Here is a 53,166-nt window from a genome sequence, read left to right as displayed (position 1 = left end):
GCCGGGGCGGCGCTGGCGGGCGCGGGCGCGGCATTGCCGGGCGCGGTTGCCGGGGCCTGGGGCGCGCGCGGCGCGCCGGGACGCACGGGCGCGGTCGGCGCGCGCAACGTCGTGCCCGTGGCACCCGGGCCCGGGGTGCGCTTCTTCACGACCTCGACCTGGACGACCTTGCTGCGGCCATGGCTGAAGCTCTGGCGGACGCTCCCCGCATCCACCGTCTTGCCCATCTCGAGCCGGCCTGCCGGGCGGAGGCTCAGTCGGCTCTTCGCCGCATCCTGTTCGTTCTGGTCGCTCATTCGTCGTTCCGAACTCAATCCTTCAGCCTCGATCCGCCGCGAAGCCGGCCAAGCGTGCCGCCTCCGCCTGCAGCGAGGAAACCATCCGACCCGGGGAAACCGCGACATGCACCGCGCGGTCCCGCCCAAATACTCCACCCAACTCCGCGGCCGTCAGCGGCGTCAGGACCGGGAAGTCCAACCCATCGGTTCTGCCACCGACCAGCCGGCTCCTCTCGGCGGGGCTGCCATCCGAGGCCTGGATGAGCAACGCCACCTTGTCATGACGGAGCCAGTCCAGGACCGCTTCCCGCCCCGCCACCGCCTCGCCGCTGCGCCGCGCGAATCCCAGGAAGTCGAGGATCCGCTGGCGCAGGCCAGAAACGATCAGGGCGTGAAGATCGCCAGGAACCCCGACGGACCCCCGGGCGGCCTTGGCAAAGGCGCCCTGCTTGAGCGCTTTGCGCAACACATCATCCTGCGCGACCAACCATAGGCCCCTGCCCGGCAAACGTCCACCCGGATCGGGCACCACCTCACGCATGGGGCCGATGACGAAACGCAGCATCTGCTCCTTCGGCAGGGTCTGCCGGGTGACGATGCAGCGCCGCAGCGGACCCCGCTCGCGGGCGATGGAATCGTCCGGCAGGGTGTCGTCCGGGGCGAGGGCGGGGTCAGCCGGCAGCTTGGCCGTCCCCTTCCTCGTCGAACCAATGGGCACGCGCGGCCATGATGACGGCATTGGCCGTCTCCTCATCCATGGTCTCGGCGCCGAAGATCTCGACCAGCTCGTCGCCGGCCAGGTCCGCCAGGTCGTCCAGCGTCTTCACGCCGGCCTCGCCCAGCTGCACCAGCATGGCGGGGGTGAAGGTGCCGATCTCGGCGATCGCGTCCTCCACGCCCAGTTCGACACGGCGGGTCTCGAACTCGGCGTCCTTGGCCTCCAGGAAGGCCAGGCCGCGGCGCTTCAGCTCGGCCGCGATGGCTTCGTCGAAGCCCTCGATGCCGGCCAGCTCCTCGTCATCCACCTCGATGATCTCCTCGATGGTGGAGTAGCCCTCGGTCACCAGCAGGCCGGCGATCACGTCGTCCACGTCCAGCGCCTCGACGAAGAGGCCGCTGCGCTTGCGGAAGTCCTCCTGGCGGCGCTCGCTCTCGCCAGCCTCGGTCATGATGTCGATGTCGTAGCGCGTGAGCTGCGAGGCGAGGCGGACGTTCTGGCCACGACGGCCGATGGCGAGCGAGAGCTGCTCATCCGGCACCACGACCTCGACGCGCTTGCTTTCATCATCCAGCAGCACCTTGGCCACCTCGGCCGGGGCCATGGCGTTCACGATGAAGGTCGCGATGTCCGGGCTCCAGGGGATGATGTCGATCTTCTCGCCCTGGAGTTCCGCCACCACGGCCTGCACGCGGCTGCCGCGCATGCCGACGCAGGCGCCGACGGGGTCGATGCTGGAATCGCGGCTGATCACCGCCATCTTGGCGCGGCTGCCAGGGTCGCGCGCCACGGCCTTGATCTCGATGATGCCGTCGTAGATTTCCGGCACTTCCTGGGCGAAGAGCTTGGCCAGGAAGCCCGGATGGGTGCGGCTGAGGAAGATCTGCGGGCCGCGCGGCTCCTCGCGCACATCGTAGATATAGGCGCGCACGCGGTCGCCATTCTTGAAGGCCTCGCGCGGGATGGTCTCGTCGCGGCGCAGCAGCGCCTCGGCCTTGCCCAGCTCGACCATGAGGTTGCCGTATTCGGTGCGCTTGACCGTGCCGTTGATGATCTCGCCCACGCGATCCTTGTATTCGTCGTACTGCTTCTTGCGCTCCACCTCGCGGACGCGCTGCACGATCACCTGCTTGGCGGTCTGCGCGGCGATGCGGCCGAAATCGATGGGCGGCAGCGGGTCCACGATGAATTCGCCGACCGTGATGCCGGGCTTCACCTTGACGGCGATGCGCAGCGGGATCTGCGTGTCCTCGTTCTCGACCGGCTCCTGCTCCACCACCTCGGTCCAGCGGGAGAGGCGGACCTCACCGGTCTTGCGGTCGATGGTGGCGCGGATGTCCTTCTCCAGGCCGTATTTCTGCTTGCCCGCCTTGCCCATGGCGAGCTCCATGGCCTCGAGAACCTCTTCCTTCTCGATCATCTTCTCGCGGGCGACGGCTTCGGCCACCTGCAGGAATTCCGGGCGGGGGATCGCAACATCCATGGCCATGGTTCAGTTCCCTTGGTCCGCCGCCGGAGCGGCATTGGTTTTGGCCGCGGATGCGGCCTTGGTCTGCGCTGCCGTGGCAGCGATGAGTTCGTCGGTCAGCACCAGCTTGGCGCGGCGCATCTGGTCGCGCGGCAGGGCCACTTCCGGCCCTTCGTCGAGGCGCAGGCGACCGATTTCGGCATCGGCACCCAGGACGACGCCCCGGAAGCGCTTGCGGCCCTCGATGGGGATCAGCATCTCCACCGTCGCCACATGGCCGGCATAGAGGTTCCAGTCCTTCGCGCGCGTCAGCGGGCGGTCGATGCCGGGGGAGGAGATTTCCAGCATCCATTCGGCCTTGATCGGGTCCGCCACGTCCAGCACGGCGCCCACGGCGTGGCTGATCTCGGTGCAGTCCTCGACCGTGAAGGGCGCGCCATCGGCACGGTCCGCCATGATCTGCACGGTCGGCTTTTCCTTGCCGCTCACCTGCACGCGGACGAGCTCATAGCCCATGTGCTCGATGGTCGGCGCCACCAGATCGGCGATGCGGGCGTCGAGCCCTTCGTGGCGTGGTCTCTCGATGGTCAAATGCGGGCCTATGAAACGCCAAGAGGGCGGCCCCGGAAGGCCACCCACCTCTTGATGAAGTTGGTTTGGAAGACCCCTGTTATGGCGCGGCGGGGCCCTCGATGCAAGTCTTCAGAATTCGATGCGGATGCCGCTCTCCCGCAGGAAGTCCCGCCAGAAGACGCCGCTCTCCCGCACGAACTGCGCGAAGCCGGCCGGGCCCAGCGCCAGCAGGTCCACCCCCAGCGCCTCGAAGCGCGGCTTCGCCTCCTCGCTGGTGATGGCGGCCAGGATGACCTCGCTGAGCTGCGAGACCAGCGGCGCCGGGGTCACGATGGGTGCGCCGATGCCGAACCAGGCATCAATCACCGTCCCCGGCATGCCGCTCTCGATCAGGGTGGGCAAATCGGGAAGGCCGGCAAAGCGCGTGGGCGAGGTCACGGCCAGGGCACGCAGCTGACCGCCACGGATCAGCGGCAAGGTCGCCGCCAGGGAGTCCGAGCCGAAGAGCACCTGGCCGCCGATGATGTCCGCCATCGCGGCCCCGCTGCCGCGATAGGGCACGTGGGTGCCCGTCACGCGCGCCTTGTGCAGCACGATCTCCGAGGCGAGATGGGTGATGGTGCCGGCGCCGGAGGAGGCGAAGGTGCCATGCGCGCCGGGCTGGCGCAGCCGCTCGATCAATTCGCCCAGCGTCTTGGGCGCGGCCGCCGTATTGGCCGTGACGACCACATAGAAGCTGCGGCCGATGCCCACCACGGGCGCGAAGTCGCGCTCGAAGCTGTAGCCCGCGCGCGGGTTCAGCGCCGGGTTCACCAGGAAGGTGCTGGTCGTACCCAAGGTCAGCGTATAGCCGTCCGGCGCCGCGCGGGCGCCCTGCTCCGTGCCGGTGATGCCGCCGCCGCCGGGCCGGTTCTCGACCACGATGGGATGCGGCAGGCGGTTGCGGGTCTCATGCGCCACGATGCGGGCGATGGCGTCGCTGCCCGTCCCCGGCGCGAAGGGCAGGATCAGGCGGATCTGCTGGCGCGGGAAATCCTGGGCCCGCGCAATGGCCGGCAGCGCAAGCAGGGCGGCGGCGACGCGCAGGCGGTTGCGGATGGCGGCTCTCATGCGGACTTCCCCTGTTTCGCGGCCAGCTTGGCCTGGCCCTTGGCCAGCGCCTCCGCCCGGTTGCCATGCTGCCCCGCGCGGCTCGGCAGGGCCAGGGCGAGGCGGGCCGCGATCTCCCGCGCGGCGGTAATCACCGCGCCCGATTCCAGCCCCGTCTCCACGCCGCAGAGTTCCAGCATCTGCGTCAGATCCTCGGTCGGCATGTTGCCGATCGCCTCGGGCGTCGCGACGCCCCCGCCCAGCCCGCAGATCGAGACCTCGAAGCGCGTCACCCCCGCATCCAGCGCGGCCAGCACATTTGCGGCGGCGATGCCGGCCTGGTCATGCACATGGTAGCAGAGCGTCATGCCCTTGTGCCGGTCGAGAATACGCGCGAAGCGGGCGCGCACCGTGGGCGGGTCCTCGAAGCCCAGGCTGCCGGCGAGCATGAGGTCCCGCAGGCCGGCGTCATACAGGCGGGCCACGATGGCCATCACCCGCTCCTCCGGGATCAGCCCGTCCAGCGGGCACCAGAAGGCCATGCCGAGACCGAGCGAGAAGCGCTTGCCCGCGCGCTCGGCGATGCGCAGGGCCAGGATGGCCTGTTCCAGCGCGCCCTCGATCGTCGTGTTCTGGTTCAGCGCCGAATAGGCGACGGAGGCGGTGATGAGGCCCACCATCTCATCCACCCGCGTCGTCGCCGCCCGCTCCGCCCCGCGGGCGTTGGGCACCAGGCCGCGCAGGTTCACGCCGGGCAGGGGCGGCAGGCGCTCCAGCACCTCCTCTGCGTCGCGCAGGTCCGGGATGAAGCGCGGATGGGCGAAGGAGACGGCCTCGATCTCGGTGATTCCGGCCGCGGCGAGGCGCTGGATCAGCCAGAGTTTTTCCTCCGTCGGAACCCAGCGGCCCAAGGATTGCAGACCGTCCCGCGGGCCGACCTCGGTGATGATGGCGCGGGCGGGAAGCTGGATCATGGCGTGATCCCCGCCGCGTGCAGCTCTTCCTCGGTGAAGCCCAGCCGGCCCAGCAGGATCTCCCGATTGTGGGCGCCAGCCGGCGGCCCGGCATGCTGGATTTCGGGCGGCGTGCGGGAGAAGCGGCCGGAGGGCGCCTGCATGCGCATGGGGCCGCCCAATTCCGCATCCTCGACGGAAATGATGGAGCCGCGCGCGGCGATGTGCGGATCCTGCATGATATCCGCCACGCTGTTCACCGGCGCCACCACGGCATCCGATGCCTCCAGCAGCGCGATGAGGTCGGCGCGGTCGAAGCGGCCGATCAGGCGGGACAGCTCCGCATCCAGCGCCTCCACATTCGCGACGCGCCCCGCATTTTCCGCGAAGCGCGGATCGGTGGCCAAGGCGGGCTCGCCCAGCGCGGTGCAGAGCCGCACGAAAGTGCCGTTGGAGGAGGCGCTGAGGCTCACCCAGGCGCCATCCTTGCACTGATAGGTGTTGCGCGGCGCCACCCAGGGCAGGCGCGAGCCCATGCGCTCCTGCACCACGCCCAGCTGGTCATGCTCCACGACGAAAGGCCCCAGCATGGCGAACATCGCCTCATAAAGCGCGAGATCCACCACCTGCCCCTGCCCCGAGGCATCGCGCTCGCGCAGGGCTGCCAGCGCCAGGAAGGCGCCGCAAAGGCCGGAGCTGGCATCCGAAAGCCCGAAGGGCGGCAGCAACGGCGGCCGCCCCGGCTCACCATTGATATAGACGAAGCCGCCATAACCCTCGAGCGCGGTGCCGAAACCCGGCTTGTGCGCGTTCGGCCCCTCCTGCCCGTAGCCCGTGACGCGCAGCATCACGAGGCGCGGGTTGATGGCGCTGAGCACGTCATAGCCCAGCCCCCATTTCTCCATGGTGCCCGGGCGGTAATTCTCGACGATCAGATCGGCGTCGCGCACCAGGCGCTTCACCGTCTCCACGCCCATCGGCGTGCGGAAATCCGCCGTGACCGAGAGCTTGTTGCGGTTCACCACCTTGTAATAGAGCGCGATATCATCCCGCCGCCGGCCCCAGTTGCGGAACTCATCGCCCCCGTTCGGCCGCTCCAGCTTGATCACCTCGGCGCCCATGTCGGCCAGGTGCATGGAGACGGTGGGCGCAGCCAGGAAATTCGAGGCATCGATCACGCGCAGGCCGGCGAGAGGCCCTTTTTTCTGGCTCATGCGCCCTCCTTGTCCGGACAATTCTCCCGCGAAGGAGGAACGAGGTCAATGCGCCACCCGACATGAAAAGGGGCGCGTCGCCATGGCGACGCGCCCCCGATGGTTCGGCTCCCGGGTCTGGGCTCAGGTGAAGACCCAGTCCTGCGCGGCCACCGCCCCGCTGATCTGGATGACCTCCACCGTCGCGCCATCGGCCGAGGTGATCTGCCACTCGTTTCCACCGAGGGAAACGAAGCTGGCGCCAGCCGCGAAGCTGCCATAGCCGGAGAAGATCAGGCGATCGCCGATGCCGGCGCCATTGCCGGTGAAGTCCGAGATCTGGTCGCCATTCGCCTCGCCACGCCGGAAGAGGAAGCTGTCATTGCCGCCGCCGCCCGTCAGAAGATCCGCACCCAGGCCGCCATCCAGGGCATCGTTGCCCTCGCCGCCAAGCAGCGTGTCCTGCCCTGCACCGCCATAGAGCGAGTCATTGCCCACGCCGCCATCCAGCCTATTGGCGCCCGCATTGCCGTCCAGACGGTTGGCCAGGATGTTGCCGGTGCCCGACAGGTCGGCCGAGCCCGCAAGGCTCAGCCGCTGGATTTCGGCCGCCATGCTGTAGCTGACCGAAGCGATCACGCGGTCGTACCCGCCACCCGCCAGCTCCACCACCACATCGCCCGCGTGGTCCACCATGTAGAGGTCGTCACCCGTGCCGCCGACCATGCTGTCAGCGCCCAGGCCGCCATCCAGGACGTCGTTGCCCTCGCCGCCGAGCAGCGTGTCCTGGCCGGCACCGCCATAGAGCGAGTCATTGCCCGCGCCGCCATCCAGCCCATTGGCGCCCGCATTGCCGTCCAGGCGGTTGGCCAGGATATTGCCGGTGCCCGACAGGTCGGCCGAACCCGCAAGGCTGAGCCGCTCGACCTCGGCCGCCATGCTGTGGCTGACGGACGTGATCACGCGGTCATAGCCGCCGCCCGCCAGCTCCACCACCACATCGGCCACGTGATCCACGGTGTAGAGGTCGTCACCCGTGCCGCCGACCATGCTGTCAGCGCCCAGGCCGCCATCCAGGATGTCGTTGCCCTCGCCGCCCAGCAGCGTGTCCTGGCCGGCACCGCCCCGCATGCTGTCATTGCCGCCGCGCGTCGAGATGCTGTCGTCACCGTCCCCGGAATGGACCCGATCACCGGCGCCATGGGTCAGGATGGTCTCACCGGCGGCAGTGCCGACGAAGCTGAAGGCATAGCCCTGGGCGGGGCCGCCCATCTGCACCAGGTCCACCCGCTCGCCCACGGTCACCTGGGCATAGGGCGTCAGCACGGTGTCGCTCCGCGCTGCCACGTCCTGGATGCGCAGGTCACCGGCCTTGCTCGTGTCGAGATTGTCGAAGGCCTTGGCCTCCGTGCCGTGCTGCGCCGCAATGAACTCGGCGAGCGCATCCTGCTCGCTCCCCTTTGTGGCGAAGCCGGCCGCGCCATCGGACAGGCCCGCATGGTTGAGCAGGTTCACCCGGCTGCCCGGCTCGACATAGGCCGGGAAGGGATAGCCGTCGCCACCATCGGCCAGGAAGCTCAGCGTCACCACCTTGATCAGACGGCCGGGGTCACCCTGGAGCACGCCGTTGATCATGATGGTATCGGCGATGCTGCCATCCTCGTTCAGGATGACAAGGTTGCGCACCCGCTCGCCCGTGGTGGTCACCACGCCGCTCGTCGCGTTCACCACCTGCGCCGTGCGGCTCAGGTCATAGGAGAAGGAAACGCCGCCGATCTGCGCGAACTGACCCGGCGTGGCCCCAGGCGCGGTGGCCGCCACGGCGTGCTCGAAGAGGCGCTCCAGGTTCTGCGCCGTGACGGTGACGATGCTCAGCGCGTTATTGAAGCGCAGCGAGTTCTCGATATCGAGCTGGCTGATGCCGCCCTCGGGCTTGCCGGCCGAAGGGTTGGCCAGCGGCGGCAGCTCGCTCGGCACCGGCTGGCCAAGAACGGCGCCGATCTCGGCGCGGATGCCGCCGCCATTCTTCAGGCTGACCATGACGCCCGCATCCACCTGCTTCGCGACGAAGAGGTTGGCATCGGCGGAGAGGTTGCCGAGGTTGGTCTCCTCGGAGCGGACCTCGCTGCGGCGGCCGTCGAGGAAGACCTCGGTGCGGCCAAAGACATTGCCATCCTTGGCGCTGATGACCGCCTGCACCTGGTCCGTGATCTGCCGCACCTCGCCGCCGCGCGTGCCGTCGGCATAGGCATTGTCGGTGCCCCAGAGCGAGGTGACCGTCGCATCGCTGGTGACATAGGCGCCCGAGACCGCCGGATCCACGCCACCCACCCCCAGCGCGCCCGCGCCATCCGGATCGGCGATCAGATCGCCATTGCCGTCAAAGGTGACGACGAGGCGACCGACATAGGAGTACTCGCCCGAGGTGCTGACGATGGCGACGGCCTTGCCGTCCGCCCCCGTGCGGTAGACCGGATAGCCGGCCGAGGCGGTGTCGCCCGCGCGCAGCGCATCCGTGCCATCGGCGAAGATGGCATGGCTGCCGGCGGAGATGATCACGTCCACGCCGCGCAGCAGCGGGGCCAGGGCCAGCTCATTGCTGAACTGCTGCAGGTGGGACAGCAGGATGATCTTGTTGATCCCCTGCGCCGCCATCTGGTCCAGATAGGGCTGCAGGATCGCGGCCAGCTCCGCCATGTTGTCGCGGCCGCCATCGCCATTGGGATCCAGCACGGTGACGCCGTTGACCGTCGAGATCGAGGCCAGGACCTGCGTGGTCAGGCCGAGGATGCCGATGGTCTCGCCGCCCTCGACGATGGTGGTCCAGGGCGCGATCTGCGCATCGGCCGCCTCATTGGCGACGCTCTGATTATCGGCGAGGTCGGCGAGGCCGGTCGCGTAGGATGAGGCCTCGCGCAGCGTGGGCGTGAAGAGCCCGCGCAGCGCGGCGTCGCCCGCGAAGTTCAGGTTGGCCGAGAGATAGGGGAACTGCGCGCCGATATTGGTGATGCGGCCGGCGGGCGTGCCTGCCGTGGTGTTCGCCGTCACATCGATCGCGGCGGCCAGCGCATTGGTGCCAAGGTCGAAATCATGGTTGCCCAGGACCGAGGCCTGGATGCCGATGGCATTGAGGATGGCCATGTCGGTGGCGAAGAAGGCGGAGCTGGTGCCCGAGAGATTTGTCAGCGAGCCGGAGGGCAGGCCCAGCGCCTGCTCCCAATAGGCGCGCAGCACCGGCACCATCGTCGCATCCGTGCCGGCCGCGCCAAAGGGACCGGGGATGAAGTTGTCGCCGCCCGAAAGAGTGATGCTGTTGGCGACCGCATCCTCGAGCTTGTCCACGATCGCGGCGAAGCGGTCGGCGCGGCCGGTGGCGAGCAGGCCCGCCTCGAAGTCGGAGCCGTGCAGGATCTGCAGCGTGTAGTTCGCCTTGGGCGCGGTCGAGAGGTTGAAAACCGTTGTCGTGGTGCTGACCTCGTTCGCGACCGCGAGCCTCGCCGGCTGGCCGCCCGCCGCTGGGATGAAGGCCGAGGTCTCGGGCGCCACGTCGCCGGGCTGGCGCAGCAGGCCCATGAACTCGACATCGGTCGGTCCGTCGATGCGGAAGGCCATGTTGGCATTGGCGCGCTCGAGTCCCACGAAGGCGTAGAGCTGGCCGTCCATCGTGCCGAGGGTGATGTGCTCGGGCTCGGCGCCCTTGTTGTCGGAGCGCGCATCGTCGTAGAGCGCGGGCGCCTGGCTCGCGATGATCTGATCAATCAGCTGGCCGCTGTTCCACACCTGGGTGATGGTGGGCGCGGTCTCGGTGCCGCCCACCTGCCAGATCGAGAAGCTGCGGGCGCCGAAGGCCTGCAGGCGATCGAGATCGCCGTCATTGTCGGTGTCGCCGGCCCAGCGGCTCACATCCAGGCGGCCAAGATCGGCGTCGCCGCGGCGCGACTGGATCTGCGCCAGCAGCGCCACGTCCAGCGCCGGCATTCCGGAGGGCGGCGTATTGCCGGAGGACGGCACGAGGGCCGAGATGCGGACCGCCTCGTTGAAGGCGCCGCCATATTCGCGCGCATCGCCCTCATTGGCCGTGACCAGATAGGTCACGCCATCCTTCACGAAGCTCGCGATCGCGTCCGGCTGGTACATGCCGAAGACCGGCACCTGGCGGATATTGGCGCCACCGTCCCGGTCCGAGGTGTCGATGCCGTTGCCCGCCAGGCTGTGATTGGACAGGCCGAGCGGCAGCACGGACACCCAACCCTCGGCCCCCGGCGTCAGGTTGAAGACGCCGATCGCATTGGCTTCCTGGATCGTCACATAGGCGCGGTTGCCGGCGATCGTGATGTATTCGGGCTCCAGATCCGTCAGCGCCGTGGCCGTGTTGGCCAGGCCGAAGCCATTGGCGATCTTCACGCCCGCGGCCTGAAGCGCAGCGGTGTCGAAGCCACCAAAGCCGTGGAAGGTCGAAGTCCAGCTCGCCACGTCGATCACCGCGAGGCCGCCGGGGGCGTCAGCGGCATAGCCCTGGGTGGGTTCGGCCTCGATGGCCGCCAGCAGGCGCGTGCCATCCGGGGTGAAGGTGATCATGTCGGGCACGACGCCGACCTCGGCGGTGGCGCGCCAGTTCGCCGAATAGGCCCCGGCGGAGCCACTCACCGTGAAGACAGCGACGACGCCGGGCTGCCCCGCCGGGGCGCCATCAAAGGCGATGGCGAGGTTGTTGCCGCTGATGGCGACGGAGTTGCCCGAGCCGAGTGAAGCGGCAGCGCCGCCGCCCGGCACCTGCACGGCGCTCTTCGGGATCGAGAAGGCAAGGGTCCCGGTCACGGCGTCCAGGGCATCAACGCCATTCGCGCCGAGCACATAGAGCAGGCCGCGGGCCGCATCCTGCACGACGACCTCGGCCCCCGAGGCCGCGCCACCGATGAGGCTGGTGTTGTTGAGCGTGAAAGCCGTGTTGGTGGTGATCTGACCGGACATGCGCATCCCCAGGTGAATCCTGGTCCGGTGCCTAGGGGGTTCGCCGGGGCCGATCTTTGCGATCCCGGAGAAGAATTGGTTACCGAATGGTTAATACCTAATGGGTAATACCGAATGGTTCATGCAGCCTGGTCGGTGCATCGGGCGCCGACCACCGCCGCCATGTCCCAGGCGGACCCCTCCCCCCCGAGATCCGCGCTTTCCCTCGCCACGTCCAGGGCCTATGCGAGGGTTCCGGCGCCAGGATCCACCCGCTGCGCCCAAGCCCGTGCAGCGGGCCCACCCTCGTTTTCATCGCGCCTTCGCGTCGCCGGCCCCGCCCGCACGCCTTCGACTGACCAGGATTTCCGAATGCCCTTCCCCGACCTCGCCGGCCCTTTGGCCGCCACCCTGGCCGAACGCGGCTATGCCGAGCCGACCGCCGTGCAGGCCGCCGTGCTGGAGCCCGAGACCGCCGGCCGTGACCTGCTGGTCTCGGCACAGACCGGCTCCGGCAAGACCGTCGCCTATGGCCTCGCCATCGCCCATGATGTGCTGGCCGGCGCCGAGCGGCTCGGCCATTCCGCCACCCCCCTCGCCCTGATCGTGGCACCCACGCGCGAGCTGGCGCTTCAGGTGCAGGTCGAGCTCACCTGGCTCTATGCCAAGGCCGGCGGGCGCATCGTCGCCTGCGTCGGCGGCATGGACCCGATGGCCGAGCGCCGGCAGCTCGCCCATGGCGCGCATATCGTCGTCGGCACGCCCGGCCGCCTGCGCGACCATCTGGAACGCGGCAATCTCCGCCCCCAGACAATTCGCGCCGTGGTGCTGGACGAGGCGGATGAGATGCTCGACCTCGGCTTCCGCGAGGATCTGGAAGCCATCCTCGAAACCATGCCGGCCGAGCGCCGCACGCTGCTCTTCTCCGCCACGGTGCCACGCGGCATCGCGCAGCTCGCCCGCGGCTTCCAGAAGGACGCGCTGCGCATCGCCGCCACCAGCGAGGGCAAGCAGCACAGTGACATCGAATACCGGGCGCTCTCCGTCGCCCCGGGCGAGATGGAGCGCGCGGTGGTGAACACGCTCCGCTTTCTCGACCCACGGACCGCCATCGTCTTCTGCACCACCCGCGCCGCCGTGGCCCGGCTGCACGGCAACCTGGTGGAGCGCGGCTTCTCCGCCGTCGCCCTCTCGGGCGAGCTCTCCCAGGCCGAGCGCACGCGGGCCATGCAGGGCCTGCGCGATGGCCGCGCCCGCGTCTGCGTGGCGACCGACGTGGCCGCGCGCGGGCTCGACCTGCCGGACCTGGCCCTCGTCATCCATGCCGACCTGCCAAATGACCCGGAGACGCTGCTGCACCGCTCCGGCCGCACCGGCCGTGCGGGCAAGAAGGGCATCTCGGCGCTGATCGTCCCGCACAACCGCCGGCGCCTCGCCGAGCGGCTGCTGATGGCCGCCAAGGTTCAGGCCGCCTGGTCCGGCGCGCCGACGGCGGATGAAATCCACGCCAAGGATGGCGAGCGCATCCTCGCCGCTGGCATCGAGATGCTGGAAGCCGAAGCCGACGAGATGGACATGGAGCTGGGCCGCCGCCTGCTCGAAGGCCGCTCGGCCGAGGCCATCGCGGCGGCCCTGGTCAAGCAGCTGCGCGCGCCGCTGCCCGCGCCCGAGGAGCTTGCCGCCGCCCAGGCCCGCCCCGCGCCGCAACCGCGCGGCATGCCGGCGCCGACCGAGGTGGGCGAGGGTGTGTGGTTCCGCATGAATGTGGGCCGCAGCCACGACGCCGATCCGCGCTGGATCCTGCCCTTCCTCTGCCATCGCGGCCATGTGACGCGCGAGGAGATCGGCCGCATCCGCATCCTGGACCGCGAGACGCGCTTCGAGGTGGCGCCCTACGCCGCCAGCCGCTTCGCCCATGCGGCCGCCAAGCCCGGCCGGGATGACGCGCATATCCGCGTCGAGCCCGCCGATGCGCCGGCGGAAGGCCCCGCCCGGCGCGGCCCGCCCTATCCGGGCCCGAAGCGCCCCTACCAGGGCAACAAGCGGCCCGCACCCCGCCGCGGCTGAAGCGGCTCGACATCGCCTCGCGCCTGGCGAGAGAATGGGCTCACGCCGCCGAATACGGCGCTGGGAGGCAAAATCCGTGCATCGCTGGGTCTTCCTGCTGCTCACCTGGCTGATGGCCGCCCTGCCGGCCTCGGCCACGTTGCTGGCGGAGCTCGACACCTCCACGCCGCAGGCCACCGTCGCTTCCTTCCGGGCCGAGGCGCGACGGGTGGAGGCGCTGTTCCTCGCCTATCGCGCCGCCCCCAGCAGGGCGACCGAAGTCGCGCTGACCACGGCCCTGACCCGCGCGGGCCGCGAGCTGTTCGACCTGCGCGATACGCCGCCCGTCACCCGCATCAAGCATGGCGCCATGGCCTTCGGCCTGATGGCGGACATCCTGCATCGCCTGCCGGAGCTGGACGCGAACACCCCGCCGGTGGACCCGCAAGCGACCCGCTGGGCCATCCCCGGCACCGAAATCCGGCTCGTCCGCCTCCCCGATGGACCGGCCGGGCGGCACTGGGTCTTCTCGGCCGAGACGCTGACGCATCTGCCGGAATTCCGCGCCGCCCTCGGCAATGCGCCGGTGCTGGCGCCGGTCACCATCACCGATTGGACGGAGTTCCGCCGGAACTTCACCGGCCCGCTGCTGACCAGGCTGCACCTCGCGAGCCTGCCCGGCCCGCTGCAATGGGACCTGCTGGGATCGCCCGCCTGGAAGGTGCTGCTGACGGCGCTCGTGCTGGCGGTGGTGGCGTCCATCGGGTTCGTCGTGCTGCGTGCCGCGCGGCGCCACGCCAAGGGCATGCCGCCCTGGCGACGGCACCTGGTGATGCTGCTGGTGGCCGGCCTTTTCGTCCTGCTGCTGGACTGGGCCTATGTCTTCATCACCTGGCAGATCGTGCTGGTCGGCGGCATTTCCGATGTCGGCCTGCTCTTTACCAACTTCGCCATCTACCTCGCCGCCGCCTGGGCCGCCTGGTCGGCCTGCTGGCTGGTGGCGGAGGCGATCATCGCGGCCCCCAATTTCCCCGAGCGCGTCTATGACGCGAATCTGCTGCGCCTGCTGGCCCGCGTCTGCTCGCTGCTCGCGGCCGCCACACTGATCGTGCTGGGCGCCAATGAGGCCGGCGTGCCGATGCTCGGCCTTCTGGCCGGCGTCAGCATCGGCGGCCTGGCGCTCGCGCTCGCCGCGCAGGCCACGGTCGAGAACCTTCTCGGCGGCATCTCCATCTTCGCCGACCGCCCCTTCCGCGTGGGCGACACCATCGCCTTCGGCACGGCGCGCGGCGTGGTGGTCTCGGTCGGGCCGCGCTCCAGCCAGATCCGCGCGCCGGACGGCTCCGTCACCAGCGTCCCCAATGCCGATCTCGCGAAGGTCCATGTGACCAACCTCTCGGCGCGGGACCGCTGGATCTTCCAGCACAGGCTGCGGGTGCCGCGTGAGATGCCCGCCGCGCGCGTGGAGGCGCTGGTGGAGGCGCTGCGTGCCCGCCTCGCGGCCGAGCCACTGGTTGAGACCGCGCCCGGATGGCCGCGCGTGCATGTGGCCGGCATCGGCCGGGCCAATCTCTCGATCCAGATCACGGCGCAGATCCTGACGCAGGACGAGGCGGTCTTCCTCGCCGTGCAGCAGGCGCTGATCCTGGATGCGCTGCAGGCGGTGGAAGCGGCGCAGCGGGAGTGAGGGGCCAGGAAGCCACGCCCCGAACAGGAAGAATCCGCGCGCAAGGCGCGCGGCGCCGCCAAACCGGCCTCATGGTCCAGGGCACCAGTGGCGCGGCGAAGCCAAGGGCCGCGGACGCGGCCCGCCCGGCGTCTGAGGGCGCCAAAAACTAATCCGCGAAATCCGGCTGTTCCTTCATCAGCTGCCGCTTGATGCTCTCCAGATGCAGCCAGGCGCTCTCGCGATCGCCCTCGCGCATCTGCGCATAGGTCGCCTCCGCCACGTCCTTCGGCACCGGCTTCAGCACGCGCCCCGTGGTCATGGCCAGGCGCTGCACCTCGGCCGCGCGTTCCAGGTAGTAGAGGTCGTCCCAGGCCTCGGCGATGCTCGGGCCCACCACCATCACGCCATGGTTCTTCATGAAGACGATGTCGGCATCGCCGAGTGCCGCGGCGATCCGGTCGCCCTCGCGCTCATCCAGGGCGAGGCCGTTGTAATCCTCGTCCACCAGGGTGCGGCCGTAGAACTTGAGCGCCGTCTGCCCGGCCCAGACCAGCGGCGGGCCCTCCAGCATGGCGAGCGCGGTCGCATTGGGCATGTGGGTGTGGAAGGCGGCCTTGGCGCGCGGATGCTTCAGGTGCAGCCGCGCATGGATGTAGAAGGCCGTCGCTTCCGGCACGCCCTTGCCGGCCACCACCCGCCCCTCGAAATCGCAGATGACGAGGTTGGAGGCGGTGACTTCCGCGAAGGCATGGCCATAGGGGTTCACCAGCATCAGGTCGTCCCGCCCGGGCACGACGAAGGAGAAGTGGTTGCAGATCCCCTCCTGCAGGCCGAGCTTCGCCGCCATGCGGAAGCAGGCGGCGAGGTCCACGCGCGCCTGGCGCACCTCGGGCCGGTCAAGGTCGGAATTGCGCAGCAGCGCGGGCGAGGCGGGGGCGGTGTCGAGAGCGTGTGCCATGTCCCATCAGTTGCAGGAGAGGGCGCGACGGGCAAGGCTCCCCCCATGATGCTCCGCCGCGCCATCCGCACCGAGACCGGAAATGGTGGCCAGGTGGCCGCACGGCTGCGCGCTAGCGAGGCGGTGGATGTGGTGCTGAACGCCGGCCCCGCGCTGGATGCGCTGATCCGTGACGGCTTCGCGGTCGCAGCCACACGGCGTGAGATGGGGCGAATGCGCCTCGCTCTCGCCATCCGCCGCGGCGCGCCGGTGCCTCCGCTGCAAAGCGAGGCGGAGTTGGCCGCCATCCTCCGCGCCGCCACCAGCATCGGGCTCAGCGACGGCGCGGCGGGGGCCACCAGCGGGCGGCATGTCACGGCGCTGCTGGATCGCCTCGGCGCCACCGCGCCGCGCATCCCCTTCGCGCGCGGGCTGGCCGCCGTGCAGGCGGTGGCGCGGGGCAAGGTCGGCCTCGTCATCACCCAGGCCAGCGAAATCCTGGCCGAACCGGGCGCGACCCTGGTGGCGCCGCTCCCCGAGAGTGCGCAGCTCATCACCCCCTACGTCGCCGCCGTCGCGACCCGCGCCGCCGACCCCGAGGGCGCGGCCGCCTTCATGGCCTTCGCGGCCGGCGACGGGGCGGCGTTCTTCCGCGCCGCCGGTTTCGCCGTGGGCTGACTTCCAAGCGCGCAGCGCAACGTTTAGCCTCCGCACCAAATCACGGTTCAGGGAGGCAACCATGTCCGCATTTCAACGCCGCGCGCTGCTGGCCGGCGCCGGCTTCGCCATCATCGGCACGGCAACCGCGCAGGCGCGCACCGTTCTCCGCCTCGGCTGGACGACGAGCGACGGCGCGCAGGACCCCTATGCCATGGGCGCGCGCGCCTTCAAGGAGGAGGCCGAGCGCCGCTCCAACGGCCGGCTCGACGTGCAGCTCTTCCCCAACCGCGCGCTGGGCGATGAGCGCCCGATGCTGGACGGCATGCGCCTCGGCACGGTGGATATGGGCATCATCACCAATGCCGTGATCGCGCAGATCGAACCCGCCTTCCAGATCAACGACATGCCTTTCCTGTTTGCCAATGAGGCGCAGGCGCAGCGCGGGCTGGACGGCGCCATGGGCCGCAGCCTGGCGCAGCGGCTGGAGACGCGCGGCGTGGTGGCGCTGGGCTATATGGAGGGCGGCTTCCGCCAGATGATCAACAATGTCCGCCCCATCGTGAATCCGGCGGATGTGCGCGGCGTGAAGTTCCGCGTGCTGCAAAGCCCGATCTATATCGGCCTGTTCAACGCGCTGGGCGGCACCGCCGTGCCGATGGCCTGGGGCGAAACCTTCACCGCCGTGCAGCAGGGCGCGGTGGACGGGCTTGAGATCCCGCTCGCGGTGATCGAGGCCAGCCGGTACAACGAGGTGACGAAGTATCTCTCGCTGACCAACCACATCTACTCGATGATCGGCCTGCTCAGTGCCAAGCGCAGCTTCGACCGCCTGCCCGAGGATCTCCGCACCGTGGTGCGCGAGGCCGCGGCGGCCGCCACCGCCACGCAGCGCGCCGCCTCGCTCGCCAATGCGCGCACCATTACGGAGAGCCTGCGCGGCAAGGGGATGACGGTGAACGCCGTGGCCGACCCGGCCGCCTTCCGCCAGGCCGTGCTGCCCATGTATGAGAGCTTCCGCGGCGCCATCGGCGCGGACATCGTGCAGGAAGCCCTGGCGGCCTCGCGCTGATGCGGGCCATCGCGGCCGGATTGGCGGGGCTGGCGGCGCTGCTGCGCTGGAGCCTCATCCTCGCCACCGCCGCGATGCTCGGCCTCATCTTCCTCCAGGTCATCATGCGCTACGGCTTCGCGCGCGTGCCGCCCTGGACGGAGGAATTGGCCGTGCTGGCCTTCTCCTGGGCCACCATGGGCGGCGTGGCGCTCGGCGTGCGGGAGGGCTTCCATGTCCGCCTGACGCTGCTGAGCGACCGGCTCCCGCCCCGCCTCGGCGCCGCCTGGGAGGTGGTGGTGAACCTGCTCACGGCCGGCTTCGGCGCCTATCTCGCCTGGTCTGGCATGCGCTTCCTCGACATCACGTCGGGCAGCACCTCGGCCGCCATGGAATATCCCATCGAATTGCTGAACGGCATGGCGCCGCTGGCGGGCGGGCTGGTCTGCCTCTTCGCGCTGGGCCGCATCGTCACCCCGCCGCCACCCCCCGCCGCGATGGCCGAGGCATGAGCGTCTCCCTGCTGCTGACGGCGGGCTTCGCCGGCCTCGTCATCCTTGCCGTGCCCTTCGCGATCGCCATCGGGCTGGTGACGATGGGCTCGCTCATCACCGCCGATATCGAGCCCGCCTTCCTGGCGCAGCAGCTCATCGCCGGCTCGCAATCCTTCAGCCTGCTGGCCATCCCGCTCTTCATGCTGGCGGGCGAGATCATGTCGGCCGGCGGGCTTTCGCAGCGCCTGGTGGAGGTCGCTTCCACGCTGGTGCGGCATCGCACGGGCGGGCTTGCCATCGTGACAGTGCTGGCGGCGCTGGTGTTTTCCGCCATCTCCGGCTCGGCGCCCGCCACCACGGCGGCGATCGGCGCCATCATGATCCCGGCCATGGTGAAAGCGGGCTATGACAAGGCCTTCGCCGCCTCCATCGCTGTCAGTGCCGGCGTGCTGGGGCCGCTCATTCCGCCCTCCATCGCCTTCGTCATCTGGGGCATCGTGGCCGAGCAATCCATCGGGCGCCTGTTCCTCTCGGGCGTGATCCCGGGCTTCGCCATCGCGGCGGGGCTGATCGTGCTCTGCTGGGTGCATGCGCGCCGCAACGCGGTCCCCACCCTGCCGCCGGCGAGCTGGGCCGAGGTGCGTCAGGCGGTCTCGGCCGGGAAATGGGCGCTGCTCTCGCCCGTCTTCGTCCTGGGCGGCATCTATGGCGGCGTCTTCACGCCGACCGAGGCGGCGGCCATGTCCTGCGTCTATGCGCTGGTGGTGGGCTTCCTCTTCGAGCGCAAGCTGACGCTGAAGGCGCTGCCCGAGCTCCTCCTCCGCTCGGCGCGGACGAGCGCGATGGTGACGGCCATCATCGCCGTCTCGGCCGGCTTCGGCGTGCTGGTGGCGCAGGAGCGGATCGCGGTGGATTTCGCGGCCTGGATGGCCGAGAGCCTGGGCAGCAAATGGCTGGCACTCGCCGCCCTCAACCTCGCCTTCTTCCTGCTGGCGGCGGTGATGGACGAGATCGCGATCATGGTCGTCCTCGGCCCCATGCTCATCGCCATCGCCACGCGCTTCGGCGTGGACCCGGTGCATTTCGGCGCCATCATCGTGACCAATGTGGCGATCGGCATGGCGGCGCCGCCCATCGGCTATTGCCTCTTCGTCGGCATGGCGATCAGCGGGCTTTCGCTGGCGCGCATCTCGCGCGCCATCTGGCCGCAGATCCTCATCATGCTCGTGGTGCTGATGCTGACCACTTATATTCCCAGCTTCGCCCTGCTGTTGCAGCCGCGCTGACGGGTCTATCCTCCGGGCCATGAGCACCAATCAAAAAATCAATGGTCCCCGCCTGTGGGACACCCTCATGGCCATGGCCGAAATCGGCGCGACACCCAAGGGCGGCGTGAAGCGCCTGACCCTCACCGAGGTGGACAAGGCCGGCCGCCAGCGCTTCACGCAATGGTGCGAGCAACTCGGCCTCACCATGCGCGTGGACGCAATGGGCAACATGTTCGCCCGCCGTGAGGGCCGCGACCCGAAGCGCCTGCCGGTCCTGATGGGCAGCCACCTGGACAGCCAGCCGACGGGCGGCAAGTTCGACGGCGCGCTGGGCGTGATCGCGGGGCTTGAGGTCATGCGCTCGCTGAATGACCTCAACATCACCACCGAGGCGCCAATCGAGCTGGTGAACTGGACCGATGAGGAAGGCAGCCGCTTCGGCCATTCGCTGATGGGCAGCGGCGTCTGGGCCGGCATCTATGACCAGGCCAAGACCTATGCGCTGAAGGATCTGGACGGCGTGACCGTCAGCGAGGCGCTGGATTCCATCGGCTACAAAGGCACCCACCCCGCGGCCCCCTTCCCGGCCGATTCCTATTTCGAGCTGCATATCGAGCAGGGGCCCTTCCTGGAGCGCGAAGGCAAGCTGATCGGCATCGTCACAGGCGCACAGGCGCAGGTCTGGTACGACGCGGTGATCACCGGCCAGGACGCGCATGCCGGCACCACGCCGCCCTCGACGCGCAAGGACGCGCTGGTGGCCGCCGCCCGCGTGATCGCGCGCGTGGATGAGATGATGCGCGCCCGCGGCGATGACGGCCGCGGCACGGTGGGGCGGCTTCAGGTCTTCCCCAACAGCTGCAACGTCGTCCCGGGCGAGGTGCGCTTCAGCATCGAGTTCCGCCACCCCGACAGCGCCGAGATCCAGGGCATCGCGCAATCCTTCCCGGCGGAAGCGAAGGCCCTGGTGGCGGAGAGCGGCTGCGCGCTGGAGCTGAAGGAGCTCTTCGTGATCGAGGCCCAGCCCTTCGACGCGGATTGCGTGGATCTGGTGCGCCAGGCGGCCGCGCGCCTGGGTTACCCGGCGCGGGAGATCATCTCGGGCGCCGGGCATGACGCGGTCTATGTCGCGCGCCGGATGCCGACGGCGATGATCTTCACCCCCTGCAAGGATGGCCTCAGCCACAATGAGGCGGAGAGCATCCTGCCGGAGGAGGCTGAGGCCGGCTGCCAGGTGCTGTTCGAGGCGGTGGTGGCGCGCGCCAACCGCTGAACCAGCCGCGCTGTGGTCAGGCGGCGCGGCTGAGAAAGATCCGCTTCAGCTCGCCCTTGCCCAGCACCTCGTCCAGCACGCGCAGGGCGAAATAGGGCAAGAGGATCACCCAGAGCAGCACCGCATAGGCGAATTTCTCGCGCAGGGAGCCATCGGCCATGGCCCGGATGGCATCCGCCGCAGCATGGCCGTGCAGCAGGGCGACCACCGCCTCCTCGATCATGCAGAAAGCGACCAGCAGCCCCATGAAGAGCGAGGCGCGGTAGAACACGTTGACGAAGAGCCGCCGCCCGCGCAGCCGCTCGCCCAGCCGTGCGGCGTGGCCCAGCATCATGAACTTGGCGAGCACCAGCGCCTTGAAGAAGGCGAAGCCGTAGGCGCCGAAGGCGATGCCCTCGGCCTGCAGGACCGCGCTCCGGTAGAAGATGACCGCGGCGAAGGAGATGTAGAGGTAGACGAAGATCATCCCGTACTCCTGCATCTCGTGCAGGAGCCGCGCCTTCAGGCCCTTGGGATGGGTGGCGGCGGCGCTCACACGCCTTCCGGCAGGCGCGTCGCCTGGCTCGCCGCCAGCACCCATTCGCCATCCACGCGGGCCATCATCTGCACCCAGCGCACCTGGACCACGCGGTTTTCCGCCATGCTGCGGATCGGGCTGCGGCCGGTGACGACCACCGCATCCGGATTCAGCACGCGGATGGAGAGTTCCTCGACATTCGCGAGTTCGATCACCGGCTCGCCCGCCAGGATGGAAACGAGGCGCGCATCACGGCCATCCACCTTCCCGGTCGTATGGGTGTGGGTGAAGGAGGGGGCGAACATGGCGCGCAGCTGCACCACATCCCGCTCGCGCGCCGCGGCCTGCAGGCCGACGCGGAAGGCCATGACCTGCTGCTCGATATGACCCGCGCGCTCGGCCGTCAGGTCGTGGTGCGGGTGCGCCATGGCGATGGAGGCCGGAAGGGCCAGAGCGAGGGCGAGAAGCGCGCGGCGATGCATGAGGAGGCCTCCGTTGTGCGGTGCAAAGTTTGAGCGCGATGGGGTCCCGGGGTCAATCGCTGCGTGGATGGGCCAATCTCCAGGTAGCGAGCAGCCCCTCCGCATCCACCGCCACATAGCGCTGCGTGGTGGAAAGGCTGGCATGGCCCAGCAGTTCCTGGATGGAGCGGAGATCGGCGCCGCCGGCGAGCAGATGCGTCGCGAAGGAATGGCGCAGCGCGTGCGGCGTCGCGTGCTCGGGCAGGCCGGCGAGGCGGCGGTATTCGCGCAGCGTGCGCTGCGCGACGGCGGGGTCGAGCCGCTTGCCGCGCGCGCCGAGAAACAGCGGCTCCTCCGGCAACGCGCCGCCGCGATGCGCCATCCAGCCGGCCATGGCCTGGCGCACAACCGGCAGCACGGGAACCAGCCGCGTCTTGCCGCCCTTGCCCAGGATGCGCAGCGCGGCATCGCTGCCGGGCAGTGGCGCCTCACCCACGGTGAGGCCCAGCGCCTCGCTGATGCGCAGCCCGCAGCCATAGAGCAGGGTGAAGAGGGCCACATCCCGCGCTGCCTGGAATTCCGGTCGCTCGCCGTGATGCACCTCGCCGATGTCGCTGCCGGCGGCGCGCGCATCGGCCTTGTTCAGGGCGCGTGGCACGGGCTGCACGCGCTTGGGGCCGCGCATGGCGCCGACGGCGAGCGGCTTGATGCCATGACGCCGCGCCAGGAAGCGCAGGAAGCTGCGGATGGCGGCAAGTTGCCGCGCACGCGTGGCATTGCCCGCGCCGTCCTTCGCGCGGGCCGCGAGAAAGGCGCGCAGGTCGGCCGGCGCAAGGGAACCCAGCGCCGCGAGGTCCGGCTCCGCGCCCTGGTGCTGGGTCAGGAAGCCCAGGAATTCGGAGACATCCCGCCCATAGGCTTCCAGCGTGTGCGGGCTGGCGCGGCGCTCGGTGGCGAGCCAGGCGAGGAATTGGATGCGGGCAGCCTCCCCGGTCATCGCGCCAGAGCGGCGTCCAGCGCGCGGGCGAGGAAGGCGAGGGATTCCGGTTCGTTCGGCAAATCCGCCACCTCGCGCGCTCCCAGCGCCAGCGTGGCCTCTCCGGTGCGCAGCAGTGCCTCGCGCCGGATGAGCGGCGCCGCCTCGCCATGCAGCGCGGCGCTGGCCACCGTCACGTCGCGCAGCACCAAAGCCGGGCCAGGGACGAGCGGGACCAGGCGGCAGGATTCGAGGCCGAGCCGCGCCGGCCATTCATGGCGCAGGCAATCCTCGGCATCGGGGTTGGCGATCAGCGCCAGCACGGCCTCTGCCACCTTCGCCGCGAAGGCGCCGCGCGTGCGGCCCGCTTCCAGCAAGCCCCGCCATTCCTGCCGCCCGGCCTGGATCATCGCCGCCATATGGTCCGCCACCACCTCGCCATGCACCCGGCGCGGCGGCGTCAGGATGGCATAAAGCTGCGGCCGCTCGGCGAGGAAATCCGGGTTGGCGAGGAGGAAGGCCTCGACGGCGGCGGGATCAGGCGAGCCGGTCACGCAGCCTTTCCTCCCCAGCAGAGAAAGAATCGCGCCCCGAGAATGCGAGGCGAATAGCCGAGCCGGGATGCTTCAGCATCCCGAAGCCAAGCGGCCGGAGGCCGCGCCCGGCGCCTGAGGGTCACAGAATAGATTGCCCCGTCTTCGCCCAATCGGCCAAAAACGCCTCCAGGCCGCGATCGGTCAGCGGGTGCTTCATCAGCCCGCGGATCACCGCCGGCGGCATGGTGCCCACATGAGCCCCCAATTTGGCCGATTGCAGCACATGCACCGGGTGGCGGATGGAGGCGACCAGCACCTCGGTCTTGAAGGCGTAGTTGCGATAGATCTGCACCACATCCGCGATCAGCCCCATGCCGTCCTGGCCGATATCATCCAGCCGGCCGACGAAGGGCGAGATGAAGGTGGCCCCCGCCTTGGCCGCCAGCAGCGCCTGGTTGGCCGAGAAGCAGAGGGTGACGTTCACCGGCGTGCCCTCCTCGGAGAGCACCTTGCAGGTGCGCAGCCCGGCTTCCGTCAGCGGAACCTTCACGCAGACATTGCCGGCGATGGAGCGCAGGTAGCGCCCCTCCTTCAGCATGGTCTCGTGGTCCGTCGCGGTCACCTCGGCCGAGACGGGGCCATCGGTCAGCGCGCAGATCTCGGCGATGACCTCGCTCATCTTGCGGCCGGACTTGGCGATCAGGCTCGGATTGGTGGTGACGCCGTCCAGGAAGCCCGTGCCCACGAGGGAGCGGATTTCAGTGACATCGGCGGTGTCCACAAAGAACTTCATGGCGGGGGCATCCTGCTGGGCGGCGAGTGGGTCGCGGTCGAATGGAAGGCGGGGGTTGACCACGGGTCATCCCGTGGCGGAGGGAATAGCCCATGGGGACACCATCCCGAAAGACCAATGGGGCCCGAAAGGCCACAGGCGACCTGCTGGGCGGCCAGCGCGTCAGCGTCCTGCTGCCCCTGCCGCTGGAAGGCGCCTATGACTACCGCCTGCCCCCCGGGCTGGTGGCGGGTCCGGGCCATTTCGTCGAGGTGCCGCTGGGCGGCCGCGTCGTGCTCGGCGTCATCTGGGACGATTCGCCCGAGGCGGATCACGTGGCCGAGGGGCGCCTGCGCGAGGTGATCGCGGTCAAGCCCGCGCCGCCGATGCGCCCCGCCTTGCGCCAATTGGTGGACTGGATCGCAGCCTATACTCTCTCGCCGCCCGGCGCGGTGCTGCGCATGGCGATGAGCGCACCCGCCGCGCTGGAGGCGCCGGCCCAGGCCTCGGGCTGGCGGCGCGTGGCGGGGGCAGAGGCGCGCATCACGCCGGACCGCGCGAAGGCGCTGGCGGCGCTGGGCGAGGAAATCCTGCCCGGCACCGAGATCGCACGGTTGGCCGGTGTTTCGCTGGGCGTGGTGCGGGGCCTGGCTTCCGTCGGGCTGATCGAGCCAGCGCTGATGCCGCGCGCGAGCACCTTTCCGCGCCCCCAGCCCGATTTCGCGCCGCCGGTGCTGCGCCCGGAGCAGGAAGCGGCCGCGGCGGCCCTGCGTGAGGCGGTGGCCGCGCGCCAGTTCGGCGTGACGCTGCTGGAGGGCGTCACCGGCTCCGGCAAGACCGAGGTCTATCTCGATGCCATCGCCGAGACTTTGCGCCAGGGGCGGCAGGCGCTGGTGCTGCTGCCCGAGATCGCGCTCTCCACCCAATGGCTCGCGCGCTTCGAACGCCGCTTCGGCGCTCCGCCCGCCCTCTGGCATTCCGAGCTCTCCTCCCGCACGCGCCGCGTCACCTGGCGCGCGGTGGCGGAGGGGGATGCGCCCGTGCTGGTCGGCGCGCGCTCCGCGTTGTTTCTCCCCTTCCCCGATCTCGGCCTGATCATCGTGGATGAGGAGCACGAGACAGCCTTCAAGCAGGAAGAGGGCGTGATCTACCACGCGCGGGACATGGCCGTGGTCCGCGCGCGCCTCGAACGCGCCGCCTGCGTGCTGGTCAGCGCCACGCCAAGCCTGGAGAGCGTCGCCAACGCCGAGGCCGGGCGCTACCGCCGCCTCGGCCTGCCGGTGCGCCATGGGGGCGCGGCCATGCCCGAGATCACGGCGGTGGACCTCCGCCAGACGCCGCCCGAGCGCGGGCGCTTCCTCGCACCCCCGCTCATCGCCGCCGTGACCGAGACGCTGGCGCGCGGCGAGCAGGCGATGCTGTTCCTGAACCGGCGTGGCTATGCGCCGCTCACACTCTGCCGCGCCTGCGGGCATCGCATGCAATGCCCGAACTGCACCGCCTGGCTGGTGGAGCATCGCGCGCAGCGCCGCCTGCTCTGCCACCATTGCGGCCACACCGCGCCGACGCCGCCCGCCTGCCCCGAATGCGGCGCCGAGCATTCCCTGGTGCCCATCGGCCCCGGCGTGGAGCGCATCCAAGAGGAAGTGGCGGAGCTGTTTCCCGAGGCGCGGCGCCTGGTGATGGCGAGCGACACCATCCCCGGCCCCGCCGCCGCCGCCGCCGCCGCGCGGCAGATCGAAGAGCGCGAGGTGGACCTCATCATCGGGACGCAGATCGTCGCCAAGGGCTGGCATTTCCCCCATCTCACGCTGGTGGGCGTGGTGGATGCCGATCTGGGCCTCGGCGGTGGCGATCTCCGCGCCGGCGAGCGCACCATGCAACTGCTGCATCAGGTGGCGGGGCGGGCGGGGCGCGAGGACAAGCCCGGCCGCGTCATGCTGCAAAGCTTTTCGCCCGAGCATCCGGTGATGCAGGCGCTGATGCAGGACGATTTCCCGGGCTTCCTGAAGGCCGAGGCGGCACAGCGCGAGCCGGGGCATTGGCCGCCCTATGGGCGGCTCGCGGCCCTGATCATCAGCTCGGAGGATGCCCGCGCGGCCGAACGCGCGGCGCGCGAGCTGGGGCTGGCCGCGCCGGTTGGCGATGGGTTGCAGGTGTTGGGCCCGGCGCCGGCGCCGCTCGCGCTGCTGCGCGGGCGGTATCGGCATCGCCTGCTTCTCAAGGCCGCGCGGGGGGTGAAGGTGCAGCCGGTGCTGGTGGACTGGCTGGCGCGGGTGCCCCTCCCGCGCGAAGTCCGGGTCCAGGTGGATGTGGACCCGGTAGGCTTCCTCTGAGGCGACGGACCGCGGCCCGTCAAACGACTTCGTTGATCTTCTCTGCCAGTTCCAGGGGCTCGGACTGCGTCTGCGTGTCGTCCCAGGTCAGAATGACCTTGACCCTGTTGCCCGCCCATTCGACGTAGAAATCATCCTTGTCCAGAAGGACGGCGAGCTTCGCCAGGAAACCCCAGGCTGCGATCCGATTCTGGAAGCGGAACTTCCGTTCCATCGCCGGGCGTGTCTCGGCGCGCGTCCATTTCGGAACGGCTTGGCTGGAATGACTCAACGCGCTTCTCCCGGGCGATGAGTAACCGTGCCCAATTCATTTTCCAAGAAACGGTATCGTCTTCATGTCTTGGGATCAAGAAGAGCGATTTCGACAGCTGCCAAGCACCGAAATTTTGCATCTCCGGCGAACACCAGCGCTCTGGAATGCGGGCGGATCGCGGGTGGCAAGCCCCGTGGCTCAGGCCTGGGCGCTGCGCGTGGCCACGCGCAGCGCGGAAACAGGCGATGGGGAAGATATGAGGCCCGGCGATCGCCCAGACCTCAGAACACGAAGCGGGACCCGATGATCACGCTGCGCCCTGGCGTCTGAAAGCCGTTCACCGGCTCCCACTTGCTGTCCGTCAGGTTGCGTCCTTCCAGATAGACATTCACCTGCGGCAGCACCGGATAGGTCGCCGTCAGATTGAACAGCGTGCCGGACTTGTTGTAGCGCATCGCATTCACGCTCGCCCCCGAGTTCAGGTAGGTGGCGAAGGCCCCTTCCGGCGAGCGCCCGGTGAACAGCACCTGCGGCGTGATGACGAAGCCGGGCGTGGGCTCGATGCGCGCCGAGACGGTGACGATGCTCTCCGGCCGGCGTGGCAGGGGCGCGCCGGTCTGCCCATCCGTCGCATCCGTGATGGTCCAGGACACATCGGTGGTGAACCAGCGCACCGGGCGCATCGCCCAGTTCAGCTCGACGCCCTTGATGTTGGCGCTCGCCACATTCACCAGCGTGTTGAAGCCCGCGTTGAAGTTGATCAGGTTCGTCACGCGCTGCTGGAAGAAGGTGAAGCCCACCGTCGAGAATCGCGGCTGGTTGAAGGCCGCGAAATCCGTCTCGGCGCCGAATTCGTAGCCGATGCTGGTCTCGGGCTGCAGGTTCGGGTTGCCGCGGAAGGTGTTGCCGATCACGCCGAAGCGCTGGTTGAGCGAGGGCGCGTTGAAGGCCGTCCCGCCCGAGGCGCGGATGCGCACGGCGGTCTCCGGCACCGCGAGCACCGCACCGACGCGCCAGCTCGTATAGCCGGTGTAGTCGGAGACATTGTCGTAACGCACGCCGCCCGTGACATCGAGGGCGTTCCAGAAGCGGTACTGCATGGCCACATGGCCCGCCGTCGTGTCCTGCTGCGCATTGGTGACGGAGCGGAAGGGCACGTTGCCCGCGAAGCTCGTCACATTCTCATGCGCGTAGTTGATGCCGAAGGTGACGGCGCCATCCGTCGCGGGGCCGAAGCCCGGCAGGCGCACCACATTGCCCCAGTCCACGCTTTGCCGCGTGCCGCGGTAGTAATCCTGCACGGTGGCGCTGCTCAGGATGTCTGGCAGGTTGGAATAGGTCCGCCGGTCCTGCGTGACGGCGAGGCGCAGGCCGGTGGTGAGCCGCCCGTCGAAGAGGTTGGTTTCGCCGCGGATCTGGCCCACCCAGCGCCGGTCATTGCCGGTGTAGTTCGGGTCGTCCCGCGGTACGCTGTCCACGCCGAAGGCATTTTCCCGCCAGCGGACCTGGCCCTCCACGCGCGTGCCGGGCGCGAAGGTATAGCCCAGCCGTGCCGTGGCATTGGTGGTGTTGAAGCCGTCGAACTCGCCCAGCGTGCGCCAGAAGCGGCTGGCCGTGGCGTTGGAAGCCTGGGTGGAGATGTTGTTCAGGCTGGCCAGATAGTCGAATTGGCCGATGGTGCCAGCCATGCCGCCACCCAGGCGGAAGGTGCTGGCCGTGCCGTAGGCGACCTCGCCATAGGGCATGAACTGCCGGTCCGGCGGCGCGCGGCGCGTGACCAGGTTGATCACGCCGCCCACCGCGGCACTGCCATAGAGCGAGGAGGCGGGGCCGCGCAGCACCTCGATGCGCTCGATGTCGAACAGCGTCTCATTGCCGAAGTTGAAGGCGCCATTGGCATCCGAGGGGTCGTTCACCGGCACGCCGTCCATGAGGACGAGGGTGGAGCGGCTGGAATTGCCGCGGATGAAGACACTGGCCTGTTGGCCCGGCCCGCCCGATTGCGCGACGCGCAGGCCGGGCACCGTGGCGAGGGCTTCCGCCAGGTTGGCGAAGCCGTTCTCCTCGATCGCCTTGCGATCGATGACGGTGATGGAGGCCGGCACGCGGGCCAGCGGCGTGGGCACGCCGGTGGCCGTGACGATGGTGTCGGGTACGGCGATGAGGTCCTGTTCCGGCGAGGAGCGCGGGGTTGGGCTTTGGGCGAGAGCAGGCGTCACCGACGCCAGGATGGTGGCGGTGCTGAGCAGAAAACGGCGCATGGGAGACCTCCCGTGTTGCGCATGACGACATGCCGGACGGGAACATCACCCCGCCCGACGGCTGGCGCCGAGCCCGCAAACGGAACAGGTCCGTGGCACCGGTGCACCCCGCCCGGTACGCGCGAGAACAACTCTGCGAAGGCCGGTCTCCTGGCTCGCGGGTCGTTGCCCTGATCCGCCTTCTCACCCCCCGGCAGGGAAGCAATGGCATCTGGATCGGGGCTCTCCGCCTACAGTTGCGGGGGCAGCCGCGGATTGGCCGGAATGCCCGGCGCGTCGCGCGTTCCCGTTTCAACCCTCATCGGGTCACCTTCACATGATTCGAGTCTAGACCGGGTCAGATGACCCAGCCAAGGGCCTGGATCCCCACCCAGACCAGGGCGCCGATCACGAAGGTGGCGAAGAGGCAGCCCAGCAGCGTGACCAGCGCGCCGATGCCGATGACGCGGTTATCCGCCTCCACCACGCCCAGCGCCATGATGATGGTGCCGAAGGCCGGCGGGCCATTGGTGCCCGGCCCAGGCAGGATGAGCATGACGGCCGAATAGACGGTGAGCCAGCCCACGATCCGGTCGCCGAAGGGGCTGGTGAAGAAGCCTGGGCGCGGCTTCACATATTGCTCGACGCGCTTGATCCAGGAGGAGCTGGACGCGCCGGACAGGCGCAGCAGGTCCTCGCGCTTGATGGATTGGCGGGCGATGAAGCGCGGCAGCTTCGGCACGCGGCGGCCCATGCCCATCTGCACGCCCAGGATCAGCATGGGGATGCCGAAGACCGAGGCCATGCCCGGCAGCAGCGAAGGCAGGCAAAGCAGCAGGATCAGCAGGCCGAAGGCGCGGTCGCCGAAGGCTTCGGCCATCTCGCCCAGCGTGATGCGCGCCCCCGGGAACTGGGCCGCGACCTCGGTGACGATGCGCGAAATCGGCGCGAGATGCTCATCATGCTGATCGGGTGCGGGTTGCGCCGTGCCGTCCAAAAGCCTGTCCTTGTGACTATCCCCCCGCGGGGGGTCCCGCAGATGAACGGGAACTTAACGAGATATTGCGCAGAAGCCAGTGGTAATTTCGCGGGCGGCCTCATTTCCCGAAACGAAGCCGCCCATTTTGAGGCGTTCAGGCGCCGGTGAAGACCGGCTTGCGCTTCTCCATGAAGGCGCGGCGGCCTTCGCGGTAATCGGCACTGTCGAAGCAGGCATCCTGGTTGGCGGCGATGGCGGCCATGTCGCGATCCGCCGGATCGGCCAGGACGGCGCGCACGGTGCGCTTGTTGGCGCGCAGCGAGAGCGGCGCGTTCACCGCGATGGTGGAGGTGATCTTCGCCACCTCGGCATCCAGCGATTCGGCCGGGTGCAGCTTGTTGATCAGGCCCATGCGCTCCGCCTCGGCCGCCTCGATGCGGCCGCCGGTCATCAGGATGAAATGGGCATGGGCGGGGCCCACCAGGTTCACCAGGTTGGTCACCATGTCGAAGCCATAGGCGATGCCGAGCTTGGCCGCCGGGATGCCGAATTCGCTCCCCGCGCCCGCGATCCGCATGTCGCAGGACATGGCGATGCCAAGCCCGCCGCCCATGCAGAAGCCCTGGATCTTCGCGATCACCGGCTTGTCGAAATTCGCCAGCCGCTCGCGGCCATGGCTGGTCTTGATGTTGTATTGCCGCTGCGCATCGGCGTCGGAGCGGTTCTTCTCGAACTGGCTGATATCGGCGCCCGAGACGAAGGCCTTGCCGCCCGCGCCTTCCAGCACGACGCAGCGCACCGCCGGGTCGGCCTCGAAGATATCGAGCGCCTCGGCCATGCCGTCCCACATCGCGATGCTCATCGCGTTGCGCTTCTCGGGCTGGTTGAAGATGATCGTGCCCACGCCGCCTTCGCTGCGGGCCAGGATCTTTCCATCGGCGAACTGCATCTCACTCACTCTCCCAAAACCTTCTTCGCCCGCAATGCGGCGATCTCCTCAGGGGTCAGCCCGGCTTCCGCCAGGATCTCGTCGGCGTGCTCACCGAGCGCCGGCACGCCACGGCGGATGCCCGGTGTGTGGCCCTCGATGTTGATCGGTGTGCGCACCACGCCCGCCTTGCCGAGCTTGGCGTGCGGCACATCCCACACCATGCCCAGATGCTGCACCTGCGGGTCCTCGAAGACCTCACGGATGTTGTTGATCGGCCCGCAGGGGATGCCGACCTCCTCCAGCAGATTGATCCAGTATTCGCTGGGCTTCTGGCGCGTGACCTCGCTCACGGCCGCGTTCAGCGCGGCGCGGTCGGCCGTGCGGCCTTCGGCGGTCTGCCATTCGGGCTTGGCGAGCCAATCCTCGCGCCCCGCCGCCTTGCAGAAGACGGCCCAGAGCTTGGGCGAAGAGGCGGCGATGTTGATCGGCTTGTCGGCACTCGGGAAGACGCCCATGGGCGTGTTCACCGGGTGGTCATTGCCCGCCTGTCCTGCGATCTCGCCTTTCTGCAGCCAGCGCGTGGCCTGGAAGTCGAGCATGAAGACCTGCGCCTCGAGCAGCGAGGTATGGACCCAGCGCCCCTTGCCCGTCTTCTCGCGCTCATAGAGCGCCATCATCACGCCCATCGCCAGCAGGTTGCCCGCCGTGAGGTCATCGATGGGGATGCCCACGCGCATCGGCCCGCGCCCCGGCTCGCCCGTGATGGACATGAGGCCGCCCAGCCCCTGTGCGATCTGGTCCACACCGCCGCGCGTGGAGTAAGGCCCGGTCTGGCCGAAGCCAGAGATGCTCGCATAGACGAGGCGTGGGTTGATCTTGGACAGCGTCTCGTAGTCGATCTTCAAGCGGTGCTTCACCTGCATCCGCATGTTCTCGACCACGACATCCGCGGTGGCGGCGAGGCGCAGGAAGGCGGCGTGGCCTTCGGGGCTCTTGAGATCAATCGCGAGGCCGCGCTTGTTGCGGTGCAGGTTCACGGAATCGAAGCCGTCCCGCGCGCCGCCGAAGCCGTCATTATTGCCCGGCGGCTCGATGCGGATGATGTCCGCGCCCCAATCGGCCAGGTGCCGCACGCAGGTGGGTCCGGCCCGGGCGAGGGTGAGGTCAAGCACGCGCAGCCCGTTCAGGGGCAGGGTGGTCGCGGCTTTCGCGGCGGCGGCGCTGTCATCTGGCATGGATGTTTCTCCCGCTGGCAAACTACGCGCTGCCGTGTGGCCTGAACAGGCCGAGGCCCACAAGCCCGCGATAGATCGGCCCCAGCAGGAAATTGCACATGAGCGTGCGCGTGAGGTGGAAGGCCAGCACCAACGGGACCGCGACGCCGAGCGCCTTGGCGGTCACGCCCATCTCCGGCATGCCGCCCGGCGCCATGCCGAGCATGACCGCCGAGGGTGGCAGGCCCATGATCCAGGCGAGCCCCGCGCCGAACACGGTGCAGAACAGGCAAAGCAGGAGGGAGGAGACCAGCGCCGCGCGCATCAGCTTGCGCGCGCCGAGCAGGAACTCCCTGGTCAGCTTCTGCCCCAGCCCCGCCCCCATGCCGACCTGCGCCGCATCGATCAGCAAAGGCGGCACGGCCGAGGGCAGATGCCCGAAGGCGGCGGCGGTGATGGCGAGGAAGCAGGGCCCGATCATCCAGGGATTGGCGATGCCCGTGCGCCGCAACAGCAGCGCGCCGACCGAGCCGACCACCAGCATCCCCAGGAAGCCCGTGGCATCGAAGACGAGGCGCGGCGCCACGAAGGCGCTGGAGTCGCCATGCGGCGCGATGGCCGAGAGCGTGGGCGGCATCACCAGCACCACCACCAGCACGCGCAAGGTCTGCGCGAGCGTCACCGGCGCCAGCGGCGCTCCTGCGCGGTCGGCCAGCACCGCCATGACGATGACGCCGCCCGGGATGGTGGCGAAATAGGCGGTGCGCGCGTCCGTCCCCGCCATCCGCGTGAAGACCGGCATGGTGGCGATGCCCGCCAGGATGGAAAGCACGCCCGCGATCAGGATGGCCGGCGCCGCGCCCAGCAGCGCAGCGAGCACGGGGCCGGAGAAGGTCTGCCCGAAGGCGAGACCGATCACGATCAGCGCCGCCGGCCGCGCCGCGGGATGGACGGCCGGCACCAGATCGAAAGGCCGGAACCACGCCACTGCCGCCGTGCCGAACATGGCGCCGATCATCCAGGCCAGCGGCACATGCAGCAGCGAAAAGATGAAGCCGCCCGCCACAGCGGCGGCCAGCGTCAACAGATGCGCCGGGAGAGAGGGAGGAAGGGTCACGCGGCATCCAGGTTCGGCGCTTGGGGCGCGCGCGTCAAACCCATGCCGCGCGCTTTCATCAGCGATTAACCCCTGGCGTGGTTTCTGGGACGAACCTTCACCCTGACTGAGCCCCGCCCATGAAGCCCATCGGCACCTATCTTCCGACCGGCCTCCCCGCCGCGCCCGCCACCAGCCCGGCCAGCGGCCCCGCGCCGCCCCCCGCGCCGCCGATCGGCCCCAATCCACGGCTGCGGCTTGACCCCGCGCTCGGCATCGTCGTCATGGAGTTCCTGGATGCGGAGGGCAAGGTCGCGCGCAGCGCGCCGAGCGCCGCGCAGCTGGAGGCCTATCGCAACGCGCAGCGCGGCTTCGGCGTGAAGCCCTGATGCCTCAGGCGGTGAAGCCGCCCGGCGGGAAGCCGAAGCGGGCCAGGATCGCCGCCGCGCTGCTGCCGGATTCCGACCGGGCGCGGTTCATGAGATAGCGCTCCGCCAGGCGCTGCACCTCCTTGGGGTCTTCCAGCTTGCTGATGTCGAGCCGCGCACGCACCGCGCGCGCCTGGGTCTCGACGGACTGGATCGCGATCTCCTGCGGCAGGCCCAGCGCGCCGGTCACCACACGGCGGATGATGGGATCGCCCAGCACGGCGTAGATATTGCCATCCACTGCCGTCGCACGCTCCTTGAAGAGGACGGCGTCGCCCAGGCCCGGCTGCTCCTTTTCCAGGTTCTGATTCCATTGCGCGCGGCGCAGGCCATCGGCCAGGCTCGCCTGCAGCTGCGGGTCGCGCAGCGCGGCGATGCCGCCCTTGGCGAGGTTCAGCGACTCGGCGGCGGATTTCCAGCGCTTGTCGCCCAGCGTATTGGCGAGGCTCTTCTCATCGTTGAGGTCCGAGAGCAGGACGCGCGTGGCGAGGCCCGGCTGGCTGCCTCCCTCGGGAATGCCGAGCGCGCTGGTGAGAACCTGCAGCACGCGCGGGTCGCGCAGGGCGGCACGCACATCCGGAGCACGGTCCACGGCCCGCTTGAACTGCTCCATGGCGCGCTTCTGCTGCGGCTCGGTGGCGATGCGGCCGAGCGCGCGCTCCTCCTCGCCGGGCTTCAGCACCCGGCGAAAGGCGGCGACGGCGGCCGCCGCGTCAGCCATGCGCGCCCTCGGGCGCCTCACGCCGCGGCGCCGGCAGGGGGGTGAGGCCCAGCACCTCCTCCTCGTGGCGCATGACGCGGCGTGCGATCTTCAGCGCCAGGTAGCAGTCATCCTCCTCAGCGGCCTCCAGCGCGCGGGCCAGCATCTCACGCACGAGGACGGAGGTGGTGGCCTCCTTGAACTCCTCGATCAGCGTGCGGGCGGCGAGGAGGCCGGGCTCCCGCTCCTCCTCCGTGCCGATATAGGCGGTCTGCAGCGCGAAATAGATGCGTCGCGCGGGCGTGTTGGCGCCCTCCGGCGCCATGATCTGCTTGCCGAAGAGGAAGCGCGCCTTGGCCGCGAGCTCGATCCGCGTGCGGTTGCGGAACCGGATCGGCGCGCCGTTCACCACCATCAGGTCACCCTGGCGGAGTTCCAACACGAGCGTGGACATGTTTTTTCCCTTCAAGTCGCTCCGGCAGGAAATCCACGCCCAGCCTCCGCAGCCGGGGGCGGGGCGCGGCCGGCACGGGCCCTCATGGCTCCTTGCCGTTCCGCCGGTGCCGGGGACCACCCGGCACGGGATCATTCTGCGTCGGCCGGGGTTAATGCCGCTTGAAGATCGAGGCGGCGGACCCAGGCGTGCCTCATCGCAGGAAATTCGCGAGGGTGAGTTCCCGCAGCGACCCGATCGCACGGTAGCTCGCCTCCAGCGCGTTCCGCGTGGCCTGCAGCCGCACCAGCACATCGGCGACGTCCACCTCCTCGATGTCCGCCAACTGCTTGGACAAGGCCGTCGAGAGATCGTCATGCCGGCGCTGCGTCGCTTCCATCCGCGCCTCAACCGTGCCCAGCGCACCCGCCTCCTCGCCCAGCGCCAGTTCGGCGGAGGAAAGGCCGTCACGCAGGGTGCCCATGAAGGCGTCGAAGGTCTGGCGGTCACTCATCTGCTCGGGCGTCAGCGCGGCCAGGCTCATCAGATTGCGCATCAGATCCCGCGCCCAGCTGCCGGTCGTCTCGCCCTGGCTGACGGCATCCGCGTTGCGCCCGGCAATGATGCCGTAGCCGATCAGCTGCCCATCCGCCGCGGGTACGGCACGGCGCGCCTCCTGCTCGCCGGGCGGCAGGGCCGCGTCGGCGGCCAGGCGATCGGAGAAGGGCGTGACGCCGGCCAGGTTGCTCTGCGCGATGCCCCGCGTCGCGGCCACGGTGGCAGCGAGGCCCTGGCTCGGCAGCGCCGCGACCTCCGCGGCGATCTGCTGCGCCATCGGCCCGGTCGGCAGCCCTTCCGGGTCGGGGATGGGCGGGCGCGTCAGGTCGCTGCCGCCAAAGAGATATTCGCCCCCGTGCCGGGTGTTCAGCAGATGCGCCACCTCGACCAGCGCGGCGCGCGCGTCGCCCTGCACCGTCATGAGCGAACCGGGATCGCCCGCGGTGATGCGCGTGGCGGCCTTGGTGCGGAATTCGCGGGCGATCTCGGTCAGGCGGTCCAGGCTGCCCTGCATCACCGCGGTACGGCCGAGCGCCTGCTCCATGGCCTGGCCGGAGAGCTCCCGCCGCCCCAGTTCGGCGCGGAGCGAGACGCTCCGGGACACGCCTGCGCCGAGATCGCCCAGCCTCTCCGCCTTCAGGCCGGTGATGGATTGCCGCGTCAGATTCTCGATGCGACCGCGCAGCTGCATCGTGTCGCCCATCAGCCGGTTGAACAATTCCATGCTGGACATGGCGGGTCAGTCCCCTTCTATCGGCCGATGGATTGCAGCTGTTCCCACATCTGCTGCGCCGTGTTCAGCACGCGGGCATTGGCCGCATAGGCGTTCTGCAGGCGGATCAGCGCCGCCATCTCGGCATCCGGGTCCACGCCGGCCTCGCGCTGGAAGCGCGCATCCATGCCGGCCTTCAGCCCCTCGGCGCGCTCGCGTGCCGCCGTCGCCGCCGCACGGTCGGCCGCCTGCACGCCGGTGAGCGTCGCGGCGTAATCACCGATCGCGCGCGGGGGAATGAACGGGGAGCTGAGCGTGCCATCGGGTCCGATGCCACTGGAGGCGATGGGCGGCCAGGTGACGCCGGGGCGCACCGTCTGCCCCAGGCTGTGGGTGATCACGCGGTCGAGCAGGGTTGCGAAACCGGCGGGCCCATCGGCCGGGTTGGGGGTGAAGCCGCTGGCCCCGCCGGGCGTATCCGCCACCGCGTGAGTGCCGTCGCGCAGCAGGGCGAGGTTGCCGGCGACCGCGTCGCTCAGGCGGATCTGGCCGGCGAAGCCCAGCTGCCCGCCAGTCGGGTCAGTGTAGGGCAGCGAGGTGTCCGGCACCTGGCCCGACGCACCGGTGAAGAGGCGCAGCCCCTGCTGGTCGAAGCGCGTCGCGATCGTGGCGGCGGCGAGGTCGAGCTCGGCCTGATAGCGCGGCAACGTGGCGTCGCGCAGGGCGACAAATTCCCCGAGCCGCCCGCCGCCCAGTTGCCGCGTGATGTCGGCGCCGCCGAGCAGGATGGGCGGGATGTCACCGCCAGCCCCGTGGAAGGAACTCGCGCCCAGATCGGCGGAGGCGGCGGTGATGGCCTCGCCCTCGGGCTCCAGCGGCAGGGCGAAGCCACCGCGCGCCAGGAGCACGAGCCCGCCATCAGGCTGGTGCAGCGGCTGCACCGGCAGGCTCTGCGAGAGCTTCGCCAAGGCCAGGTCCCGGCGGTCCTCGAGATCGGCAGTGCTCAGCCCGCGCGAGCGGTCGCCTCGGATGGCGATGGTGAGCTGGGCGATCTCGTTCAGGCCGGCATTCACCTGCGTGACCTCGCGCAGGACGCCGTCATGCGCCTGCTGGCGCGCATCCGCCACCCCGGCCGCGAGGTCCTGGAAGCGCCCCGTCACCTCGCGCGCTGCGTTCAACGCCACGCGCTGCAGGCCGCCCTCCTGCGGGGCGCCGCGCAGCGAGGTCAGACTGGCCTGGAGGGCGGCGATGGCATCGCCCAGCGTCTCGCCGGCCCCGGCCGTGCCGTGCAGCGCCTCGATGCCGGAGAGCAGGCTTTCGCGCACCTGCGCCGCCGCCGCTTCCCCACCGCGCGAATCGCGCTCGTTCAACAGGGCCTGGTCCACCTCGCGCCGCGCATCGCCAAGACGCACGCCCATCGGCATTCCAGCCGCGGTGCGGGATTCGGCAGCACCGGTCTTGCGGGTATAGCCCGGCGTCTCGGCATTGGTGATGTTCTGCGAGACATTGGCCAGCGCGCGCTGCGTGGCCTGCAGACCGCTGCGCGCGATGCCGATGGCAAGATCGAGGCTCATCCGGAACTGGTCCTAGGTTCGGCGCTTCAGGTCGCCCGGGCGCGTCAGCGCTTCATGTTGCCCAAGCGCGTCAGCGCTTCATGTTGATCGTGTCCTGCAGCATCTCGTCCGCCGCGGTGACGAGCTTGGTATTCGCCGTATAGGCGCGCTGCGCCACGATCAGCTTGGTGAACTCGGCGCCGATATCCACGTTGGATTTCTCCAAGGCACCGACCACGAGCTTGCCCACGCCGTTGCTCGAGACATCCGTCACCTGCGCCTCGCCGCTTTCGACGGTGCGCATGAAGGCCTGACCATCCAGGCGCTGCAGCTTGTCGGGGTCGCTGAAGGAGACGAGCGGCACACGCGCCACGATGCGCGACTGGCCGTTGTCGTAGTTCACGACGACATCTCCATTGTCACGCACCGCGAGGCCGGAATAGCCGCCGGGCGGCACACCGTTCTGCGAGAGATTGCGCAGGGAGAAATCCGTCCCTGAATACTGCGTGATGCCCTGCGCCACGCCGAAGCGGCCGAGATTCAGCGTGACCGCCTGGTTGCCCAGGCCGAAATCCATCTCGAAGGGGAATTCCACCGCCGTGTTGGTCAGCCCGGTCGTGCCGTCGAAGCTCTCGATCGTGCCGTTGGTGCCGAAGATGATGGGCACGTCCACGCCGCCCGTCACCGGATTGGGCGTGATGGTCATGTTCCAGCCGCGGGGCGTGCCGTCCGTCATCTGCGTGAAGGTGACAGTGACCGGATTGCGGTTGCCCACCTGATCGTAGATCTGCACCTGCGTGCTGTAGGTCTTGGCATCGGCCACCGTGGCCGGCGGATCGAGCGCCGGCAGGTTGGCCGACATCTCGATGATGGAGGTCGCGATCGGGTTGAACACCTCCTGGCTGACGCGCACCGGCGCCAGCGTGGTGCGGTCCACCACGCCCTCGCCATCCACCGGCCAGCCCTGCAGGAAGTAGTTGGCGCCGTTCACCAGATAGCCGTCGCGGTCCATGCGAAAATCGCCGGCGCGGGTGTAGAACTGGCGCTCATCGAAGACGGGCAGCCCGCCCGCGCTGCCGCGCGACTGCGCCACGCTGAAGAAGCCCTGGCCACCGATGGCGAGGCCCAGAGGGTTTTCGCTCTGCTCCACCGTGCCCTGCACCGTATTGGTGAAGTCCGGCCGCGCGATGACCGAGCCCGAGGAGTGCGAGCTGATGCTCGACTGGGTGACGAGGTCGTTGAAGTTGGTGTCGATCCGCTTGAAGCCGGCGGTCTGGCTGTTCGCGAGATTGTCCGAGATGTGGCCGAGCGACCGCGCTTGCGCGTTGATGCCGGAGATGGCCGTGGTCATCGCACCGAAGATCGACATGCAGAGGCTCCATTGCCGAAGGAGAGGGGGCTGGCGGGGCGCAGGCAGGATGCGTGCCAGCGATGACCGGCCCGGGCGCGGCAGAAACTGCCCGGTGGCGGCAGGAAGCGGCCCCGGGGCCGGCGGATCATGCCGGTGGCGCGGCGCCGCGCCCTGGCCCGGGGCTTGCTGCCGCCCGGCCTGGCGCGGAATGCGCGGGCATGGGGCCCGCCCGGCGCGCGACGGAAGGAAGACCGGCATGGAGGGCGCAATTTCCATCGGCCCGACGACCGTGCTCGCGATGGGCATGCCGCCTGTGCTGGCGGAACCCCCTGCGGAAGCCGGCTTCCAGGAGGCATTGAGCCGCAGCGCCGCGCTGCTTGTGCCGGGCGCCGGCGGCGCCACGCCTGCCGCAGCCCTCGCGCCGAGCCCCGCGGCGCTGGCGGGCCAGGCCCCCGCACCCCCGGCCCTCACGCCGGACAGCCCGAGCATCGCCGCCCTTGCTCGCGCATCGGCGGCGGTCGGGTCACAAGGCCCGCCTGCCCCGAGGTCCGGTTTGCCTGACGCCGCGCCCAGCACACTGGCAGCCGCCATGCCGGCGCCGCCCGTAGCCGGGCTGGGCCCGGCCGAAGAGGACCCGCCGTCAGCGCCCGAACTGGCGCCAAACCCAGCGCCGGATATGGCGCAGCTGTCGCCTGACGCCGCCACGCCGCCCCCCGGGCCAGCTGCCGCGCCGCCGGCCGCCGCCAATGCGGCAGAGCCCGGTGAGCCTCCCGTGGAGATTGCGGCAGTGAGGCCGGGCGCCTCCTCGCCGCCGGCGGAGGTGGGGGCCGGCGACGTCGAGGAGACGGAGGCCGCAGAGGACCAGGACGAACCGCCGGTCATCACGACGGGCAGCCAGAGCCCGCCGCCATTGGCGCCGCTTGAAGCGCCGCTCCCATCCCTTTCGCCAGCGGCAGGGGCAGCCGGGCCGCCGCAACCGGTGGCGCGACGGGCAGCGCTCGCCATCGCCGAGACCGCGGCGCCGGCGGCTCCGCCGAACACGGCCCCGGCGCCACCGGCAGAGCCTGAAGAGGCCATGCCAGACGCGCCAGAACAGCCCGATGCGGAACGGGTGGCCGAGGGCAGCTTCGCCCCCGCCGCCGCGCGCCCGGCGCCGACCTCGCCGCGCGCGTCAGTCTCGCCGGCACGAATGCGCGCCGAGGCGGAGGAAGGGAGCCTCGCTCCCGCCGCCCTGGCGTCAGAGCCGGTCGCGGAGGCGGAGCCCGCACCCATCGCGCTCCCCCACGCGCAGCCATCGCGCCCACTGGGGGAGAGCACCGCCAGCAAGCACCTGCCTGCCCCGCCCCCTGCGCTCGCCACAGCCCAGGCGCCACCACAGGCAATCGTGGTGGAGGCCGCGCCCCCGGGCCTGCAGCCGGCGCCGATCACGCCGCGCCTGGCGGAGGCGCCGCCCGGCGCGCCACCACCGGCACCACCACCCATGCGCCAGGTGGCGCATGTCGCCGTTGCACTCGCCTTCACGCCGGCGGGCTCCGGGGGCTTCCAGCTCAGCCTGGAGCCGGGAGAGCTGGGCCGGGTGGAGATCCGTGTGCAACGCGAGGGCGAAACGCATGCGGTGCGCATCGTGGCTGAGCGACCCGAGACGCTCGCCCTGCTGCTGCGCGACCGGCAGGAGCTGGATCGCGGCCTGGCGGATGCGGGGCTGCGGGTGGAGGCGAAGGGCATCGAATTCTCGCTCGGCACCTCCTCGGGCGAGCGTGAGCCGCAGGGGCGGCATGACGCGCGGGGCGGCCCGCCCCCGCGCGGGGCCGGCCCCACCCTGCACGTCACCGCAACCGAGCCCGCGTCCAGCCGCGCGGCGCGCGGCCTTCTCGACCTCAACATCTGACGCGACGGAGAACCCCGCATGAGCGGCAGCATCGGCACCACCCAGACAGCCACCGGCACGTCCACGGCACGCGCATCCACGACCACCGGCATCGGTTCGGACTTCAACACCTTCCTGACGCTGCTGACCACGCAGCTGCAGAACCAGGACCCGACGAATGCGATGGATGCGAACCAGATGACGCAGCAGCTGGTGCAGTTCGCCACCGTCGAGCAGCAGATCAAGGTGAACAGCAATCTCGAACGGCTGCTGAGCGTGGAGCAGGGCAACCAGCTGATCTCCGCCGCTCCGCTGATGGGACGTGTGGTGGAGGTGGAGAGCGATCGCCTCTCGCTGCAGGGCGGCCAGGCGCAGCTGCGGCTGCCGGCGGCCGGCCAGGCGCAGCGCGCGCTGATCACGGTGATGGATTCCGCCGGCCGCACCCTGCGCAGCACGGAGGTGGCGCTGGGCAGCGCGCCCGTGACCTGGAACTGGGATGGGCGCGATGCCAATGGCGCGCAGCAGAATGACGGCGCCTACCGCTTCACCGTGAGCGGCATCCGCGCCGATGGCACGCGCAGCACGCTCGATGCCGGCGTGCTGGCGCGGGCGACGGCGGTGGATCGCAGCGGCGGCGAGGTGCGGCTCAGCCTCGGCGCGCTCTCGGTCAATTTTGACAAGCTGCGCGGCCTGGCCGCGAATTGAGCGAGATTTCGCCGTAGGCGCAGGGCGTTAAGCCTTTCGCAACAGGGTATGCGGCAAGTTCTGCCCAGGGCACAGGATGAGCCTCCGGGAGAATTTGCATGTTGGTGTGCAGCGCGCCGCGTCGGGTGGTGCCATGCAAGGCCTGATCGGTCAGCTTCGCGCCCTGGGGCGGGTCCAGCTGATCGCGCTGGCAGGTGTCGCTCTCGGCGTTCTCGGCCTCATCGGCTTCCTCGTGCTGCGGGCGGGAACGCCGCCCATGGGCCTCCTCTATGGCGATCTCGAGACGCGCGATGCGGGCGCGGTGGTCGCCGCGCTCGAGCGCCAGCGCGTGCCCTATCGCCTCGCCGCCGGCGGCACGCAGGTGCTCGTCCCCGCCGAGGATGTGCCCCGGCTGCGCCTTGCCCTGGCCCGCGAAGGCCTGCCCGCCGGCGGCTCCCTCGGCAATGAGCTGTTCGATCGCAATGAGAGCCTGACCACCACGCCCTTCCAGCAGGAGATGAACCGCCTGCGCGCCCTGGAGGGCGAGCTGGCGCGCAGCATCCGCGCACTGAGCGGCGTGCGCGCGGCGCGCGTCCATCTCGTTCTGCCCCGGCGCGAGGCCTTCTCGCGCGAGCGGGCCGAGGCGCAGGCCAGCGTGCTGCTCACCATGCAGGGCGCGCAGCGGCTGGACCGGGAGGGCGTGCAGGCGGTGCTGCATCTCGTCGTCGCCGCCGTGCCGGGGCTGCGGCCGCAGAATGTCTCCATCGTGGACAGCCGCGGCGAATTGCTGGCGCGCGGCGGCCAGGCGCTGAGCGGGCCGGCCGGCGCGCAGACGCAGGAGGAGTTGCGCCGCGGCCAGGAGGCGCGGCTGTCACGCGCCGTGGAGGAAATGCTGGAGCGCGTGCTGGGCCCAGGCCGCGTCCGCGCCGAAGTCGCGCTCGAGATGGATTTCGACCGCGTGGAAACCCGCGAGGAGCGCTTCGATCCCGAGAACCAGGTCGCCCGCAGCACGCAATCCAGCAACGAGACGAGCCGCAGCACCGAAGGCGGGCCGGTCGGCGTCGGCAACAACCTGCCCGGCGCGGAGCCCGGCGGAGGCGGCAACGGCAACCAGGAGAGCCGCCAGGAGGAGACGACGAATTTCGAGATCGGCCGCACGCTGCGCAATGTGCTGCGCGAGCATCCGGTCACGCGCCGCCTCACCGTCGCCGTGCTGGTGGATGGCGTGACGGAGGCGCGGCCCGACGGCACCGCCGCGAAGCGCGAGCGCACACCCGAGGAACTGGGCCGCATCGCGGGCCTCGTGCGCAACGCCGTGGGCTTCAACGAGCAGCGGGGCGACCGCGTGGAGGTCGTCTCCATGCCCTTCGCCGAACCGGAGGAAGGCCCGCGCGAGGCGGGCATGCTGGGCCTCGACATCCCGCAGGCCGTGCTGGCGCGCCTGATGGAAACCGCCCTCATCGGCGTGCTGATCCTGCTGACGCTGCTGCTGGTGGCGCGGCCCGTGGCGCGCAAGCTCTCGCTCTCGCTCAACCCCACCCCGGCGCTGGCCGGGGCCGGCGGCATGGCCGCTGGTACGCTCGCCGGCGAAGGGGGCGCCGCGCTGCCGGGCCAGCCGGGCGATCCCGCCCTGCCGTCGGGCGAGCGGCCCGCCGGGCTGCTCGGCACCGAGGGCGGCGCGGATGGCGAGCCGATGATGAACCTCGCGCATGTCCAGGGGCAGCTGCGCAGCTCCTCCATCACACGCATCACGAGCCTGGTGGAGGCCTACCCCGACGAAGCCTTGCTCGCGGTCCGCCGCTGGCTCACCCCGGAGGATGACGCATGAGTGGACGCAGGCGCATGGCGGGCACGCAGAAGGCCGCCATCCTGATGCTGGCGCTTGGCGAGGAGCACGCGACGCGCTTCTTCGAGCGGCTGCACGAGGATGAGATCCGCGATCTCTCCCACGCCATGTCGCAGCTCGGCACGATCCCGGCGGAGACGGTGGAGGCGATCTGCGAGGAATTCGCGGGGCAGATCGGCCAGGCGGGCAGCCTCGTCGGCTCCTATGAGAGCACCGAGCGGATGCTGCTGCGCACCCTGCCGCCCGAGCGCGTGAACCAGATCATGGAGGAGATCCGCGGCCCGGCCGGCCGCACCATCTTCGACAAGCTGGGCAATGTGAACGAGACGGTCCTCGCGAACTACCTGAAGAACGAATACCCGCAGACCGTGGCCGTGGTGCTGAGCAAGGTGAAGCCCGACCACGCCGCGCGCGTCCTCTCCATCCTGCCCGAGGGCTTCGCCATGGAGGTGGTGATGCGCATGCTGCGGATGGAGAATGTCCAGAAGGAGGCGCTGGAGGGCGTGGAGCGCACGCTGCGCATGGAGTTCATGTCCAACCTGGCGCGGACGCAGCGCCGCGACGCGCACGAAATGATGGCCAACATCTTCAACGGCCTCGATCGCCAGGCGGAGGCGCGCCTCATGGCCGCGCTGGAGGAGCGCAACTTCGAGGCGGCGGAGCGCATCCGCTCGCTCATGTTCACCTTCGACGACCTGAAGCGGCTGGATCCGGCAGGGCTGCAGTTGCTGCTGCGCTCCGTCGAAAAGGAGCGCCTGACGCTGGCCCTGAAGGGCGCCGCCGAGGAGATGCGCGATCTCTTCTTCCGCAACATGACCGAGCGCGCGGCCAAGCTGCTGCGCGACGACATCGCCGCCCTCGGTCCCGTGCGCCTCAAGGATGTGGACGAGGCGCAGGCCGCCGTCGTCACCGCCGCCAAGGACCTCGCCGCGCAGGGCCAGATCCAGCTCTCCGAGGGCAAGGATGACGAGCTTGTTGAATGAGACTGAGAGCCGGCAGGAGGCCGCATGAGCGACGCGACGGAAGAGTTTGTCCCGACCACGCCGGGCGCGCCCGCCGATGGCGAGCGCGCGCCGCCGCCGCCGCGTGACCTCGAGGCGGTCTATGACATTCCCGTGCAGGTCAGCGCCGTGCTGGGCCGCGCGACGATGCAGGTGAGCCAGCTGCTCAAGCTCGGCCGCGGTGCCGTGGTGGAGCTGGACCGCAAGCTGGGCGAGGCGGTGGACATCTACGTCAACAACCGCCTCGTCGCGCGCGGCGAGGTGGTGATGGTGGAGGATAATCGCCTCGGCATCACCATGACCGAGATCGTGAAGGCGGATCGCGCCACATGACGCGGCTGCTGATCATCGGCTCGCTGGCCGGCGAGCTGGGCCATGCCGCGCGCATCGCGAGCGCGCGCGGCGCGCAGCTGACGCAGGTTGAGGGCGTGACGCCCGCGCTGGAGCGGCTGCGCGGCGCCGGCGCCGACCTCATCCTCGCCGATGCCGCGCATGACCTGCCCTGGCTGCTGGAGCGCCTGGCGGAGGAGCGCATCGCCACCCCGCTCATCGCCTGCGGGCGCAACGCCGATGCGGATTCCGTGCTGCGCGCCATCCGCGCCGGCGCGCGGGAATTCCTGCCCCTGCCGCCTGAGGCGGAGCTGATCGCCGCCATGCTCCAGGCGGTAACGGCGGAGCATGAGGCACCGGTCTGCCGCGATCCGGCGATGCAGGCGCTGCTCGCCCGCGCCGGGCAACTCGCGCGCGCCGAGGCCTCCGTCCTCATCACCGGTGAGAGCGGCACCGGCAAGGAGGTGCTGGCGCGCCACATCCATGCGGCATCGCGCCGCGCGCGCGGCCCCTTCGTGGCGCTGAACTGCGCGGTCCTGCCGGAGGCGCTGCTGGAGAGCGAGCTCTTCGGCCATGAGCGCGGCGCCTTCAGCGGCGCCGTCGCCGCGCGCAAAGGCAAGTTCGAGCAGGCCGATCGCGGCACGCTGCTGCTGGATGAGATCGGCGAGATGGATGTGCGGCTGCAATCCAAGCTGCTGCGCGCCATCCAGGAGCGCGAGGTGGACAAGCTCGGCGGCACGCAGCCGGTGCGCGTGGATGTGCGCATCCTCGCCGCCACCAACCGCGACCTTGCGGCCGAGGTGCGCGCTGGCCGCTTCCGGGAGGATTTGTACTTCCGCCTGAACGTCGTGCAGCTGCGCATCCCGCCGCTGCGCGAACGCGCGGGCGACATCCTGCCGCTGGCCGAGCATTTCGCCGCCCGCTACGCCGCCGCGAACGGACTGCCCGCGCGGCCTCTTTCGCCCGCCGCCACCGCGCGCCTCATGGCGCATCCCTGGCCGGGCAATGTGCGCGAGCTGGAGAACGCGCTGCACCGCGCCGTGCTGCTGGCCACGAGCCCAGAGATCGGCGCCGATGCGATCGAGCTCGGCAGTGCGCCGGCCGAAGCCCAGGCGGATGCGCCCATGCCTGAGGCCACCGCGCCCGCCCACCCCATCGCGGCCCTGGTCGGCCGCCGCATGGAGGAGGTGGAGCGTGAACTGATCCTGGAGACGCTGGGCCGCTGCCTCGGCAACCGCACGCGCGCGGCCGAGATCCTGGGCATCTCCATCCGCACGCTGCGCAACAAGCTGGCCGAGTATCGCGGCCAGGGCGTCGCCGTGCCGCTCGCGCCCGGGCAGCTGCCCGAGAGCTGGCGCGTCGCGTGAACGCCGCCGCCCTCCCCGCCTGGCTGCGCAACCTCCGCCTCTCCTCCGAGGTGATGCTGGTGGCCGGCGTGCTGCTGGTCATGATCATCCTGATCGTGCCGCTGCCCGCCATGCTGCTGGATGCGGCGCTCGCGCTGAACATCGTCGTCTCGGTGCTCATGCTCATGGTGGCGCTGCTGCTGACGCGGCCACTCGACTTCCAGTCCTTTCCGCAGCTGCTGCTGATCACCACGCTGTTCCGCCTCGGCCTCAACGTCGCCACCACGCGCGCCATCCTCGCCAATGGGCATGAGGGGCCGGAGGCGGCGGGCGGCGTGATCGCCGCCTTCGGCAACTTCCTGATGAGCGGCGACATCCTGGTGGGCATGATCGTCTTCGCCATCCTGCTCATCGTGAACCATGTCGTCGTCTCCAAGGGCGCGGGCCGCATCGCCGAGGTCGCGGCGCGCTTCCACCTGGACGCCATGCCCGGCAAGCAGATGGCCATTGATGCCGATCTCTCCGCCGGCACGATCGACGAGGCCCAGGCCCGGCTGCGGCGCCGCGAACTCCAGGAGGAAAGCGGCTTCCACGGCGCCATGGATGGCGCGTCCAAATTCGTGAAGGGCGATGCCATCGCCGGCCTCATCTCCACCTTCATCAACCTGCTGGGCGGGCTGGCCATTGGCCTCGGCCGGCACGGCATGAGCTTTGGTGACGCGGTGGAGACCTATTCGATCCTCACCGTCGGCGATGGCCTGGTGGGCCAGATTCCGGCGCTGCTGGTCAGCGTGGCGGCGGCCATCGTCGTCACCAAGGCCGCGCGTGACGAGCAGGCGGACCAGCTCATGGCGCGCGAGCTGACCGGCTGGAAGCCGCTCGCCATCGCCTCGGCCTCGGCGCTGGTGCTGGGGGCCATGCCGGGCATGCCGCTGCTGCCCTTCCTCGTCATCGCGGGCGCCACGGGCGCCGCCGCCTGGTTCCAGCGCCGGGCGAGCCTCGCCGCACCACCCCTGCCGGAGGAACCGCCCCCCATCCCGACCGAGCCCGCGGTGGCCGAGGCGCTGCGCATGGATCTGCTGCGGCTCGAGCTGGGCTATGGCCTGCTTTCGCTCGCTTCCGGCGAGGCGCCACGCCTGACCGAGCAGATCCGCGGCCTGCGCCGCTCCATCGCGCAGGAGATGGGCTTCGTCCTCCCCTCCGTCCGCATCCAGGACAATCTCGATCTGCCGCCCGACACCTACATCCTGCGTGTGAAGGAGATCGAGGCGGTGCGCGGTACGCTGCGGCCGCCGCGCCATCTCGCCATCAATCCCGAGGGCGGCCTGCCCGACCTGCCGGGCGAGAAGACGACCGAGCCCGCCTTCGGCCTGCCCGCCCTCTGGATCGAGGAGACCCTGCGCGAGGAGGCGCTGGCGCGCGGCTGCACCGTGGTGGATTGCGCCGGCGTGCTGGCCACGCACCTGACCGAGGTGGTGCGCGAGAACATGAGCGAGCTGCTCTCCTACAGCGAGACGGTGAAGCTGCTCGACGAACTCCCGCGGGACCAGCAGAAGCTGGTGCAGGACCTCATCCCCTCGCAGGTCAGCATCGGCCTGCTGCAACGCCTGCTCCAGGCCCTGCTGGCCGAGCGCGTCTCCATCCGTGACCTGCCGACCATCCTGGAAGGCTTGCAGGAGGCGGCGGCGGCGGGCATGCGCTCGCTCCCGCAGATGCTGGGCATCGTGCGCATGCGCCTCTCCCGCCAGCTCTCCGAGGCGGCGCGCGGGCCGCAAGGCTATGTGCCCATCGTGATGCTCTCACCCGAGTGGGAGGTGGCCTTCACGGAATCCCTGGCCGGCCCGCCGGAAGATCGCCAATTGGCGATGGAACCCGCACGGCTGCAGGCCTTCATGCAGCGCCTGCGCGATGTGCTCGACGCACAGGCCGCGCAGGGCGAGCACCCGGCGCTGCTCTGCTCGGGCGCGCTGCGCCCGCATCTGCGCGCCATCATCGAGCGTTTCCGGCCCAGCACGCCCGTCCTCTCCCAGGCCGAGATCCATCCGCGCGTGCGCATCCGCAGCCTGGCCAGCGTCTGAGCCATGCGGCTGCGGGTCTTTCACGCGCGCAACGCCACACTTGCCCTCGCCGCCGTGCGCGATGCGCTGGGTGAGGAGGCGGTGGTGCTCGGCACGCGGCGTGTGGCGGGCGGCGTCGAGGTCACGGCAGCGTTGGACCTGGCCGAGCCCGAACTGATCGAACCCGAGCCGGAGCCGCCCCCCTCCGAACTCGCGCGACACAATCTGGGCGCGGCGCTGAGCGGCGCCTTTCCGGGCCCCGATCTGACGGGCGCGCTGGCGGCGCGGATCGCCTTCGAGCCCTTGCCCGAGGATCGCCCGCTGCTGCTGGTGGGCCCGCCCGGCGCGGGCAAGACGCTGACCTGCGCGAAGCTCGCCGCGCGCGCCAAGATGGCGGGGCACACGCCCATCGTCGTCACCGCCGATGGCGCGCGCGCCGGGGCGGTGGAGCAGCTCGCCGCCTTCACGCGGCTGCTGCGCGTCACCCTCGCCGTCGCCGCCGTGCCGGAAGCCTTGGCCAAGGCGCTCAGCGCGCGACAACCCGGGCAGCTCGCGCTCGTGGATGGCTTCGGCTGCGACCCCTTCGACGAGACGCAGGCCGAGCGCCTGTATCGCCTGATCCGTGCCGCGGACGCGACGCCGGTGCTGGTGCTGCCCGCCGGCCTGGACGCCGAGGAGAGTGCCGAGATCGCCCGCGCCTTCCACCAACTGGGCGCCCGGCACCTGCTGCCCACGCGGCTCGACATGGCGCGGCGGCTGGGCGGCGTGCTCTCCGCCGCCTGCGCCGGCCTGGCCCTGACCGAGGCGGGCATCGGCCCGCAGGTGGCGCATGGGCTGCAACCCCTTTCCCCCGCCTGGCTGGCCGCGCGCCTGTCGGGCAGCCCTGACCGGGAGAATCCCGCATGAGCATGCCCCGTCTCATCGCCATCGCCTCCGGCAAGGGCGGCGTCGGCAAGACCTGCCTGGCCATCGGCCTCGCCCAGGCGCTGGCCGAGGCGGGGGGCCGCGTCGCGCTGGTGGATGGCGATCTCGGCCTTGCCAATGTGGATGTGCAACTCGGCCTCGATCCGCGGCATGACCTGGGCGATGTGCTGACGGGGCGCTGCGCGATGGCGGCCGCCCTGCTGCATCACCCGTCGGGCTTCGCCGTGCTGCCGGGCCGCTCCGGCTCCACCGCGCTCGCCACGCTGGACCGCGCGGGCGCCGCCGAGCTCGTGGCGCTGCTGCGCGGCCTGCCGATGGATTGGGTGCTGCTCGACCTCGGTGCGGGCATCGGCGCGGCACAGCGGGGGCTGGCGGCGATGGCCGATGAACTGGTGGTCGTCGCCACCGAGGAGCCGACCTCCATCACCGATGCCTATGCGGTGCTGAAGCTGCACCGGCGCGATGCGCCAGGAGGCCAAGCGGGGCTGCTGGTGAACATGGCGGCACAGCCGGCGCGCGTTCATGCGGCGCTGGACGCGGCCTGCCGCGGCTTCCTGGGCCAGGGGCTGACGCTGCTGGGCGCCGTGCGGCGCGACCCCCGCATGCCGGCGGCGATCCGTGCGCAGGCGCCGCTGCTGACGCGCCATCCGAACACGCCCGCCGCCGAGGATCTGCGCCGCCTCGCCGCGCAGCTGCAGCAGGCGCGACAAGCCGCGTGACTTCGCGTAAAGGCCGCGCATGTCGACCGCATCCGAGCGCCAGGCGCGGCGCGTGCAGCGCTATTACCGTTGGCTCGACGGCATTTCCTTCTACCGGGAACGCCGCGCCGCCGGGGAGGCGGTGCACCCCGTGCACCGGGCCCTGGCTGACCCGACGGGCGGCCCGCCCTCGCCCCTGGTGATCCATCGCCTGATGCTGGAAGGCCTGGCGCTGCCCGAGGCACCCCGCGTGCTCGATGCCGGCTGCGGCTATGGCGCCACCATGCTCGACCTCGCACCCCGCCTGGGAGGCGACTGGACCGGCCTCACCCTCTCGCCCGAGCAGGCGGCGCGCGGCAATGCGGCGCTGGCGGTGGCTGGCCTGTCGGCGCGCGTGCGCGTGCAGGTGCAATCCTATGATGCCCCGCCGGCCGGCCCTTTCGACCTGATCTATGGCATCGAGAGCCTGATCCACAGCGCCGATCCACGCGCCACGCTCGCCGGCCTCGCGCAGCGGCTGGCGCCGGGCGGGCATCTTCTGGTGGTGGACGACATGCCCGAGCCCAACCTGCCGCCGGAACCCGCGCAGCGCCTTGCGCAGTTCAAGCAGGATTGGCGCTGCCCCGTCGCGCCCGATCGCGACGGCTGGATCGCGGCGCTGCGCGATGCGGGGCTTGAACTGGTCGGCGAGCGCGACCTCAATCCGCTGCTGCAGGTGCGCGGCATGGCGGAGGTGGCACCGCGCCTCGCGGAAGTGCGGCGCAGATCCTGGCTGTCGCGCAGTCTCGGCTTCGGCGTGCGCGCGGAGGCCGAGATCGGTGGCCTGCTGCTCGAAAGCCTGCAGACCGAGGGCTGGGTGCATTACCGCCTGCTGGCGGCGCGGAAGCCGGCCTAAACCGCCGCCTTCGCCGCGGCCTGGATGCGCGCCAGCACCGCCATCACGCCATTGCGGCGCGAGAGGCTGAGATGCTCGCCCAGGCCGAGGCGCGTCAGGAAGCCCGCATCGGTGGCCAGGATCTCTTCCGCGCGGCGGCCATCCAGCACGCGCAGCAGCAGCGCGAGCAGGCCCTGCACGAAGGCGGCGTCGCTCGCCGCGCGCAGATGCACGCGCCCATCAGCGACGCGCGTCACCAGCCAGACGCGCGACTGGCAGCCCGAGACGCGGTTCGCCTCCACCATCTCCTCGGGCGCGAGGGGTGCGAGTTCACGCCCCATGTCCATGAGGTAGCGGTAGCGGTCCTCCCAATCGTCGAAGAGGGCGAAGCCCTCCTCGAGATCGGCGATGACGGTCTCGATGCTGGCCTCGTGCTGCGCGGTCACGAGGACTTGGCGAAGGCGACCAGCGCCTCGCTGGCGGCCAGCTTGTCGATCTTCTCGATGGCCGCGTATTCGGCGGCGAGCCGCTCCAGCGCCTGCTCGTAGATCTGGCGTTCGCTGAAGGACTGGTCGGGCTGCCCGGCATTGCGCTGCAGGTCCCGCACGACCTCCGCGATCTGGATCGGGTCGCCGCTGTTGATCTTCGCCTCGTATTCCTGGGCGCGGCGGGACCACATGGTGCGCTTGATGCGCGCGCGGCCCTTCAGCGTATCAATGGCCGCCTCGAACTCCTTCTGGGTGAAGAGCTTGCGCAGGCCCGCCGTGGGCACCTTGTTGACCGGGACGCGCAGCGTCATCCGGTTCTCCTCGAAGGTGACGACGATCATGTGGTGGTCCATGCCGGCCACCTCGATCACCTCGATGCCCTGCACGGTGCCGACGCCATGCGTCGGATAGACCACATGGTCGCCCGCCTTGAACTCGACCTTGGGGCCGGGCGGGCGGGGCGGCGTGGATTGTCCCTCGGCGAAGCCCGGGCGGCCGGGGCTACGGACGGCGAAGGAGGGCGGCATGTTCGGCCGGCCCATGGGCGGGCGCGGCGACATGGGGTTGGTGGTGGGGCGCACCGGCATGTTGGGCGGGGCGGCCACGACGATGGAGGGGCGCGGACCGGCGGGCGCCGGCGTGGGCTCAGGGGCGGGCGCGGTCGTGGGCGCCGGGGCGGGCGGCGGCGCCTCGGCGGTGGCGGCGGGCTTTTCTGCCTTGGCCGGGGCCGTCTTCGTGGGCGCGGATTTCGGAGTGGACTTGGCCTCGGAGGCCTTGCTCTTGGTCACTGGAGGTAAGGTTGCCTTGCTGGTGGAGACGGCCGGGGGGGCGGCCGGTGGAGCGGATGGGGTGGGCTTGGAGGGCGGGGGCGCCGCGGCGGGGGCCGCAACGACCTTGGTCTTGGTGACCGGGGCAGGTGCCTTGGCCTTGGCGGGCTTCGCCGGTGCCGGCTTCGGCGTCGGCTTGGCCGCCGGCTTGGCGGCCGGCTTGGCGGCCGGCTTGGTCGCAGCCTTCGCTGCGGGCTTGGCCGGCGCCTTGGCCGGGGCCTTCGCAGCGGGCTTCGTCGCAGCCTTGCTGGCCGGCTTGGGCGCCGCCTTGGCGGCCGGCTTCTTCACCGTCTTGGGCGCCGCCTTTGCGGCAGGCTTCGCGGCCGGCTTGCTGCTGGAGCGGGCGGGCTTGGCTTTCGCCTTGGCGGGCTTGGCGGACGAGGCCATGGGGCGCTTTGCTCCTGCATGCCGAGGAAAGGTTCGGAACGCGGCCCTCGCCCGGCGGAAACCCGGCGGAACAAGGGCAAGCAACGTCTCCGGCGCTGAAGCGTAACACAAAAAACGCAACGGGTCACGCCCGGCGGGAGTTCCGCCCGCGCGATGCCTCAGGGCTTGCCGGGCTCGGGGCTCAAAAGCTCGCGCTTGCCGGGCTTGTCCTTCCATTCATCGGCATCGGCCGGCGGCTCGCCCTTGCGGGTGATGTTCGGCCAGGACTGCGCGTAGTTCCGGTTCAGCTCGACCCAGGCCGTGGCCTTGTCGTCGCTGTCGGGCAGGATGGCCTCGGCCGGGCATTCCGGCTCGCAGACGCCGCAGTCGATGCACTCGTCGGGATGGATCACGAGCATGTTCTCGCCCACGTAGAAGCAGTCCACCGGACAGACCTCCACGCAGTCCATGTACTTGCACTTGATGCAGTTTTCAGTGACGACGTAGGTCACAAACACAGCTCCCGATGGCGACGCGGAGCCCTAGGAATGGCCCTGCCACGCCGGATTGTCCAGCCATGCGGCGCGTCATTCCGTGATTGAAATCTTCTCGTAAAGGCCGCGCGCCTCCTCGGGCGGGCCGCGCCGCGTGCCCAGCGCCAGCACGCGCCAGACCTCCACCTCGCCGTGGCGGGGGAAGGTCAGCACATCACCCACCCGGATGCGCGCATGGGCCTTGGTGACCGGCTGGCGGTTGAGGCGGAAGCCACCCGCCTCGATCAGCGCACCGCAATCGGCTTTGGACCGGGCCAGGCGCGCATGCCAGAGCCAGGCATCGAGACGCAGGAAGGGCGCGCCCCCCTCCATCCGCTACTTCAGCTTGAGCTTCATCAGCGCGGCGAAGGGGCTGTCCTCCACCTTGCTGGCCAGGCGGTCCTCATGGAAGGTCCGCGTCTCCGGCCCGCCGGGGCCACGGTCGCGCTCGCGATCGCGCGGCGGACGGGGACCGTCGCGGCGGCTCTCGTCGCGCTTGCGGTCGCCCTGCCCCCCGCCTTGGCCCGGCGGGCCATCGCGGCGCGGGCCATCCTTGCGACCCTCGGGGCGAAAGCCCTCCTTCCTGGGGCCATCGCGGCGGCCTTCCGGACGCGCCCCCTCGGGCTGGCCCTCGGCCGGGCGCGGGCCGCGGTGGCGGTCGC

Annotated in this window: 49 protein-coding genes, 1 pseudogene and 1 riboswitch; of the genes and pseudogenes, 20 read left to right on the top strand and 30 right to left on the bottom strand. The window is 70.3% G+C overall.

Translation table 11 applies throughout. From position 1 onward, the window contains the following. The 8 genes from KTR66_RS21885 to KTR66_RS21850 form a co-directional block, all read right to left on the bottom strand. The coding region (locus tag KTR66_RS21885; RefSeq protein ID WP_213616452.1) for a translation initiation factor IF-2 associated domain-containing protein at window positions 1-296 on the bottom strand (296 nt) is incomplete at its 3' end. Between the two features lie 22 nt (window positions 297-318). Then, window positions 319-996: an RNA-binding protein gene (locus KTR66_RS21880; protein WP_371819194.1), complete on the bottom strand. Its 678-nt coding sequence runs from the start codon at window positions 994-996 to the stop codon at window positions 319-321. Further along, window positions 950-2,479 carry a transcription termination factor NusA gene (nusA, locus tag KTR66_RS21875; protein WP_213616460.1) on the bottom strand — a complete coding sequence of 510 codons (1,530 nt, stop codon included), beginning with the start codon at window positions 2,477-2,479 and terminating at the stop codon, window positions 950-952. Before nusA ends, KTR66_RS21880 begins: the two co-directional genes overlap by 47 nt. 9 nt (window positions 2,480-2,488) lie before the next feature. Beyond that, window positions 2,489-3,055, bottom strand: a complete 567-nt coding sequence (gene rimP, locus KTR66_RS21870; protein WP_213616448.1) for a ribosome maturation factor RimP — start codon at window positions 3,053-3,055, stop codon at window positions 2,489-2,491. A gap of 111 nt (window positions 3,056-3,166) precedes the next feature. After that, window positions 3,167-4,147, bottom strand: coding sequence for a tripartite tricarboxylate transporter substrate binding protein (locus KTR66_RS21865; RefSeq protein WP_213616446.1), 981 nt, complete (start codon window positions 4,145-4,147; stop codon window positions 3,167-3,169). Next, window positions 4,144-5,100 carry a hydroxymethylglutaryl-CoA lyase gene (locus KTR66_RS21860; protein WP_213616435.1) on the bottom strand — a complete coding sequence of 319 codons (957 nt, stop codon included), beginning with the start codon at window positions 5,098-5,100 and terminating at the stop codon, window positions 4,144-4,146. The genes KTR66_RS21865 and KTR66_RS21860 overlap by 4 nt, the downstream gene beginning before the upstream one ends. Beyond that, window positions 5,097-6,293 carry a CaiB/BaiF CoA-transferase family protein gene (locus KTR66_RS21855; protein ID WP_213616433.1) on the bottom strand — a complete coding sequence of 399 codons (1,197 nt, stop codon included), beginning with the start codon at window positions 6,291-6,293 and terminating at the stop codon, window positions 5,097-5,099. The genes KTR66_RS21860 and KTR66_RS21855 overlap by 4 nt, the downstream gene beginning before the upstream one ends. Before the next feature lie 123 nt (window positions 6,294-6,416). Then, on the bottom strand, window positions 6,417-11,243 hold the full coding sequence (locus tag KTR66_RS21850) for a choice-of-anchor I family protein (RefSeq protein WP_213616431.1): 4,827 nt from the start codon (window positions 11,241-11,243) through the stop codon (window positions 6,417-6,419). 351 nt (window positions 11,244-11,594) lie between these two features. Between KTR66_RS21850 and KTR66_RS21845 the strand changes: the two genes are divergently transcribed. Beyond that, entirely contained in the window at window positions 11,595-13,289 is a 1,695-nt protein-coding gene (locus KTR66_RS21845; protein ID WP_213616429.1) for a DEAD/DEAH box helicase, read from the top strand. Between the two features lie 76 nt (window positions 13,290-13,365). After that, window positions 13,366-14,955 carry a mechanosensitive ion channel domain-containing protein gene (locus KTR66_RS25350; RefSeq protein ID WP_213616427.1) on the top strand — a complete coding sequence of 530 codons (1,590 nt, stop codon included), beginning with the start codon at window positions 13,366-13,368 and terminating at the stop codon, window positions 14,953-14,955. Window positions 14,956-15,103: 148 nt separating this feature from the next. Here the strand turns inward: KTR66_RS25350 and KTR66_RS21835 are convergent, their stop codons facing one another. Continuing rightward, the gene (locus KTR66_RS21835; RefSeq protein ID WP_213616425.1) at window positions 15,104-15,895 is read right to left on the bottom strand and encodes an aldolase; all 792 of its coding nucleotides are present in this window, start codon (window positions 15,893-15,895) and stop codon (window positions 15,104-15,106) included. Between the two features lie 45 nt (window positions 15,896-15,940). On the opposite strand from KTR66_RS21835, the gene KTR66_RS21830 reads away from it, so the two are divergent. From KTR66_RS21830 to KTR66_RS21810, 5 genes are all read left to right on the top strand, one after another. Beyond that, entirely contained in the window at window positions 15,941-16,552 is a 612-nt protein-coding gene (locus KTR66_RS21830) for a substrate-binding domain-containing protein (RefSeq protein WP_213616423.1), read from the top strand. A 61-nt stretch (window positions 16,553-16,613) separates the two neighbouring features. After that, window positions 16,614-17,603, top strand: coding sequence for a TRAP transporter substrate-binding protein (locus tag KTR66_RS21825; RefSeq protein WP_213616421.1), 990 nt, complete (start codon window positions 16,614-16,616; stop codon window positions 17,601-17,603). Continuing rightward, on the top strand, window positions 17,603-18,094 hold the full coding sequence (locus KTR66_RS21820; protein ID WP_213616419.1) for a TRAP transporter small permease: 492 nt from the start codon (window positions 17,603-17,605) through the stop codon (window positions 18,092-18,094). The genes KTR66_RS21825 and KTR66_RS21820 overlap by 1 nt, the downstream gene beginning before the upstream one ends. Beyond that, complete coding sequence (locus KTR66_RS21815; protein WP_213616417.1) at window positions 18,091-19,362, top strand: TRAP transporter large permease; 1,272 nt, start codon at window positions 18,091-18,093, stop codon at window positions 19,360-19,362. The genes KTR66_RS21820 and KTR66_RS21815 overlap by 4 nt, the downstream gene beginning before the upstream one ends. A 19-nt stretch (window positions 19,363-19,381) precedes the next feature. Next, on the top strand, window positions 19,382-20,617 hold the full coding sequence (locus KTR66_RS21810; protein WP_213616415.1) for a Zn-dependent hydrolase: 1,236 nt from the start codon (window positions 19,382-19,384) through the stop codon (window positions 20,615-20,617). Window positions 20,618-20,633: 16 nt separating this feature from the next. Here the strand turns inward: KTR66_RS21810 and KTR66_RS21805 are convergent, their stop codons facing one another. The 5 genes from KTR66_RS21805 to fsa all read right to left on the bottom strand — a co-directional run bounded on the left by KTR66_RS21805 (window position 20,634) and on the right by fsa (window position 23,900). Beyond that, window positions 20,634-21,152, bottom strand: coding sequence for a hypothetical protein (locus KTR66_RS21805; protein WP_213616414.1), 519 nt, complete (start codon window positions 21,150-21,152; stop codon window positions 20,634-20,636). Continuing rightward, on the bottom strand, window positions 21,149-21,616 hold the full coding sequence (locus KTR66_RS21800; RefSeq protein WP_213616413.1) for a nuclear transport factor 2 family protein: 468 nt from the start codon (window positions 21,614-21,616) through the stop codon (window positions 21,149-21,151). Before KTR66_RS21800 ends, KTR66_RS21805 begins: the two co-directional genes overlap by 4 nt. 52 nt (window positions 21,617-21,668) lie before the next feature. Continuing rightward, window positions 21,669-22,592, bottom strand: coding sequence for a tyrosine recombinase XerC (locus KTR66_RS21795; protein ID WP_213616411.1), 924 nt, complete (start codon window positions 22,590-22,592; stop codon window positions 21,669-21,671). After that, window positions 22,589-23,125, bottom strand: coding sequence for a hypothetical protein (locus KTR66_RS21790; protein WP_213616409.1), 537 nt, complete (start codon window positions 23,123-23,125; stop codon window positions 22,589-22,591). Before KTR66_RS21790 ends, KTR66_RS21795 begins: the two co-directional genes overlap by 4 nt. 121 nt (window positions 23,126-23,246) lie before the next feature. Next, complete coding sequence (fsa, locus tag KTR66_RS21785) at window positions 23,247-23,900, bottom strand: fructose-6-phosphate aldolase (protein WP_213616407.1); 654 nt, start codon at window positions 23,898-23,900, stop codon at window positions 23,247-23,249. A gap of 92 nt (window positions 23,901-23,992) precedes the next feature. On the opposite strand from fsa, the gene KTR66_RS21780 reads away from it, so the two are divergent. Then, window positions 23,993-26,215, top strand: a complete 2,223-nt coding sequence (locus tag KTR66_RS21780; protein WP_213616405.1) for a primosomal protein N' — start codon at window positions 23,993-23,995, stop codon at window positions 26,213-26,215. 19 nt (window positions 26,216-26,234) lie between these two features. Here the strand turns inward: KTR66_RS21780 and KTR66_RS21775 are convergent, their stop codons facing one another. From KTR66_RS21775 to KTR66_RS21750, 6 genes are all read right to left on the bottom strand, one after another. After that, window positions 26,235-26,486, bottom strand: a complete 252-nt coding sequence (locus tag KTR66_RS21775) for a 4a-hydroxytetrahydrobiopterin dehydratase (RefSeq protein WP_213616404.1) — start codon at window positions 26,484-26,486, stop codon at window positions 26,235-26,237. A 263-nt stretch (window positions 26,487-26,749) separates the two neighbouring features. After that, window positions 26,750-28,729, bottom strand: a complete 1,980-nt coding sequence (locus KTR66_RS21770) for a TonB-dependent siderophore receptor (RefSeq protein ID WP_213616401.1) — start codon at window positions 28,727-28,729, stop codon at window positions 26,750-26,752. Between the two features lie 122 nt (window positions 28,730-28,851). Next, a riboswitch (cobalamin riboswitch) is annotated at window positions 28,852-29,058 on the bottom strand. Between the two features lie 8 nt (window positions 29,059-29,066). Beyond that, window positions 29,067-29,705, bottom strand: coding sequence for an exopolysaccharide biosynthesis protein (locus KTR66_RS21765; protein ID WP_213616399.1), 639 nt, complete (start codon window positions 29,703-29,705; stop codon window positions 29,067-29,069). A 136-nt stretch (window positions 29,706-29,841) separates the two neighbouring features. Further along, window positions 29,842-30,636 (bottom strand): enoyl-CoA hydratase, encoded by a 795-nt coding sequence (locus KTR66_RS21760; RefSeq protein WP_213616397.1) that lies wholly within the window; start codon window positions 30,634-30,636, stop codon window positions 29,842-29,844. A 5-nt stretch (window positions 30,637-30,641) separates the two neighbouring features. After that, window positions 30,642-31,853 (bottom strand): CaiB/BaiF CoA-transferase family protein, encoded by a 1,212-nt coding sequence (locus KTR66_RS21755; RefSeq protein ID WP_213616395.1) that lies wholly within the window; start codon window positions 31,851-31,853, stop codon window positions 30,642-30,644. A gap of 22 nt (window positions 31,854-31,875) precedes the next feature. Then, window positions 31,876-32,949 carry an AbrB family transcriptional regulator gene (locus KTR66_RS21750; protein ID WP_213616393.1) on the bottom strand — a complete coding sequence of 358 codons (1,074 nt, stop codon included), beginning with the start codon at window positions 32,947-32,949 and terminating at the stop codon, window positions 31,876-31,878. A gap of 119 nt (window positions 32,950-33,068) precedes the next feature. On the opposite strand from KTR66_RS21750, the gene KTR66_RS21745 reads away from it, so the two are divergent. After that, window positions 33,069-33,317 (top strand): hypothetical protein, encoded by a 249-nt coding sequence (locus tag KTR66_RS21745; RefSeq protein ID WP_213616391.1) that lies wholly within the window; start codon window positions 33,069-33,071, stop codon window positions 33,315-33,317. A gap of 4 nt (window positions 33,318-33,321) precedes the next feature. Here the strand turns inward: KTR66_RS21745 and KTR66_RS21740 are convergent, their stop codons facing one another. The 5 genes from KTR66_RS21740 to flgE form a co-directional block, all read right to left on the bottom strand. Then, window positions 33,322-34,077, bottom strand: a complete 756-nt coding sequence (locus KTR66_RS21740; protein ID WP_213616389.1) for a DUF1217 domain-containing protein — start codon at window positions 34,075-34,077, stop codon at window positions 33,322-33,324. Beyond that, entirely contained in the window at window positions 34,070-34,510 is a 441-nt protein-coding gene (locus tag KTR66_RS21735) for a flagellar biosynthesis repressor FlbT (RefSeq protein WP_213616387.1), read from the bottom strand. The genes KTR66_RS21740 and KTR66_RS21735 overlap by 8 nt, the downstream gene beginning before the upstream one ends. Before the next feature lie 193 nt (window positions 34,511-34,703). Next, window positions 34,704-35,780, bottom strand: a complete 1,077-nt coding sequence (locus KTR66_RS21730) for a flagellin (protein ID WP_213616385.1) — start codon at window positions 35,778-35,780, stop codon at window positions 34,704-34,706. Between the two features lie 17 nt (window positions 35,781-35,797). Beyond that, a complete protein-coding gene (locus KTR66_RS21725; RefSeq protein ID WP_213616383.1) occupies window positions 35,798-37,333 on the bottom strand; it encodes a flagellar hook-associated protein FlgK in 1,536 nt (511 codons plus the stop codon). Window positions 37,334-37,403: 70 nt separating this feature from the next. Beyond that, on the bottom strand, window positions 37,404-38,681 hold the full coding sequence (gene flgE, locus KTR66_RS21720; protein ID WP_213616381.1) for a flagellar hook protein FlgE: 1,278 nt from the start codon (window positions 38,679-38,681) through the stop codon (window positions 37,404-37,406). Window positions 38,682-39,738: 1,057 nt separating this feature from the next. On the opposite strand from flgE, the gene KTR66_RS21715 reads away from it, so the two are divergent. The 10 genes from KTR66_RS21715 (at window position 39,739) to KTR66_RS21670 (ending at window position 50,311) form a co-directional block, all read left to right on the top strand. Continuing rightward, on the top strand, window positions 39,739-40,551 hold the full coding sequence (locus KTR66_RS21715) for a flagellar hook-length control protein FliK (RefSeq protein WP_213616379.1): 813 nt from the start codon (window positions 39,739-39,741) through the stop codon (window positions 40,549-40,551). Window positions 40,552-40,569: 18 nt separating this feature from the next. Further along, complete coding sequence (locus KTR66_RS21710) at window positions 40,570-41,235, top strand: flagellar hook assembly protein FlgD (protein ID WP_213616377.1); 666 nt, start codon at window positions 40,570-40,572, stop codon at window positions 41,233-41,235. Between the two features lie 133 nt (window positions 41,236-41,368). Then, window positions 41,369-43,042: a flagellar basal-body MS-ring/collar protein FliF gene (fliF, locus tag KTR66_RS21705; RefSeq protein ID WP_213616375.1), complete on the top strand. Its 1,674-nt coding sequence runs from the start codon at window positions 41,369-41,371 to the stop codon at window positions 43,040-43,042. After that, the gene (gene fliG, locus KTR66_RS21700; RefSeq protein ID WP_249732341.1) at window positions 43,039-44,043 is read left to right on the top strand and encodes a flagellar motor switch protein FliG; all 1,005 of its coding nucleotides are present in this window, start codon (window positions 43,039-43,041) and stop codon (window positions 44,041-44,043) included. The genes fliF and fliG overlap by 4 nt, the downstream gene beginning before the upstream one ends. Before the next feature lie 24 nt (window positions 44,044-44,067). Continuing rightward, window positions 44,068-44,394, top strand: a complete 327-nt coding sequence (gene fliN, locus KTR66_RS21695) for a flagellar motor switch protein FliN (RefSeq protein WP_249732340.1) — start codon at window positions 44,068-44,070, stop codon at window positions 44,392-44,394. Then, a complete protein-coding gene (locus KTR66_RS21690; protein ID WP_213616372.1) occupies window positions 44,391-45,758 on the top strand; it encodes a sigma-54 dependent transcriptional regulator in 1,368 nt (455 codons plus the stop codon). Before fliN ends, KTR66_RS21690 begins: the two co-directional genes overlap by 4 nt. After that, complete coding sequence (flhA, locus tag KTR66_RS21685) at window positions 45,755-47,815, top strand: flagellar biosynthesis protein FlhA (RefSeq protein ID WP_371819193.1); 2,061 nt, start codon at window positions 45,755-45,757, stop codon at window positions 47,813-47,815. The genes KTR66_RS21690 and flhA overlap by 4 nt, the downstream gene beginning before the upstream one ends. A 3-nt stretch (window positions 47,816-47,818) precedes the next feature. Further along, window positions 47,819-48,700 carry an AAA family ATPase gene (locus KTR66_RS21680; RefSeq protein ID WP_213616370.1) on the top strand — a complete coding sequence of 294 codons (882 nt, stop codon included), beginning with the start codon at window positions 47,819-47,821 and terminating at the stop codon, window positions 48,698-48,700. Next, a complete protein-coding gene (locus KTR66_RS21675; protein WP_213616368.1) occupies window positions 48,697-49,437 on the top strand; it encodes a P-loop NTPase in 741 nt (246 codons plus the stop codon). The genes KTR66_RS21680 and KTR66_RS21675 overlap by 4 nt, the downstream gene beginning before the upstream one ends. A 19-nt stretch (window positions 49,438-49,456) precedes the next feature. Continuing rightward, entirely contained in the window at window positions 49,457-50,311 is an 855-nt protein-coding gene (locus tag KTR66_RS21670) for a methyltransferase domain-containing protein (protein ID WP_213616366.1), read from the top strand. On the opposite strand, the gene KTR66_RS21665 is transcribed toward KTR66_RS21670, so the two are convergent. Continuing rightward, window positions 50,308-50,736, bottom strand: coding sequence for a SufE family protein (locus KTR66_RS21665; protein WP_371819192.1), 429 nt, complete (start codon window positions 50,734-50,736; stop codon window positions 50,308-50,310). The two genes, KTR66_RS21670 and KTR66_RS21665, sit on opposite strands and share 4 nt — an antisense overlap. Then, window positions 50,733-51,566, bottom strand: a complete 834-nt coding sequence (locus KTR66_RS24940; protein WP_371819191.1) for a CarD family transcriptional regulator — start codon at window positions 51,564-51,566, stop codon at window positions 50,733-50,735. Before KTR66_RS24940 ends, KTR66_RS21665 begins: the two co-directional genes overlap by 4 nt. A gap of 139 nt (window positions 51,567-51,705) precedes the next feature. Between KTR66_RS24940 and KTR66_RS24935 the strand changes: the two genes are divergently transcribed. Continuing rightward, the gene (locus tag KTR66_RS24935) at window positions 51,706-52,098 is read left to right on the top strand and encodes a hypothetical protein (protein WP_249732339.1); all 393 of its coding nucleotides are present in this window, start codon (window positions 51,706-51,708) and stop codon (window positions 52,096-52,098) included. A 52-nt stretch (window positions 52,099-52,150) separates the two neighbouring features. Here the strand turns inward: KTR66_RS24935 and fdxA are convergent, their stop codons facing one another. The 3 genes and pseudogenes from fdxA to KTR66_RS21645 form a co-directional block, all read right to left on the bottom strand. Continuing rightward, window positions 52,151-52,483, bottom strand: a complete 333-nt coding sequence (fdxA, locus tag KTR66_RS21655) for a ferredoxin FdxA (protein WP_213616361.1) — start codon at window positions 52,481-52,483, stop codon at window positions 52,151-52,153. Window positions 52,484-52,558: 75 nt separating this feature from the next. After that, on the bottom strand, window positions 52,559-52,837 hold the full coding sequence (locus KTR66_RS21650) for an RNA-binding S4 domain-containing protein (protein WP_213616359.1): 279 nt from the start codon (window positions 52,835-52,837) through the stop codon (window positions 52,559-52,561). Between the two features lie 3 nt (window positions 52,838-52,840). Continuing rightward, window positions 52,841-53,166 (bottom strand): annotated as a pseudogene (locus KTR66_RS21645) (hypothetical protein); the annotation flags it as partial.

Source organism: Roseococcus sp. SDR, from assembly GCF_019083995.1.
In the GTDB taxonomy this organism is placed as follows: domain Bacteria; phylum Pseudomonadota; class Alphaproteobacteria; order Acetobacterales; family Acetobacteraceae; genus Roseococcus.
This window is presented reverse-complemented; position numbering and strand designations above follow the sequence as displayed.

Excerpts from the sequence above, each read along its gene's own strand:
- nusA (WP_213616460.1), bottom strand. The coding sequence starts at position 2,479 with ATGGATGTTGCGATCCCCCGCCCGGAATTCCTGCAGGTGGCCGAAGCC.
- KTR66_RS21865 (WP_213616446.1), bottom strand. The coding sequence starts at position 4,147 with ATGAGAGCCGCCATCCGCAACCGCCTGCGCGTCGCCGCCGCCCTGCTT.
- KTR66_RS21860 (WP_213616435.1), bottom strand. The coding sequence starts at position 5,100 with ATGATCCAGCTTCCCGCCCGCGCCATCATCACCGAGGTCGGCCCGCGG.
- KTR66_RS21855 (WP_213616433.1), bottom strand. The coding sequence starts at position 6,293 with ATGAGCCAGAAAAAAGGGCCTCTCGCCGGCCTGCGCGTGATCGATGCC.
- KTR66_RS21850 (WP_213616431.1), bottom strand. The coding sequence starts at position 11,243 with ATGTCCGGTCAGATCACCACCAACACGGCTTTCACGCTCAACAACACC.
- KTR66_RS21845 (WP_213616429.1), top strand. The coding sequence starts at position 11,595 with ATGCCCTTCCCCGACCTCGCCGGCCCTTTGGCCGCCACCCTGGCCGAA.
- KTR66_RS21835 (WP_213616425.1), bottom strand. The coding sequence starts at position 15,895 with ATGGCACACGCTCTCGACACCGCCCCCGCCTCGCCCGCGCTGCTGCGC.
- KTR66_RS21830 (WP_213616423.1), top strand. The coding sequence starts at position 15,941 with ATGATGCTCCGCCGCGCCATCCGCACCGAGACCGGAAATGGTGGCCAG.
- KTR66_RS21825 (WP_213616421.1), top strand. The coding sequence starts at position 16,614 with ATGTCCGCATTTCAACGCCGCGCGCTGCTGGCCGGCGCCGGCTTCGCC.
- KTR66_RS21820 (WP_213616419.1), top strand. The coding sequence starts at position 17,603 with ATGCGGGCCATCGCGGCCGGATTGGCGGGGCTGGCGGCGCTGCTGCGC.
- KTR66_RS21815 (WP_213616417.1), top strand. The coding sequence starts at position 18,091 with ATGAGCGTCTCCCTGCTGCTGACGGCGGGCTTCGCCGGCCTCGTCATC.
- KTR66_RS21810 (WP_213616415.1), top strand. The coding sequence starts at position 19,382 with ATGAGCACCAATCAAAAAATCAATGGTCCCCGCCTGTGGGACACCCTC.
- KTR66_RS21800 (WP_213616413.1), bottom strand. The coding sequence starts at position 21,616 with ATGCATCGCCGCGCGCTTCTCGCCCTCGCTCTGGCCCTTCCGGCCTCC.
- KTR66_RS21795 (WP_213616411.1), bottom strand. The coding sequence starts at position 22,592 with ATGACCGGGGAGGCTGCCCGCATCCAATTCCTCGCCTGGCTCGCCACC.
- fsa (WP_213616407.1), bottom strand. The coding sequence starts at position 23,900 with ATGAAGTTCTTTGTGGACACCGCCGATGTCACTGAAATCCGCTCCCTC.
- KTR66_RS21780 (WP_213616405.1), top strand. The coding sequence starts at position 23,993 with ATGGGGACACCATCCCGAAAGACCAATGGGGCCCGAAAGGCCACAGGC.
- KTR66_RS21770 (WP_213616401.1), bottom strand. The coding sequence starts at position 28,729 with ATGCGCCGTTTTCTGCTCAGCACCGCCACCATCCTGGCGTCGGTGACG.
- KTR66_RS21760 (WP_213616397.1), bottom strand. The coding sequence starts at position 30,636 with ATGCAGTTCGCCGATGGAAAGATCCTGGCCCGCAGCGAAGGCGGCGTG.
- KTR66_RS21755 (WP_213616395.1), bottom strand. The coding sequence starts at position 31,853 with ATGCCAGATGACAGCGCCGCCGCCGCGAAAGCCGCGACCACCCTGCCC.
- KTR66_RS21745 (WP_213616391.1), top strand. The coding sequence starts at position 33,069 with ATGAAGCCCATCGGCACCTATCTTCCGACCGGCCTCCCCGCCGCGCCC.
- KTR66_RS21740 (WP_213616389.1), bottom strand. The coding sequence starts at position 34,077 with ATGGCTGACGCGGCGGCCGCCGTCGCCGCCTTTCGCCGGGTGCTGAAG.
- KTR66_RS21735 (WP_213616387.1), bottom strand. The coding sequence starts at position 34,510 with ATGTCCACGCTCGTGTTGGAACTCCGCCAGGGTGACCTGATGGTGGTG.
- KTR66_RS21730 (WP_213616385.1), bottom strand. The coding sequence starts at position 35,780 with ATGTCCAGCATGGAATTGTTCAACCGGCTGATGGGCGACACGATGCAG.
- KTR66_RS21725 (WP_213616383.1), bottom strand. The coding sequence starts at position 37,333 with ATGAGCCTCGATCTTGCCATCGGCATCGCGCGCAGCGGTCTGCAGGCC.
- flgE (WP_213616381.1), bottom strand. The coding sequence starts at position 38,681 with ATGTCGATCTTCGGTGCGATGACCACGGCCATCTCCGGCATCAACGCG.
- KTR66_RS21715 (WP_213616379.1), top strand. The coding sequence starts at position 39,739 with ATGCCAGACGCGCCAGAACAGCCCGATGCGGAACGGGTGGCCGAGGGC.
- KTR66_RS21710 (WP_213616377.1), top strand. The coding sequence starts at position 40,570 with ATGAGCGGCAGCATCGGCACCACCCAGACAGCCACCGGCACGTCCACG.
- fliF (WP_213616375.1), top strand. The coding sequence starts at position 41,369 with ATGCAAGGCCTGATCGGTCAGCTTCGCGCCCTGGGGCGGGTCCAGCTG.
- fliG (WP_249732341.1), top strand. The coding sequence starts at position 43,039 with ATGAGTGGACGCAGGCGCATGGCGGGCACGCAGAAGGCCGCCATCCTG.
- fliN (WP_249732340.1), top strand. The coding sequence starts at position 44,068 with ATGAGCGACGCGACGGAAGAGTTTGTCCCGACCACGCCGGGCGCGCCC.
- KTR66_RS21690 (WP_213616372.1), top strand. The coding sequence starts at position 44,391 with ATGACGCGGCTGCTGATCATCGGCTCGCTGGCCGGCGAGCTGGGCCAT.
- KTR66_RS21680 (WP_213616370.1), top strand. The coding sequence starts at position 47,819 with ATGCGGCTGCGGGTCTTTCACGCGCGCAACGCCACACTTGCCCTCGCC.
- KTR66_RS21675 (WP_213616368.1), top strand. The coding sequence starts at position 48,697 with ATGAGCATGCCCCGTCTCATCGCCATCGCCTCCGGCAAGGGCGGCGTC.
- KTR66_RS21670 (WP_213616366.1), top strand. The coding sequence starts at position 49,457 with ATGTCGACCGCATCCGAGCGCCAGGCGCGGCGCGTGCAGCGCTATTAC.
- KTR66_RS21650 (WP_213616359.1), bottom strand. The coding sequence starts at position 52,837 with ATGGAGGGGGGCGCGCCCTTCCTGCGTCTCGATGCCTGGCTCTGGCAT.